The organism is Klebsiella sp. 141203, assembly GCF_032601985.1.
Lineage (GTDB): Bacteria > Pseudomonadota > Gammaproteobacteria > Enterobacterales > Enterobacteriaceae > Klebsiella > Klebsiella aerogenes.
Genome location: NZ_JAQIRL010000001.1, coordinates 170,191 through 225,747, shown reverse-complemented (window position 1 = coordinate 225,747; position 55,557 = coordinate 170,191). Strand labels below are relative to the sequence as shown.

The following is a 55,557-nucleotide window of genomic DNA, read 5'->3' as shown; positions in this document are numbered from 1 at the left end:
ACGCCTCTCTATCGCCTTCTTTCTTGGCGCACAGCTCGATGCCGTAGTGCCGGTGTACCGCCTGCCCGCCCATCTGGCGCAGGAAGCGCTCGGCCCGGATAGCGATCCGCAAAATCCGCTGCTGCGGGATGTTGGCTGGAATTACCTCAAAGGGCGGCTGCGTTCCCACCCGGACGTCGCCGAACGTTATTACCAGGATGTTTTTCGCGAACGTACTGAGCAACTAATCGTTTAATTTAATAAGGATAACAATATGAAATATGCCGCATTCAAACTGGCAGGAGTCGCTTTATCTCTTTCTCTGGCATGGACATCCGCGCAGGCTGCCGCGCTGCGCGTTGCCGCTGACCCGGTGCCGCACGCTGAGATCCTCAATTACATCAAAAAAATCGATCCCAGCCTCGATATCAAAGTGGTCGAACTCACCAGCGGCGTTAACGCCAACGAGCTGCTGGCGAATGGCGATGTTGATGCCAACTACTTCCAGCACGTTCCCTATTTGAAAGATCAGGAAAAAGCGCTGGGTAAGACCTTTGCCGTCGCCGCTACGGTGCATATCGAACCGCTGGGTATTTATTCCCGTAAGCACAAAGACTTTAATTCCGTCCCGGAAAACGGGACCGTCGCGGTGCCGAACAACACTACCAATCTCAGTCGCGCCTTGTTCCTGCTACAAAGCCAGGGATTAATCAAACTCGGCGCTAAATTCACCAACCCGGCGACCACCCTGGCTACCCCGAAAGATATCGTGGAAAACCCCAAGCATCTGAAAATCCTCGAAATTGAATCGCCTCAGATCCCGCGGTCCTTAGACGATGTCGATTTAGCGGTTATTAATGGCAACTACGCGCTGGAAGCAGGACTGGTACCGGCGAAAGATGCGTTAGGACTGGAGAGCGCGAATAACAACCCTTACGCCAATATCCTGGTGACGACGCCGCAGTTGGCTAATGACCCACGCATTAAAGCGCTGGCCAAAGATCTCACCTCGCCGCAGGTTGCCGAGTTTATTCGCAAAAACTATAACGGCTCGGTTATCCCGGTAGCGCCACAATCATGATTGAGGTCGTCGGGCTGAGTAAAACCTATGCCGGAACAGGCCGACCGGCGCTGAACGACGTGTCGCTGCAGATCCCGAAAGGCGCGATTTATGGCATTCTCGGGCGCAGCGGCGCAGGCAAAAGCACGCTGATCCGCTGTCTCAATTTACTCGAACGGCCCTCTACGGGCCGGATTGTGGTGAACGGGCAAGATATCACTCAGTTAGACAAAGCCGGTTTACGTCAGCACCGTCTGCGTACCGGAATGATCTTCCAGCACTTCAACCTGCTGCATGCCCGCAACGTGGCTGACAACGTCGCGGTACCGCTGGAAATCGCCGGTGTCGAGAAACGTGCGCGCCGCGAACGCGTGCTCGAGTTGCTGGAGTTGGTTGGGCTGGCGGATAAAGCAACCGCCTTTCCTTCCCAGCTTTCCGGCGGTCAAAAGCAGCGCGTCGGCATCGCCCGCGCGCTGGCGGCCGGCCCGGATGTGCTGCTATGCGATGAAGCAACCAGCGCCCTCGATCCGGAAACCACCGCCTCGGTGCTGGCGTTACTGGCCGATATCAATCAGCGGCTCAATCTGACTATCGTGCTTATTACCCATGAGCTGGAAGTCGTCAAAACGCTGTGCGATCACGCGGCGCTGCTGGAGCATGGCGAAGTCATCGAGAGCGGGAAAATCGCCGATCTGCTGGTGGCGCCGTGGTCCAGATTACGTCAGTCGTTACTGCATAATCCGCAGGCGGAGCAAGATTTCCTTGCCCGTCACGGCTTTCACGGGAGGCCTTTATGCGTAGTCGCATGAGTTGGGAAGATTTATGGCCCTTATTGTGGGAAGGCAGCCTGGAAACCCTCTATATGGTAGGGTTGGCGGCGCTGTTTACCATTTTAATCGGCCTGCCGGTCGGCGTGTTACTGTTTGTCTCCCGTCGCAACGGCCTGGCGCCGATGCCGAAACTGAATGCGTTGCTGGGGGCGATTATCAATTTTGGCCGATCGCTGCCGTTTATTGTACTGCTCATTGCGCTGATCCCCTTCACGCGTTTGATTATCGGCACCACCTTAGGCAGCACCGCCGCCGTCGTGCCGATTACCATCGGCGCTTTTCCGTTCTTCGCGCGACTGACCGAAAACGCGCTCGACGAAGTGGATTACGGACGCATTGAAGCCATTCTGTCGATGGGGGGTAATCTGTGGCACGTTATCTTTAAATCGCTGCTGCCGGAGGCGCTACCGACCCTGCTTGCCGGGATCACCCTGACTATCGTGATGCTGATTGGCTTTTCATCGATGGCGGGCGTCATTGGCGGCGGCGGTCTTGGGGACCTGGCGATTCGCTATGGTTATCAGCGTTTTAACGATCAGGTCATGGTCGGTACGGTACTGATTCTGGTGGTGATGGTTCAGGGCGTACAAATGATCGGCGACAGGCTGGTACGACAGCTTGCCCATCGCCGCTAAGCTCTTATTCGCAGGCGGCTACTGCAGGCCGCCTTCCTCCACCAGAACCCTGACCAGCTCTGCCGCCGGCATTTCGCGGATCATCGCCACCCCTTGTCCCGCCCAGTGCGCGCCGAAACCATGGTCGCCCTGCACTTTTGCCGCCGTCGCCAGCGCTTTTCCGGCGTCATAAGCGAGCGGATAGGCGGGAATTTCTCCTTCGCCGATTTCGTGCCAGCTATTTTTAACGCAGCGTGCTGGCCGACCCGAAATAGCCGCCGTCAAAAAGGTGACAACGTCACTATTTTGCGTGAGCGCCTGTCGATATCCACTATCTATACCCGCTTCCGGGCACAATAAAAATGCGGTTCCCAGCTGAACGCCCGACGCGCCGAGCTGCATCAGGCTGGCTATCGCCGCCCCATGCATAATGCCGCCGGCGGCGACAATGGGTAAATCGACAGCCTGCTTTAGAGCCTGAAGCAGAGTGAAGGTGCTCATTTGACGATCGTCGCCGTGTGGGTCAAAAATCCCCCGATGGCCACCGGCCTCATACCCTTGCGCAATAACGACATCAATACCTGCCTGTGCAATTAATCGCGCTTCCGCGACGCAGGTAGCGGACGCCATCGTTACCGTTCCCTGTTGCTGGAAGCGGCGAACAACCTCTGACGACGGCACGCCAAAATGAAAACTCACCACCGCCGGCTTCTGTTCAAGCAGCATATCGAGCATGGATTGATGTTGATGGAAGGTCTGATAAATCTCATTAAGCTGTTTCGGCGGCGTGCCGTGATAGCGGGCAAACGCCGGAGCCAACCGCGCCAGCCACTGCGCTTCCTGAACGGCATCGCGGCGCGACGGCGTATGACAGAAAAGGTTGACGTTAAAGGGACGATCGGTGAGCCGTCGGGTTTGTTCAATAAGCGCTTGCGCCTGCGTAACCGTCGACGCGCCGAGCCCAAGCGAACCCAGTCCCCCGGCGTTGCTTACCGCAGCAGCCAGGGCTGGTGTCGACACCCCAGCCATCGGCGCCTGAATAATCGGATAACGAATATTAAGTAATCGCGGTAAATGCTGATTCATTGGCGATCCTGTGCAATTTGCGATGTGAGGCATTAACCATCTCTTTTTAAGATGTTAAGATCAACCATATTGTCATATTGAGAAGAAAAATATGAACCACACCACATTACTGATCTTTAAGCTGGTGGCCGAAACCCAAAGCGTCACTCAGGCGGCGAAACAACTTGGTCGCGCGCAGTCCAACATCACCACTCGGATCCAGCAACTTGAAGAGGAGCTGGAGGCCGAGCTTTTCGTGCGCGGAAACAAGAAGATGCTGCTTTCTCCCGCCGGGCAAAACTTCCTCAGCTACGCGCGGCGAATTTTAAGCCTTGCCGAAGAAGCCAAACTGGCGCTGCACCCGGCACGGCCCGCGGGGACGTTAAAACTCGGTGCGATGGAAGCCTGTGCCGCCAGCCGCCTGCCGGCCATATTGCCTTTGTTTCAGCAACGCTGCCCGGACGCCGACCTGACATTGCGTACCATGCCCACCCGTCAGCTGACTGAACTGGTCGAAAACTCCACGTTGGACTGCGCGCTGGTTTCACTGCCGGCCGGTCCGGACGGCAGCCTTCAATGCCCACAGACGCTTGAATATCTACCGCTTTTCATCGAACAGCTGGTCCTGATCGCCCCTGTCGATGGACGCGATTACCGTTTTGCCGCCTTCCCGGCAGGATGTTCCTACCGCCAGCACGGCATCGAGTATCTGCAGCAGACAGGGACGCACGTGGACATCGTCGATGTCAGCTCCTATCACGCGATGATGGCCAACGTCGCCACCGGCCGCTACGCCTGTTTGCTCCCGGAAAGCGTTCTGGCCCTGCTCACGCTACCCGCAGGCTGCCAGACGCAATACGTCACCCAGGCCGCCACCCAGCTTATCTGGCGCCGCGGGTATGTGTCGCCGATTCTCGACGCCCTGCGCCAGTTATTGCTGGCGCCGGCCGCAGGCAACCAGTCCGGCGGCTCCCAGCAACACGCCGCTGGCAGTTAATAGTGAAGGGTTAAACGATCCCGTCAGGCTGTATAACGCATCGGCGACCAGCGGCCCGATTATCTGCCCGACGCCGTAAGTCGCCGTGAGCGCGGCGATCATATTAAATTTTACCGCCTGATTTAGCCGCTTGCCCTCTGACAAGGCAATGGTTACCGTCCCAAGGAAGGTCGCCCCAACCAGCAGCGCGCTCAACAGACAAAAGGTGAATGAGTGGCTCCACGCCGGTAAGGCCACGCCGAAGGCCTGAATAACGAGATTGCTACAAAATGCCCGCTGATAGCCAATTTTCAGTACGAGTTGGTGCCAGATAAAACAGGAAGGTACCGCCGCGAGACCAAATACCGCCCACAGGTGCACCGGGTCGATACCCGATAACGCGCCGTGCAAAAACAGCGGCAAATAGGTCGCGGTGATGATATAGCCGAAGCCCGCGAGGCCATAAATCAGCAGCAATTTTACCGCATCGCTCGTGCGCCCATCGTTGCGCGGCATCGCTGTTGCGGGTCCGCTGTGTAACGCCAGCAGCGAATCCGCCGGGCTTAATAACCCGCGCAAGGCGCATAAAAACAGCACCGTCGCCGTGATAGCGCACAGTAGCCAGATTTGCTGACTGCTAAACGCCAGCGCTTTACCGGCGGCAATAAACTCTGCCGACAGAAAAATCCCCATCCCGACCCCGGCAAACAGCACCGGCGCGCCGTTATGATGTTTCATATGTTGCAATAGCCATAAGGAGGCGGAGATAAGCGTTACCGCGCTGAGTACCCCGGCCAACCCGCGCAGGGTAATGATAGCCAGCGGCGAACGCAGCCAGGCCAGTAACGCCAGACAAATTAGCGTCAGAATGACCGAGACAATATTCATTCTGCTCGCCTGCTCCGGCTTTGCCTTCGCCAGCAACAATGCCCCCAGCAGGTATCCGGCATAATTAGCGGAGGCGGCCAGATTACCCTGACGCAGCGTCAGGATCTGATCGCTTAACATCACCGGCAGGATCCCGGTGAAAGCGAAGCGGCCATAACCCATACCAATCATTAATACCGTCGCCCCTGCCATCGCTAATAAGAAAGCGTTTATCTCCGGCCTGATTTGTCTCATCCCCATACCCCTCGCATAACTTAATCTCAAAAAGAGAATGTGATTTAGTTTTAATTCTCTTTTTATTATGTATTAGCACGATGCGACGAGCAAGCCGCCGCACCTGAGCAAAGAGTAAAAGCACCAACCAGAGGATACTTCGGTTAGCGACGAAGGATGGTTGTCAGAAGCGCACGGTCGTTAAACGCCGTACTCGATAACGGGCCGCATTATCTTCAGCGCGGCGCTCAGTTTATCGAGACTCGGTGACGCCAGCGCCAGACGCAAAGCGTGCGGCACATCACGACCGACGCTGTACGGTTCGGCGGTGGAAATAGCGATATTCATGGTTAGCAGCTGTTTCACGACGCGATCGGCGCGGATCTCCTCGCCCAACGGCAGCCAAAGGAACCAGGCATTTTCATTGCCGATAATTGGTAAACCCGCCAGCGCCTGACGGGCGATCGCCTGCCGCCGCCGCGCATCTGCGCGCATTATGGTTTCGAGCCGGGCCAGCGTCCCATCCTGGATCCAGCCGCAGACCAGCGCCGTCGTTAAGGCCGGCGTATTCCAGCTGGTGGCGCGGATCGTCCGCTCTATCGCCGGCATTAGCGCTTCTCGGCATACCACCATGCCAACCCGTAAACCGGTGGCGATGTTTTTTGAAAAGCCGCACACATAGACCGTACGCTCAGGCGCCAGAGACATCAGCGGCGGTGGCGCGTTGTCAATCAACCACGCATAGGCGGCATCCTCAATGATGAACAAATCGAACTGGCGGGCAATATCAACCAGTTGACTACGCTGCGCCAGATTCATTACCCAGCCGAGAGGGTTATGCAGCGTCGGCATGGTGTAAATCGCTTTTACCCGCCGTTTTTCACACAGGCTGCGAAGCATATCGAGATCCGGCCCTTGTGTTGTGTGCGGGATAGCAACCAGTTCAAGTTGATAGAGCCTGGCGAGGGCGCGAAATCCCGGATAGGTCAATGCATCTGCCGCAACCACATCGCCGGGACGCAGCAGGCCGCCGAGCGTGACCGCCAGCCCATGCTGAGCGCCGTTAACGATAGCGACCTGCCCGGCGCTGGCCGCAATACCCTGTCTGTTAAGATGCTGGGCCACTATTTCCCGTTCGCTCATGCGTCCGGCGTGCGGTTGATAGCGTAACAACGCCTCCAGATCGCCCGCGCCAGACAGTTTTTTTAATGCCTCGCGCAGGAGAACGGTTTGTTCCGGCAACGCCGGAGAGTTGAAATTAAGATCGATCATATCCGGGGCAATGGCGTGCTGATCGACACCCAGTCCCGGCGGCAAGCTCAGTTCACGCACAAAGGTGCCGCGTCCCGTTTCGCCGCTGACCAGCCCCATTAACGCCAGTTCACTGTAGACCCGCGTCGCGGTAGCCAGAGAAATTCCGTGTTCAACGACCAATTGCCGATGGGTCGGCAGTTGGCTGCCAGCCGCCAGCGCACCGCTGCGGATTGCTGCCGCATAGCGATCAACCAGAGATTTATAGCGGTTTTTCATCGTCATTGTATCCATGACAATTATTTGATTGTCATGGATTGTGCGACCTACTATCGACCCGGTCAACCACCTTAACGATTACTACAAAGAGGTCACACGTGCACAACCGTCGCGCTTCCACTTCCCTATCCGGCTGGATAAACGGCTTTATCGGCGTCGCTATTTTTAGCGGCTCGCTACCCGCCACCCGCATCGCCGTGCAGGAATTCGATCCGTTTTTCCTGACTTTCTGTCGTGGGGCGATTGCCGGGGTGCTTGCGCTGGGCCTGATCTGGGTTTTACGCCTGCCGCGCCCGCAGGCGGGACAATGGCGTTCACTGGCGCTGGTTGCCGGCGGCGTGGTCATCGGTTTTCCGCTGCTGACGGCACTGGCGTTGCAGCGGGTGACGTCTGCCCACTCAATTGTTTTTATTGGGTTATTGCCGCTAGCGACGGCGATTTTCGCGGTGATCCGCGGCGGTGAGAGACCGCGCCCTGCCTTTTGGGGATTCTCGCTGCTGGGCAGCGTGCTGGTGGCCAGTTTCGCGCTGGCCGGTAATGTCGGGATCTCCGTCGCGGGCGATCTGCTGATGCTGGCGGCGGTAGTGGTCTGCGGATTGGGTTATGCCGAAGGGGCGCGCCTCACCCGAGAGCTTGGCGGGCTGGCGGTCATCTGTTGGGCGCTGCTTCTGTCCCTACCCCTGATGTTGATAGCCTGCGGTTTAACGATTCCCGTCAGTTTCCGTGGTATCAGTGCGTCTGCATGGACGGCGCTGGCCTATGTCTCGTTATTCAGCATGATGATCGGCTTTATCTTCTGGTATCGGGGACTGGCAATCGGCGGTATTGCGGCGGTCGGTCAACTCCAGCTATTGCAGCCCTTTTTCGGCCTGGCACTGGCGGCACTACTCCTTCATGAATCAGTGAGCCCGTTGATGGTTGTCGTCACGCTTGGCATCATTTTCTGCGTGATCGGTTCGAAGCGCTTTGCCCGTTAAAATAGTCGGCAGCCTGATGTGAGGCGTGTTCCTCTCTCAGGCTGTCTTTATCATCAATTAAACTGTGGCGCGACCGAATGGCCGCAGGCGCTGTTAGCGTCAATGGTGTCGTTAATGCAGGCCTGCGAATCAAAGCCCTGACCGGGGGCCATCCCTGAAGAGGATGATGAACCACCGGAACAAGCGGATGCTGCAAAAACAATGAGCAATATAAGTAATTTTTTCATCGAGATGACCTCCGGGAAGCGAATAGATTGCCGTGCTCCGTGCTGAGACTGGCCACTCATCCATTTCCCTTTCAAACTCAGGCATCACTCTAAGAAATAATATGGGCGTCATTTATCACCTGTATAGCTATATTATCGGTCAGTTTGCCAATAAATGAACCGAGCGTTGGCATAAAATGCTCGTCCGCTCGCCGTAGTCGCCGCGCTTGCGCTATGCTTATCCTCCCTTTCGTTTTAAACACTTAGCGTTATGACTACTTCTGTCAGCACCACTCAGCTTAACCTGCGAATTATTTCCATCGTTGTCTTCACCTGTATCTGCTATCTCTCCATCGGCCTGCCGCTCGCGGTGCTTCCCGGCTACATCCACTATCAGCTCGGGTACAGTACGCTAATCGCCGGAGTCGTTATCAGCCTGCAGTACATTTCAACGCTAGTAAGCCGCCCGCATGCTGGCCGCTATACCGATATCTGGGGGCCAAAAAAGGTCGTTAGCCTCGGCATCATCTGCTGCATGCTAAGCGGACTTTTCACCCTCGCGGCGGTGATGTTGCAAACTATACCGCTTCTCGCCGTCAGCGCCCTGTTGATTGGACGGGTTTTCCTCGGCGTGGGAGAGAGCTTCACCGCCACCGGGGCAACGTTATGGGGTATTAAAACCGTTGGCGCGATTCATACCTCACGGGTGATTTCATGGAATGGCGTCGCGACCTACGTGGCAATGGCCGTCGGCGCGCCGCTGGGGGTGATGCTCAATAGTTATTTTGGCATCAGCGGTTTTGCCGTAGTGGTAGTGCTGGTTGCGCTAATTGGCCTGCTCTTTGCCCGCACCCGCCTGGATGTCAGCGTGACTGCCGGAGTGAGAGCGCCGTTTCATGTGGTGGTTCGCAGAATCTGGCCGTATGGCCTGGGGCTGGCGCTGGGTACGGTAGGTTTTGGCGTCATCGCCACCTTTATCACCCTCTATTTTTCGGCTCACCACTGGCAGGGCGCGGCCTTCACCCTCTCTCTTTTCAGTATCGGTTTTATTTGTATACGTCTGATCCTTGGCAACACCATTACCCGCTACGGCGGCGTGCCGGTGTCGCTTGTCTGCTTCGTAGTGGAGTGTCTTGGATTATTGATTATCTGGCAGGCGCCGTCGGCGTGGGTCGCCGGTATTGGCGCATTCCTCACCGGTTCTGGTTTCTCGCTGGTCTTTCCGGCGCTGGGCGTCGAGGCGGTGAAACAGGTAGAAGAACAAAACCAAGGCACGGCGCTGGGTACCTATTCAGCCTTTCTCGATTTGGCGCTGGGTTTGACCGGCCCGGTGGCCGGCTGGGTGGCGGGTTATTATGCGCTCGATACGCTGTACCTACTGGCGGCGGTGGTCGTCGCCATGGCGTTTATCCTGCTGCTTCGGGTTCGTCTGCAACAGACCAGGTCGAACGTATGATGTATGCCGATTAATCATGATACTGGTAACAATTTAATCAATAATTGACGACGCTTTAATATCCGTGCCACCATTCCGCGAGCATCCAGTCCTGGATGCCGGGCGGTACGGGTGCAGTGATAGAGGTCGTCAACAAAACGATCCCCCCGTGACCTGGCTCCATTCGACTCGTCGCCTGCCGCGGCGAGCGGCTTACCCTGGCGGGAAATACCGACATGCATCAAAGTTTCAACCAGCGAGTCCATTTTTACTACTGCATTCTGGTCGCGCTGAAAATCCACGTAAAAACGAAAAAATCGGGTGGAGCGAGAGGAAAAAATAACTTTCTTCTCAAATGGTTGCGTAAAGCGCAGGACAACAACATCTTTCACCCGGATATCACCAGCGAAATCGAATGGCTACGCGGTAAAATTATCCAGGCCGGTCATGATACAGACCTTGAACCGATGCTGGAATTCGTCTATGCCACTGCCCGGCGCGCCGAAATGCTCAAAGATGCCGACTGATCCTTATTAAGCTAGCTGCAAAATATCCCCTGTAGCCGGCGCCTGTGCGCCGGCGAGCCACAGTTTTCCCCAAGCGCCGGTACAGTGGCAGGCCAAAATTTTCTCCACCTGCAGCTGCTGTAAATAACTTCGGACCTGCCAGACCCTGGCGACGGATGCGGCGCGCAGGTGTAGCCCGCCGATCAACGCGTGGACCCGCTCAATGCCGGTGATATTCTGACAATGCCGCACGATATTCTCTACGCCGCGATGTCCGCAGCCGCAGATGATGACCAGCCCGTGGTCGGAGAGATAAATCAGGACGCCTTCATCGACGATATAATCAGGCGTTAGCGGCGAGCTGGCTAAAACGCCAAAGGATTGCGGACGGTTTACCACGATCTCGCCCGACCACAACAGCCGTTCGCTGAGAGCAAACGGCTGCCGGTAGCATTCCATGCGAAAGCGGGAATAGTCGAGCTCAAGCGAAAGTTTTTTGATTTTGCGGACATGCCTGCCAACACTGATAGCGGCATAGCGCGGTTCGGCAAGCCGTGGATGACAGATAATTCGACTCTCTTCCGGCAGCCAGGGGACGCCGCCGCAATGATCGTAATGGCCGTGTGATAATACCGTCGCCGTCAGGTCATCCAGTGAGATCCCCATCCGCTGCGCATTCTTGAGAAAACTACCGTCCGGCCCGGTATCAAATAGCACTTTGCTGGTTTCATCCTCAAGGAGAAGGCTAAGTCCGGCTTTGGCTGTCAACGCCGGATCGGCGTGCGCCGCAAGGCGATTTTCCAGTAATACCCTGATGGTTAAGGCCATTATTTCATTCATCCCTGTTATATATGCGCAGCCAGTGTAACGAAGAAACCCTGCTATCGGTGTGATGAACGCCGCACCCTTCGCCTCGGAAAAGTGACACCGTCACTAAAAAATAGCTTCACAACCGCAGCGTGTCCTCTATGCTGATTGACTCGGATAGTTCACATGAGGTTATCTATGGCAGACTGGAATCCCTCGCTGTATCTGAAATTTGCTGATGAGCGCACCCGACCGGCGTCTGAGTTAACGGCGCGTATTGCGCAACAGCCGGTTAAGGTGGCTGTGGATCTGGGCTGCGGTCCAGGCAATAGCACGGCCTTACTGCGTGCAGCATGGCCTGAAGCGCGAATTATTGGCGTTGATAATTCCGCCGCCATGCTGTTACAGGCGGCGCAAGCGCTTCCCGATTGTGAGTTTATCACCGCAGATATAGAAGACTGGCAGTCATCTGAGCCCGCAGACGTGATCTATGCCAACGCCTCTTTGCAATGGCTCCCTGAACATCAAACGCTGTTCCCGCGACTGGTCAGACAGTTAGCCAATAATGGGGTGCTGGCCGTGCAGATGCCGGATAACTGGCAAGAGCCCTCTCATATCCTGATGCGCCAGGTCGCGGAAGAGCTGGGATTTCCAGATAGCGGCCGACAGCCGCTCCCCAGCGTCCAGCAGTATTACGACATGCTGACCAACAGCGGCTGCGAGGTGGATATCTGGCGCACCACCTATTATCACCCTCTGGAGTCACACCAGGCTATCGTTGATTGGCTGCAGGCGACCGGTCTGCGTCCGTATTTGCAACATCTTGATGAAGCAGAAAAGAACGTGTTTTTAGAGCGTTATCTGACGCTGTTGCAACAACACTATCCGTTACAGTGTAACGGAAAAGTGCTGTTATTGTTCCCGCGACTGTTTATTGTCGCGCGACGGCTGGCTAACGCGTAGTCGCCAGTTCGACGTCAACGTTAAGCGCATTCAGCTGATTTACCACACTGCCGCTCAGCCGGTCATCGCTGATGATGACATCAAGCTCGCTGAGCGGCAGGATCAGGTAATTCGCCATTTTTCCATATTTTGATGAGTCGCTTAGCAGGATACATTTTTCACTTACCTTCGCCACGGTCTGTTTCACGATGGCTTTATTTTCGTTGGGCGTCGACAGTCCGCGCAAATTCCATGATGACGCCGAAATAAACGCGACATCGATAAACAGGTTCTCCAGCATTTTCGCCGTCAGGTGGCCAACGGTCGACTGATTCTCACGGCATAAGCGTCCGCCGGTATGGATCAATTCACATTGCCCGCGTTCAATCATCAAATTGGCAATGGCAAAATCATTGGTGATGATCAGCAAGTCCTGACGCTCAACCAGGTTTTCGGCCAGCGCGAGCGTCGTGGTCCCGGCATCCAGATAGACGGTACTGTTGGCGGGAATGTGCTTAAGCGCCGCCAGACCAATAGCCTCCTTTTCCTGGGGGAACATCAGCGTTTTATCGCGATGCGAAGGTTCGTTCAGCAGGCGGGTTCGTTGCGGCAGGGCCACGCCCCCTGATACGCTGGCCAGCACGTTAAGCTGCTCCAGGCGCTGAATATCGCGCCGGATAGTCATATGCGACACGCCCAGCGCCTCGACCAGTTCGACGACGCTGACGACCCCCTTATCTTTAATGATTTCCAGTATCTTCTCTTGTCTTTCCAACGGCAGCATCGGTTTCTCCTGATGGTGTCTCGTTATCTCATATTTTCACATTTTATCACATCAGATTAGGCTGTACATCGGATTGACAGCGGCACATGGTGTGAAAAATAGATAATAAATGTTATTTATTGTGATAGAGATCGCTGCATTCATCACATCAATCATTGATATTAACATTTAACAACAGATAGTACCGTAAATTAACACTCGCTGTATGAAGAGGACAGGATATGAGAGCAGGCATAATTGCCGATGATTTTACCGGCGCGACGGATATCGCCAGTTTTCTGGCCAACAACGGAATAGCGACCAGCCTGTTTAGCGGTGTCCCCGGGGAAGATTACCAGGGTGATGCTCGCGCATTAGTTGTGAGTCTGAAATCACGTTCTGTATCAGCCGAAGAATCTGTGACGCTGTCACTTAATGCATTGCACTGGTTGCAACAACAGGGGTGCGATCGCTTTTATTTTAAGTACTGCTCCACCTTCGATAGCACGATCAAGGGCAATATCGGGCCGGTAACCGATGCCTTAATGGATGCGCTAGGCATCGCAACCACGGTTATCTCCCCGGCGTTGCCCATTAACGGTCGTACGGTGTATCAGGGGCATTTATTCGTTGAAGACCGCCTGTTACAGGAATCCGGTATGCGCAACCATCCGGTCAACCCCATGGATGACAGCGATCTACGCCGTTTGATGGAACGCCAGTCTCGCGGCACATGCGCTCTTATCAATGTGCAGATTCTGGAGTCCGGCGAGGCAGCCGTGCGCGACGAGATCCAAACTTTATCCGCCTCGGGTTATCGTTATATCGCGCTGGACGCAATAAACGATAAACACCTGCAAATTCAGGGACAAGCGCTGCACGATATGAAGCTGGTTACCGGGGGTTCCGGTTTAGCTGCCGGTCTCGCGCGTAGCTGGGCCAACGCCACGGCGACGTCCCTTCCCTTTCACGTCACCACGTCAGCAGCCACCACGGTAGTATTATCCGGTTCCTGTTCTATCAGAACGCAGGCGCAGGTAGAAAAATACCGCCAACTGGCGCCAGCGCTGTCCGTGGATGTTGCAGGTTTGCTTGATAAACGTTGGACGCTTGATGAGTATTGCGGCCAGATCGTTGAATGGCTGTACCAGCAGTCTGACGCGGTCATGGCGCCAATGGTTTACGCCACCACTTCGGTCGCCGAGCTGCACAACATCCAGCAGCGCTATGGCGCCGAGCCAAGTCGGTTGATGGTTGAGGCGCTGTTTTCTCTGTTGGCAAAACAACTCGCGCAGCAAGGCGTAAGCCGGTTCATCGTCGCTGGTGGAGAAACCTCCGGCGCGGTAACGCAAGCGCTGGATATTCGCCATTTCGCTATTGGCGCCGCGGTCTCACCCGGCGTTCCGTGGATCAAGGCAGATTCCCGACCGCTTTTCCTGCTGCTCAAATCCGGCAATTTTGGCGATGACAATTTCTTTGCTCGCGCGCAGACCGCGGAGGCTTGCGCATGAACGAGTCATCCTTACGCCAACAGATGGTCTCTATCGCTCGTTCTTTCTTTAATCGCGGCTATGCAACCGGTTCGGCTGGCAATCTTTCCGTCCAGCTTGCTGACGGCACGATTCTGGCCACCCCAACAGGCTCCTGTCTTGGCGAGCTTAACGCCGAAGAATTGTCGCACGTGACTCTGAGCGGTGAATTGCTCTCGGGTTTAAAACCCTCAAAAGAGGTGAGTTTTCATCTCGCGCTGTACCGCAACAATCCGCAGTGCCGCGCCGTCGTCCATCTGCATTGCCATTACCTGACGGCCTTATCCTGCCTACAGGATCTGGATCCGGCGAATACCCTTCCGGCCTGTACGCCGTATGTGGTCATGCGGGTCGGTGAAATACCGCTGGTGCCCTATTTCCGCCCTGGCGATCCGCAGATTGGCCAATGGCTCGGTGAACGCGCCGCGCAGCATAAGGCTTTTTTGCTGGCTAATCATGGTCCGGTGGTGGTGGGTAAATCGCTACGCGATGCCGCCGACAATCTGGAAGAGATGGAAGCGTCCGCCCGCCTGTTCTTCACGTTAAAAAACAGCCCGGTGAACTATCTCGATCATCAACAACTGACTGTGCTTCGAGGAATGCAATAATGTTGAAACTAGCTGCCAATTTATCGATGTTATTCGGCGAAAATCCGCCTCTGGAGCGCTTCTCCCTGGCGGCCAGGGCCGGTTTTAATGCCGTTGAGATGTGGTTCCCTTACGAATATCCCGTAGAGACCGTCGCCCACGAATTAGAGAAACATCACCTCAAGCTTATCGGCATTAATACTCCGGCAGGCGATACCGCACGCGGCGAATGGGGATTATCGGCTTTACCTGGCCGTGAAAAGGAAGCCCGCAAAGCCATTGATTTAGCCATTCATTATGCTGCGGCTTTGCAGTGCCCGGCGATACATGTTATGGCGGGGGTCACCGAAGGATTCGACCGGCAGCACTGTGCGGACACGTTTATTGACAACGTACGCTACGCGGCGGATCGAGCCAAAGCGCATAACATCACTATTTTGCTTGAAGGTTTATCGCCTGCCACCCGTCCGGGTTATTTATTTTCCAGCCAATACCAGGCGATGGAATATATTCGCCAGGCGGACCGCGACAATATTCGACTGCAGCTTGATATTTTCCACGCCCAGCAGGTCGATGGCAATCTAACTTATTTATTGAAAAACTATAAAGAGTATATCGGCCATATCCAGATTGCATCTGTACCGGCGCGCCAGGAGCCGATTGACGGCGAAGTAGATTATCAATGGATTTTCGCCGTACTCGAGCAGGAAAAATATGATGGTTACGTCGCCGCGGAATATAGTCCTCGCGCCGGAACGCAAGCCGGACTGCACTGGGCGCAGGCCTGGTTAAATAAATAAAACCTACATAATATCAATGCCTCAGTGAGCGCCGATGCGCGCTCATTTTTTGGAGATAGAACTATGTCAAACCACTCTGCGTTGAGCCTGGAGGGCGCTGCGCCTGCCATAAATGAAGAGTTAGTGTGGAAGAAAGTTGTCCGCCGCACGCTGCCATTATTAATGATTTGCTATATTCTGGCCTATCTTGACCGGGTTAACGTCAGTCTCGCTAAATTACAAATGTCGAGCGATCTGGCATTTTCCGGCACCGTTTACGGTATCGGCGCGGGTATATTTTTCATCGGTTTTTTCTTTTTTGAAATTCCCAGCAATATGATCCTTCATCGCTTTGGCGCCAGACGTTTGCTTGGCGGTTTACTTATTTCCTGGGCGCTTATCGCGCCGCTGACGGCATTCGTGCGTACGCCGCTGGAGTTTTATACCGTGCGCTTCTTTTTAGGCGTAGCGGAATCAGGCTTTTATCCCGGGGTAATTTTGTATCTTTCCTTCTGGTTCCCCAGCTATCGCCGCGGGCGGATGTTCGCCCTCTTCGCTACCGCCGTACCGCTTTCCGGGATCCTCGGCGCTCCGCTCTCCGGCTGGATTATGGGCCATTTTCATGAGTACGGCGGTCTCGCCGGCTGGAAATGGTTGTACATTATTGAAGGCGCGCCATCTCTGCTGATTGGCGTGCTGGTGATATTTCTGCTGACCGACCGCATTTCTCAGGCGAAATGGCTGTCAGATGACGAAAAAGCGTTGCTCGAGGCGCGACTGCGCAGCGATGGCAGCCATAAGACCGAACAGCATGGTTCAATGCTGGCTGTATTGAGGAATCCGAAGGTTTGGTTACTAACTTTTATCTATTTCTGCCTGATTGCCGGGTTCTATACCGTCAGTTTCTGGATGCCAACGCTGATTCATAACGCCGGTGAAGGCGATGTGCTGAAAGTCGGATTGTTAACCGCTATTCCTTATGCCGCAGCGATAGTCACCATGATTGCCGCTTCGCGCAGCGCCGATAAACGCAGAGAACGTCGCTGGCATCTCGCCGCCATCGCGGTCATGAGCGGCATGGGCATGATTATTGCGGCGCTGTTCAGCCACGATCTGGTGATAGCGATGATCGGGTTAACAATTGGCGCCGCCGGCGGATTGAGCACCCTACCACTCTTCTGGAGCCTGCCGACGGCCTTCCTTGGCGGCGCTTCCGCCGCGGTCGGTATCGCGGTAATCAACTCCTTTGGCAACCTTGCCGGCTTTGTCGCGCCGTGGATTATGGGCCTGCTCACCGATATGACCCATTCGACGCTAACCGGCACCTTAATCATCTCCGCGACGCTTTTTATCGGCGCTGCTGCGATATTCCGTATTCCTGCCCGTATGGTTAACCATTAATAATATTGAGAAAATCACCATGAATAATACATTAACGATTGCCGTCACCGGCGCCGCCGGATTTCTCGGCACCCAACTGGTCAAGGCGCTGCTTCAGCGCGGTTCGTTGAGCGGCCCGCAGGGCGAAACGCAAGAAATCGGTAAACTGATCGCTATCGACCGCGTGGCGTTACAGGGGATCGACGATAGCCGTTTACAGGTATTAACCGGCGACATCAGCGATAGCGAATGGTTACGTAGCGCGATTCCAGCGCAGGTCGATAGCGTCTTCCATTTAGCCGCCATCGTTTCAAGCCAGGCTGAACAAGACTTCGAGCTGGGGATGAAAATCAACGTTGATGCCTTCCGTCAACTGCTGGAGCATCTGCGTCAGTTGCCGAAGAACGTCAAACTGGTGACCACCAGTTCGGTGGCGGTTTTCGGCGGCGACTTACCGGAAAAAGTCAGTGATTCACAGGTATGGTTGCCGCAAAGTTCTTACGGCACGCAAAAAGCCATTTGCGATCTGTTACTGGCGGATTACAGCCGTCGCGGTTGGCTTAATGGCAGAAGCCTGCGCATGCCCACCATCGTCGTGCGCCCGGGGAGGCCCAATCAGGCGGCATCGAGTTTTGCCAGCGGTATTATCCGCGAGCCACTTAATGGGGAATCCGCCGTTTGCCCGGTCACGGCAGATACCCGTCTGTGGCTGTTGTCGCCCCGTAACGCAATTAAGGCTTTAATTCACGGGCACGAACTGGCTGAGGCACAGTTGACGGACGGTCGGGTGATTAATCTCTGCGGGCTGTCGGTCAGCGTCGAACAGATGATCGTGGCGTTGCGCCAGGTTGCCGGCAGTGAAGTCGCGCAGCGTATCACCTTCACGCCCGATGCCGCCATTGAACGCATTGTCAATTCGTGGCCCGGCGATTTCGACACGCGCTATGCTCAGCGTCTTGGCTTTAGCGCCAACCACAGCTTCAGCGAAATGATCGAAGAGTATATGGCGGATTACCTCAAATAGGTTCGGTACCAGCGGCGCCCGACGGCGCCGCTGCATGTTACCAGGGGAAGTCGTGAACCAGCGAAAGATCCCAGGCGGTGGCCAGTAACGACAGAAACATAATCAGATTAACGGTAGTTTCGATTCGTTTTTCCATGTTGCTTCTCCTGTGTCGCGCAGCTAGAGCTTCATCAGATATCGAACATAATCGTCCGCAGGGATAAATTCATCATACAGACGGCGGGCAGGATTATCGTGACGGGTGTGCCAGTACAGCCGCGACCATCCCTGAATTTTACCTTCAGCCTGCAGGGTTTGAATCAGCGTTCTCGCGACTCCCCGTCCGCGGGCTTTTGGCGCGACAAACAGATCTTCCAGATAACAGATAGGCGTCGTCACCCAGGTGCCTTCGTGCAGAACGCAAATAGCAAACCCCAGTACCTCACCATCAACCACGGCTACCCGGCCTATTACCGGAGACTGCGGCTCCAGCAGACGCCGCCAGGTATGTTCGGTGACGGTGTCCGGCTGCGGGCTATTATAGAACTGCGTGTACCCCTCCCATAACGCTCGCCAGGCGCTGTAATCCCGGTCAGTAGGTTCACGTATGTCGATATTCATTGATGGGATCTCCGCACGCTAAACGTCATCGTTAAGTCATTATTTTGCTTTCTGAAAATGACTTCAAGCGCCGAGTGCACATTTCATCCCTTTCCCCGCTGCGAAGCGATGCCGGTACGATGTTACTGTAACGGCTTCTTGCTAGTAACAACCAGAATGTTGTAACTAATTACAGAAATTAACCCGGCTACATGCCGGGTCGCTTCAGTTGGCGTGTTAGCACAGCGGTTTTACGGCGCTGCGCATGCCGTCACGTAAGATAGCATCCAGATCGGCCGTTACCTGCGCCGTCAGTCCTGGCACCTGCGTCAGATCCTGCTGCCAGTGCGATTCTACCGACAACACCGACGTTACCAGGTCCCGCGTTGCAAGCTGGCCGTCGCGATGCTGCGCCCACAGCGTCTGAAAGCGAGCGATCCACTCCGCGTCGTCCTGAACCGGGTAGACTTCACCGTTACGCTCTCCGCGGTAGAAGGCGATCAATGCCGCCAGCGCGAAAGTCAGGCGCGGTGGCAATTTACCGCTTTGCTTCTGCCCTGCCAGCAGCTGCGGCAGGATACGTGTACGGAACTTCGTCATGCCATTGAGGGCGATGGATAAGAGTTGGTGTTTGATATAGGGATTGCGGAAGCGTCCTGTTACCGCGCTGGCGAATGATTCCAGCTCATCGCGCGGCAGATCGAGAACCGGGATAATCTCCTGATATATCGCTTTTTCGACAAATGAGCAGACTTCCGCGTCGTTCATCGCTTCACCGACGGTATCCAGGCCTGCCTGCCAGGCTACCGGCACCAGCGCGGTATGCGCGCCGTTAAGAATCGCTACCTTCCGTTCTTTATAGGGTTTGATATCGTCAACAATCAGCACGTTGAGCGGGAATTTATCGAGGCGCAGTTCGGCGGCAAGCGATTTCGGCCCCTGGATCACGAACAGGTAAAAGTGCTCAGCGGTATCAAGAAAGGCGTCTTTATAGCCAAGCTGCGTTTCAATCTGCTCCGCTTCATCGCGCGGATAGCCGGTAACGATGCGGTCCACCAGCGTCGAACAGAAGGTGTTCGCCTCTGCAAGCCAGGCGGCGAAAGCTGCCGGCAGCGCCCATTCATGCGCATAGCGCAGCACCAGTTCACGCAGCGCCTCGCCGTTATAATCGATGAGCTCACAAGGGATGATAACCCAGCCTTTATCAGCGGCGCCGGCAAAATGGCTGAAACGCTCATATAGCAGCCGGGTCAGTTTCGCCGGATAGCTCACCGCCGGGGCATCGTCAAAATGGTCCCCGGCATGGTAGCTGATACCCGCCTCGGTGGTGTTGGAGAAGACAAAGCGGATATCCGGATTGTGCGCCAGACGCAGAAATTCCTCATAGTCGGCGTAGGCGCTAATTTCGCGGTTTACCGAACGAATAAGACGCGCATCGCTGACTGCTTCGCCCTTTTCATTCAGTCCGCGAATAATTGTGGTGTAGAGGCCGTCCTGAGTGCTCAGCGACGGCGGGAAATCGCTGGCGATGGGTCGGACGATGACCACGCCAGCATTCAGGTCAGTATGCTCGTTAAGCAGGTCAATTTGCCAGTCAACAAACGCGCGCAGGAAGTTACCTTCGCCAAACTGGATGATACGTTCAGGGTACTGCGCGCCGGGGAAATCACGACGATTTAAGGTTTTCACAATGGGCTCCCTCTTAGAGTAGTCATACAACCTGAGTAATTGGTCCAATAAGTTATCAGGTTTTATGGTTGGCGAAACCCCGTTTTGATCAAACCTCGTCGCATTATTCTGTCGCCGGGAGGATCTTATAGAACAGCGTGGTGCCCGTCATTTCCCCGTCAGGCATTAAGGCAAACTGCGGAATTTCCCCCGCTTTTTGCCAGCCACACTGCTGATAGAAGCGTTCCGCGCCGCTGCCGGTGGCGGTATCCAGCACCAGTACCGTTTTCCCGTGCGTCAGTGCAATAGCCTCAAGCTCGCTCATCAGCAACCCGGCGACTCCCTGTCGGCGCGCATTTTGGTGAACCAAAAGCTTGGCGACATCGGCGCGGTGCGGCTGGTTTTCCGGCTGGTCGATAATCAACTGGACGGTCCCCACTATCTGCCGTTGTTGGTTTTCGGCCGCCAGCACAATCCGCTCGCCGGCGGCGACGCTTTGCGCCATCCGCTGCCAGAAGCGCTCGCCGGTGTCCGACGAAAACGGCTGCATAAAACTGACCGAAGCCCCGCCGTTCACGCAGCTGGCGAGGATTTCATTTAATTGTGGAAGAGATTCAAGAATAGATTCACGCGTCAGCGTGCGAAGTGAAATAGGTGTGGCCATAGGTTGCTCCCTGAAAATGACCACATCACTATGTTTTTAACTAATATTTAACTCAAGCAAAAAGACCATTGGATTTTCTTATCACACGCCGTCAGGCAGCGCCTGCACGCAAACACGATTGCGCCCGGCCTGCTTGGCGTTGACTAACAGGTCATCCGCTTCCATTAGCAGCTGATTAAACAGCTCGGCGATTCGTCCTTCACCGACTTCACGGCACTGCAGGCCGAGACTCACCGTCAGGCGAATACGCTGCTGCCCCCAGGTGAACGTTTCCGATTCTATCCCCTGGCGAATTTTTTCCGCCAGCACATGGGATTGTTGAGCATTATCGAGCAGCGCCGCGACGGCAAACTCTTCCCCGCCGATACGCGCCACCATTCCCTCATCGCCCGCCAGTTCACGCACCCGCTGGGCGAACTGGGCCAGCACGCAGTCGCCGCATTCATGACCCCAGGTATCATTCACTCGTTTAAAACCATCGATGTCCAGCACCATCACCGAGAGCAGTTTATCCGTCTGCGGCGCCTGGCGTTTCAATGCTTCGCCCAAACCGGAACGAGAGTAAACGCGGGTCTGAAAATCAAAGTCAGCGCGGAGCGCCAGCTGTTTGACGAGGTTGTTGATAGCCTCGACGCTGGTCGCCACGATAACCGGGCTTATCAGCATCGCCGCCATGCCAAGACGGGTTGAAAACAGCTGCCACGGCTGCGGACGCGCATCCGGCGACAGATGAATAAGCGAGTTCGCCACCAGCAAAATCTCAGTGATACCGGTAATAAACGTCAGCAGGCAGGTCAGCGGCAACGGATAGCGAATCGCGCACCAGATCAGCGCCGGCAGCGGGAAAGTAAGGCTTCCGGCGCCGCCTACCGCCACCCCAAGCGCCATCGATAGCACCAGCGCTATTACCGGCAGTAGTTGGCTAAAGCGAAAGCGGCCCAGCACCGATGGCAGCGTCAGGGTCAGAATAAACGGCAAGATGAGGACCGCGGTCGAGAACTGCTCGCTAAACCAGTCCGCCAGTTGCGGAATAAAAGTCGCCCGTTCAACATCAACCGAGCCCAATGCGCCTACCGCGGCGCACACCAGCGCCGCCAGCAGGCAATAACAAAAAAGATTCAGAGCGTTAATTGGCCCCGGCATCGAATCGGCGCGCCGCTTATCCCACAGCACCAGTTGCGCCAGAATGACGATAAAGACGATATTGGAGAAGTTAATCAGCAGCGACGCAAAGCCCATGCCCCAACGGGAAGTCAGGCCGTCATAAACCAGCATCGCGGCAAAACAAATAGCGTAGAAATAGCTGCGATTTAACCAGACGTAGCGTGCGAAAATACCAGCCATAACGGCATTGAGCGGCCAAAAAAACGAAAGCTCCTGCACCAGACGCAACATAGCGCCCATAAAGTGCAGCAGAATCGTCAGCGTGAATAACACCAGCGCATCGCGCACCGGTTGATCCTCGCGAAATAGCGTGAATGACCGAATCGACAGTGAAGACATTCAGTAATTATCCGTCTAATTGTTTCAGGCAATTATTATGTAAATAATTAGTTAGCGGATTATCATAGCATGAGAATATTTGTTAGGCATACTGCCATGCCTGAGCGAGACAGGTTAACGGTTGGTAATCGCGTTCATTTCCATCACCAGCCAGTGGTGAATTACCTGTACGACATAACGCTGTTCCTCGCCGCTCAGTTCCCGCCCGCGCGGGATCGCATGCCACTTTTCCAGACATCCGCGGCAGCAGGTGGCCGTGGCGTGCTGGGCGATAAATACCGGGTGCCCGCGCATCGGCGTTTGCTTACCATCATTAGCAATCTGCGCCGGAGCCAGCCGTTTGGCGATAAAATCCGCCGCGTGGCTGTCGATAACCTCCGGCCCTTTATCATAACAATACTGCCGCTCTTTCGCCCCGAGGTGGAAGCGAGACCGGAACGTTGAACGCCCAAGCCGGGCGAACAGATTTTCCATTGCAGACATCAGAACACCGATCTTCCTAAACGTTGGGTGAGTTTTTCCAGTAAGGCGATCCCCGCCAGCGAGTTACCCGCTTCATCAAGTTCCGGACTCCACACCGCTATCGCCATCTCCTGCGGCACAATCGCCACAATGCCGCCGCCGACGCCGGATTTTGCCGGCAGCCCGACACGCCAGGCGAACTCTCCGGCGTTCTGGTACATCCCGCTGGTCATCATCAGCGCATTAACCTGCCGCGACTGAATCGGCGCGATAACCGGGTCCGCCAGATGCGGGGCAATCCCCCGATCGGCGAGAAACAGGAAGGTCCGCGCCAGCTCGACGCAGCTCATCTCAAGCGAGCAGTAGTGGAAATAGTTTTGTAGCACCGTGGCGACATCATTATGGAAATTGCCGAAAGATTTCATCAGCCAGGCGATGGCGGCATTACGCGCGGAGTGTTCGAACTCGGAGCGCGCGACCACTGAATCATAGGCAATATCGTCCACTCCACTCAGCCGACGCACGATCTCCAGCATTCTCTGACGCGGCGCGCTCAGGCGGCTTTGCAGCATGTCGCAGACCACTAACGCCCCGGCGTTGATAAAAGGATTACGCGGTTTGCCCTGCTCGATTTCCAGCTGTAGTAAGGAGTTAAAGGGCTGGCCGGAGGGATCTTTACCGACGCGTTGCCAGATCTCCTCTTCCTGATAATGGTTCATCGCCACCACCAGACTTAGCACTTTCGAGATAGATTGGATCGAGAAGCGTTCGTGGGCATCGCCGGCGCTATAGTGCTGCCCATCAACCGTACAGATGGCGACGCCAAGTTTATTGCCGCTGACGCGCGCCAGGGCAGGAATGTAGTCCGCTACCTTGCCGCGCCCTATCAGCGGCCTGATTTCTGCCAGAACGGCATCCAGCATTGCATTATTAATAACCGTCGCCACACTCGGCTCCTTGCCCACCATCGAAATTCGGGTGGCGAGTATAGCAGAGCGTGACGACGGACGTCAGGCGCTAACGTCGATTAGCGACGGTCTTTCCATACGGTTTGAATATTGCAGAACTCATGCAAACCGAAATGCGACAGTTCCCGACCAAAGCCGCTCTTCTTCACGCCGCCGAAAGCCACGCGGGCATCGCTGGCGCTATAGCCATTGATAAACACCCCGCCGCACTCCAGACCACGAGAAAAGCGCTCCGCTTCCGCGTTGCTTGCCGTAAATACGGTTGCCGAAAGACCAAACTCGCTATCGTTAGCCAGTTCAAGAGCATGCGCCGCGTCGCGGGCTTCGCTAATGGTAGCCACCGGACCAAACAACTCCTGACGGAAACCGGTCATCTCCGGGGTAACGTTCGCCAGCACCGTTGGCGCGTAGTAGTTGCCGGCGCCGGCGATTTTCTCGCCGCCTAGCAATAAGGTCGCCCCTTCCTTCAGCGTGGCTTCAACCTGCTGATGCAGTTCGTCACGAAGATCGAAACGCGCCATCGGGCCGATGTAATTTTGCTCGTCGCGCGGGTCGCCCATTTTCAGCGCCGCCACGGCGTCTACGAATTTTTTAGTAAAAGCGTCGGCAATACCCGCCTCAACGATAAAGCGTTTCGACGCCGCGCAGACCTGCCCGCTGTTCTGATAACGGCCGACAACGGCGGCTTTCACCGCTTCGTCCAGATCGGCATCGTTGAGCACGATAAAGGGATCGGAACCACCGAGTTCCAGCACGCATTTTTTCAGCGCTGCGCCGGCCTGAGCGCCGATTGCCCGCCCGGCGCGTACGCTACCGGTCACCGTGACCGCTGCGATACGATCATCATTGATAATTTGCGAGACGCCTTCATTGGTGGCGTTGATCCAACCAAAGACGCCCGTCGGCAGTCCCGCTTCGGCAAACAGTTCGCCCAGCAGCTGCGCGCTGCCCATCACGTTCGGCGCGTGTTTCAGCAGATAACTATTCCCTGCCAGCAGAATCGGTACCGCGCCGCGCAGAACCTGCCATACCGGGAAGTTCCACGGCATCACCGCCAGTATCGGCCCCAGCGGCCGGTATTCAATCACCGCCTTATTATCTTCTACCTGGGTGGCTTCGGTCGCCAGCATCGCCGGGCCATGTTCGGCATACCAGTCGCAGAGGTTGGCTGACTTACTCACTTCACCGCGCGCCTGGGCGATGGGCTTACCCATTTCAAGGCTAATCATTTGCGCAAGCTCTTCGCCGCGGGCGCGCATTACGCTGCCGACTTTACGCAGCGCGGCGGCGCGATCGGCGAGCGCGACCTGGCGCCACTGGCGAAAAGCCTGTTGCGCCTGGGCAATGGCTGAATCTACTTGTTGTTCGGTTGACCACGGCAGAGACGACACGACTTCACCAGTGGTCGGGTTAACGGAAACCGCATGGGTGGCAGATAAATTCATGGTTATTCTCTCTGTAGGGATTGCGAAGTGTGGATATTGTGGCCTACCCTTCCTTTCATTGAAAATGAATAATATTAAGCAAAGCATTCACAAAAGAAGAATACTATGGACCTTACCCAACTTGAGATGTTTAACGCCGTCGCCAGTACCGGCAGTATTACCCAGGCCGCGCAGAAGGTGCACCGCGTCCCGTCGAATCTGACCACCCGTATTCGCCAACTGGAGGCCGACCTCGGCGTCGAGCTATTTATTCGCGAGAACCAACGGCTGCGTCTGTCGCCCGCCGGGCACAGCTTTTTACGCTACAGCCAGCAAATCCTGGCGTTAGTCGATGAAGCGCGGATGGTGGTCGCCGGCGATGAGCCGCAGGGGCTGTTTTCCCTCGGCTCGCTGGAAAGCACCGCTGCGGTGCGCATCCCCACCACGTTAGCCCTTTTCAACCAGCGCTACCCGAAAATCCACCTGGCGTTGTCCACAGGCCCTTCCGGCACCATGATTGACGGCGTGCTGGAAGGCGCGCTCAGCGCGGCGTTTGTCGACGGGCCGCTGGTTCATCCCGGTCTGGAGGGGCTACCGGTGTTCCCGGAAGAGATGATGATCGTCGCCCCTTATGGCCATGCGCCGGTAACCCGCGCCAGCGAGGTCAACGGCGCGAACGTCTACGCATTTCGCGCCAACTGCTCCTACCGTCGTCATTTTGAGAGTTGGTTTCACGCCGACCGCGCGACGCCCGGAAGGATCCATGAGATGGAGTCCTATCACGGCATGTTAGCCTGCGTAATCGCCGGCGCCGGGTTGGCGCTTATCCCACGCAGTATGCTGGAGAGTATGCCAGGGCATCAGCAGGTTTCCGCCTGGCCGCTCGCCGAAGAGTGGCGCTGGCTGACGACCTGGCTTGTGTGGCGACGCGGCGCGAAGACGCGCCAGCTGGAGGCATTTATTGAATTGCTGAACGAGGATCGTCAGGCGGCTAGCGCGACATGATGGCCGGACGTTAATCGGCGATAATCAGCCGCGGCGAGAGTTCCTTAAGCGCATCGCGGGTTTCCCCCGGCAAATGCCCGTCGGTGATGATGTCCGTGAGCGAGTCGAGGTGCGCGATATTGAACAGCGACCAGGCGCCGTATTTCGAACTGTCGGCCAGCAGGATCCGCCGCCGGGCGTTGGCGATCAGATCGCGTTTCAGCGCCGCCTTCTCTTCCGTCGGCGCGGTAATGCCCTTTTGCAAATCCCAACCGTTACAGCTGACAAATGCCAGATCAGGCCACACATTCTGCAGCAAGCGTCGCCCATGTTCGCCAATACACGACTGGCTGCTGTCATCAATGCGACCGCCAATAATCGTCACTTCAATCTGTTTGAATTCAGCCAGAAACAGCGCGATATGCAGATCGCTGGTGATGACCCGCAGCGGCAGATGCGTAATCTGTCGCGCCAGTTCAATCATAGTGGTACCGGCGTCCAGCACAATGGCATCGCCAGCCTTGATAAGCGACGCCGCCGCCCTGGCGATGGCGTATTTCTCCTGAGGGCTACGCTGCGCTTTTTCCAGCGTCGTCGGCTGTGTGGGAATAAATCGGTTGAGCGTCACGCCGCCGTGGGTGCGGCTAATTACCCCTTCCTGATCGAGTTTAATCAGATCGCGACGAATGGTCGCCGGCGAGGCGTTAGTTACCGCAACCAGTTGGTCGACCGTTACCAGATTATGGCTTTTCAGGAACTCCATAATCTGCTCTAACCGATTATATCCCTTCATGTTATTCCTGTGCGATTTGCATGGCGAGCTCAATGGAGGTTGCCATGCTCTCAGACTTCGCTTTACCTGTCCAGGCAATATCAAAGGCGGTGCCGTGGTCCGCGGAGGTGCGGATAAACGGCAGCCCGGCGGTGATATTCACCCCATCATAGAACCCGAGCAGCTTGAGCGGAATATGACCCTGATCGTGATACATCGCCACCACCATATCGTACATACCTTCGTGGCACTGCATGAAGACGGTGTCCGGCGGGCACGGTCCGACGACATGAACGCCCCGCGCCTCCATCGCCGCAACGGCCGGGGCGACGATACGGATTTCTTCATCGCCAAACAGACCGTTTTCACCGGCGTGCGGGTTCACGCCAGCAACCGCAATGCGCGGCTGCGAATACCCCACGCGGCGTAAAAAATTATCGGCGACCCGGATAACCGTCTCTACCCGCGATTGGCTTAGGGTATCGAGGAAGCGGCGCAGCGCGATATGGGTGGTGACGTGGATCACCTTAAGCTTATCGGTGTACAGCACCATGGCATAATCTTTGGTCTGCGTCAGATGGGCCAGCAGTTCAGTGTGTCCCGGGAAATGGTGCCCGGCCAGATGTAGCGCTTCTTTATTTAACGGCGCGGTGGCGATAGCTTTAACTTCCCCCGCCAGCGCCAGCGCGGTGGCGCGCTTGATGCAGCGATACGCCAAATCGCCGGCCTGAGCCTGGACTGCGCCGGGCCGCAGGGCCTGAGGATCGCTTAACGGTTCATCAATCACGTTAATCGTTGCGGGTGAAAACTGCGCTTCGCGCGGGTGTTCGATAATTCGCAACTCCGCGCGCGGGGTTATGTTCAGCGCCAGGATCCGCCGCAGCGTCTGCGCGCAGCCCACTACCACCACCGGCGCGCCGCTCAGTTCGCCTTCGCTCAGCGATTTAATAATAATTTCCGGACCAATGCCCGCCGGGTCGCCCATCGTTACCGCAATCATGTTAGACACTCAGTTTCTCCTCAATAAAATTCACGACATCCCGCAGCGTGGTCTCCGTACCGAATCCCCCTGCTTTGGTCATCACCGGACGCGGCCAGCGACTTCCGAGAAAATGGCCGTACGGCACGCATTGCGCCACCCGGCCGGTTATATGAAACCCCTGCGCGCCGAGCGCATGAGCGACGGCGATCGCGACATCGCCGCCGGATAGATACAGCGCCCCCGGCGCATGTAGCTCAACGGCAAGTTGGGTGACCTGCGCGAGATAAGCGCAGATCCGTTCTCCCAGCGCAGCGCGGCTCAAGCCGCGTTCACGGCACTGCGCCTCAATACCGTGCCGGGCAGCGCTGTCCGCGCAGGTGGTGACCACGCAATGATGATTTGCCGCCAGCACCTCGGCGATTCGCCGGGCATCGGCCAACGCATCGCCGTTAAAGGCGCGGGCAACATCAATCCCGATCCGCCCGACTCGCGGATGGCCGGCCAAAGCGGCGACCTGAGCCTGCGCTATTTCGCTCATTGAGCCGACCACCGCCAGCAACGGCCCGGCCGCATCCCGGAACAGGTAGCGCGAAAGCGCCTCGCAGATCCCCGCAGAGCCCACCAGCAGCGTTTGCCGCGCGCGGCTGGCTACCGCAGCGATAACCTCATCCAGCTGCGCGTCTTCTTCAGCATCAATAATCAATACACGCGGTTGGTCGCTCTCTTCCGCGAGGGCGGCGGTCAACTGCTGTACGTCAAGCGAACGGTACGGCAGCTGGCTCTGCATGGCGAGCAATTGCCCAATATCGGCGCTACTGACCGGGGTTTTGGGGTCGCTGGCGTATTCCGTTTTATCGAGTGCCACGCCGTGGACATAACATCGTCCGCCGCGGGTTATGCGCCCTGCCGCCGGAAAGGCCGGCGCGACGACCGCGGTGACGCAGCCCCGCGCACGCATCATCGCCTCCAGTTCCGCGCCGGGGTTGCCGCGTAGGGTGGAGTCGATTTTCTTCACCTGCCAGACGGCGGCGAAATTTGCCGCATCACGGAGTATCGCGTTCACTTTCTCTGCTGCCTGCGCCCCGGAAAGCGCCCGACTATCGCTATTGAGAACCAACGCCCGGGTGGTCGGCTGATAGCCGGCGCTAAACGCCACCTCAACCGCTAAACCCGCTTCTGCCAGACTGACACCGGCATCATTGGCCCCGGTAAAGTCATCTGCCAGCACCAGAACAGGATTATCGCCGCAGCTCATTCTCTTTCCTTCATCGCTTATCTGAATCGTTAATGATTATATTCAATCATATTTGATTAAATGTGAGCAAGCTCAAGTTATTAAACGTCCGTATAAATTATAACTTTTGCTCATTGAAATGAGTGAACACTACGCATATTGATTGAATTCAATCATAACAATAGAGGAGTGAGACGTGGCGACGATTAACAGCACGATTATCAGCGGCGCGGGCGCCATATTAGCCCTGAAGCCAGTGCTGGCAGGTAAAAAGCGCATTTTACTGGTCACCGATGCGAACGTCGGTAAGCTGGAAGCGACCAAACAGATCCAACATCTGCTGGGCGAGAATAACGTTGATGTGAGGATCGTGGATTGCGTGCCGGCAGAGCCCAGTCAACATGATGTGGCGCAGATTGTTGCCCAACTCGCGGGAACGCAGCCACAGATGGTCGTCGGTATCGGCGGCGGCAGCGTCCTCGATGTGGCGAAGCTGCTCTCGGTACTACTACACCCCGCATCCCCTACGCTCAACGCGCTGATTGACGGCGAGAAACCGCGTCTGCGTCTGGCGTCACTGTTGATACCCGCCACCGCCGGCACCGGCTCGGAAGCGACGCCAAATGCCATCCTGGCTATTCCCGAACGTAATACCAAAGTGGGGATTATCTCCCCGGTACTGCTGCCGGATTTCGTGGCCCTTTTGCCGGAACTGACTACCAGCATGCCTGCGGCCATTGCCGCCTCCACCGGTATCGATGCGCTGTGTCATCTACTGGAGTGCTTTACTTCAACCGTCGCGAACCCGGTGAGCGATAACGCCGCCTTAATCGGCCTGCATAAGCTGGTGCGGCATATTGAGCGTTCCGTGACCCACCCGCAGGATCTCACGGCGAAACTGGAGATGCTGTGGGCCTCGTACTATGGCGGCGTGGCTATCAATCATGCCGGCACGCATCTGGTGCACGCGCTCTCCTACCCGCTTGGCGGCACCTGGCATTTACCACACGGCGTCGCGAACGCCATTCTGCTGGCCCCCTGTATGCAGGTCGTACGCCCGCACGCGGTGGATAAATTCGCTCAGGTCTGGGATCTGATCCCGGACGCCGATCTGACCTTGAATAACGAGGAGAAATCTCATGCGCTGGTCCGCTGGCTGGCGCAACTGGTGAAACGCCTTGCGCTGCCGGACAACCTCGCCGCGCTGGGTGTACCGCCAGAGAGTATTGAAACGCTAAGCGCCGCGGCGCTGGAAGTAAAACGATTAATGAATAATGCCCCATGCAGCGTGAGCCATGACGAAGTCCAGGCGATTTACCAGACGCTGTTTCCACAGTCATCTCATCAGGGAGAAGAGAAATAAATGCATCATTCCATTCGCGGCGTGTTAACCGCCATTGTTACCCCCTTTACCGCCAGCGGTGAACTGAACCTGACGGCGCTGCGCCAACAGGTAGAACGTCAGCTGGCCGCCGGTAATGGCATTTTCTGCGGCGGAACCAACGGCGAGTTTTTCGTCCTTAATGAGGCGGAAAAAATTGCGGTTGCCGAAACCTGCGTCGAGGCGGTTGCCGGACGCGCGCCGGTGGTGGCGCATATTGGCGAAGTGTCGACGCGGGAAACCATTCGTCTTGGTCAGCAGATAGCGAGATTAGGCGTCGACGCGGTGTCGGTCATCACCCCGTGGTTCGTGCCGCTAAAACAAGATGAGCTGGTAAGCCACTACACGGCGATCGCCGATGCGCTAAGCGTTCCGGTATTTCTGTATAACATCCCGGCGCGCACCGGCAACACCATTGAACCGCAAACCGCACGTCAGCTGGCTGCGCATGACAACATTATTGGCATAAAAGATAGCGCCGGTAGTTATGACAGCCTGAAGGGCTTTCTTGATGCGGTGAAGGGTATCGACGGTTTTAATGTCCTGAACGGGCCGGATTCGCTGATTCATCAGGGGTTCGTTGATGGTTGTTCAGCGTGCATTTCCGGGTTGGCTAACGTTGCGCCACGGGAGATTAACGCGATTTGGTCAACCTTCAAGGCCGGCGATATTGAAGCCTCAAGGCTGGCGCAAGAAAACGTCACCGGCCTGCGTACCGATCTCTACAAAGTCGCCTTTTCCCCCGCCGCGGTGAAAAAAGTATTGCAGCTGATGGGCCATGAGGTCGGCGATAGCCGCTACGCGGTGCAGTTTAGCGCATCTCAACTGCAGCAAATACGTGGAATCATCGCGCAGTATCTTAATTAAACGCTGCGTTTCTTCAACAAAATAGACCGGGTACCTGTGTGCCCAGGATTCGTACGCCCAAAGAGAGGCTAAGATGAATCATTTTACCACTGAAGATACCTTTATTATTGTCGGCATTGTTATCGCCTATATCTTATTTACCACCTGGCTGACGTTCCGCATTAGAAGTAAAAACTCCGGGGATTTTATGGAGGGCTCGCGCGCGATGCCGGCCTTTATCGTCGGTATCCTGCTGATGTCGGAATATATCGGCGCCAAGTCGACTATCGGAACCGCACAGGCCGCGTTTGAGAGCGGGATTGCCGCTTCCTGGTCGGTGTTGGGCGCCGCTATTGGCTTTCCATTGTTTGGCCTGATACTGGTTAAACGCATCTATAACACTGGCAAAATTACTATTTCCGGGGCGATTGCCGAGCGATACGGCACCAGCACCAAGAATATTATTTCCATCATTATGATTTACGCCCTGTTGCTGGTGAACGTCGGCAACTACGTCAGCGGCGCGGCGGCAATTTCCACGGTATTAAAGATCAATTTACCCCTCGCGGCGTTTATTACCGCCATTGTCAGTACTTTCTATTTTGCCTTCGGCGGTATGAAAGGCGTGGCCTGGGTCACCATGCTGCACAGCGCGTTAAAATATGCCGGCCTGCTTATTATTATGGGTTTCGCGCTGGCAAAAACCGGCGGTTTCACGCCGATGATCGAGAAGATGCCTGATTACTACTGGACCTGGGATGGTAATTTTGGCGCCGGCACGATCTGCGCCTGGCTTATCGGCACCATCGGCTCCATCTTCTGCACCCAGTTTGTCATTCAGGCGATCAGCTCGACAAAAAACGTAAAATCGGCGAAACGCTCTACCTGGATTGCCTTTTTCTTCTGCCTGCCTATCGCCTTCGCGATCGCCATTATCGGCGTGGCGGCGAAGTTTCTTCACCCGGAAATCAACAGCCTGTACGCCCTGCCGGTGTTTCTGCAGGATATGAACCCATGGCTTGCCGGGTTGGTGACAACGTCACTTGTAGCTTCAATTTTCGTTAGCGTTAGTACCGTTGCCCTGGCGATTGCCTCGCTGGTGGTAAAAGATTTTTACGTACCGTGGCGCAATCCAACGCCGGAGCAAGAGTTTAAAGCCACCCGTTGGGCCTCGCTTATCATCGGTTTTCTGCCGCTTATTTTTGTGCTGCTGGTACCGGAAGTGCTGAAGCTCTCCTTCTTTACCCGCGCCATCAGGCTTTCTATCACCGTGGTCGCGGTCATCGCTTTCTATGCGCCGTTCTTTAAAAGCGCCCGCGGCGCGAACGCGGGCCTCATTGGCGCCTGTGTGGTGACCTCGGTGTGGTATTTGCTCGGCGATCCGTTCGGCATCAATAACATGTACATCGCGCTGATCACCCCGGCCCTGATTATGGTTATCGACCGTCTGATCCCCAATAAAACGCAACAATCATCCCCGGCCCCCATTGAACAACGTGGAGTGTAAAAATGACCACCACCCCAACTTTTGACGGCGTAATTCGCCAACACCAACAGGATCCTCATCTGGCATGGGCAATGTTGCCCTCCGGCTGCCCGCAAAACCATGCCGCCAATCTTCTGCCGCTGCCCGATGGCACGCTGATGTGCGTGTGGTTCGGCGGTTCGCAGGAAGGAAAAGCGGATATTTCAGTCTGGGGGGCGCGTTTAGCGCCGGGCGCCACAACGTGGAGTGAAGCGACAAAGTTATCCGACGATCCGCAGCGTTCGGAACAAAACCCGGTACTGTTTCAGGATCCTGATGGCGTACTGTGGCTGTTATGGACCGCACAGTATGCCGGTAATCAGGACACCGCTATTGTGCGTTATCGCCAGTCGCGCGATGGCGGAAAGCACTGGGGCGCAATCGCCACCCTGCTCGATGAACCCGGCACCTTTATCCGGCAGCCCATAACCGTAATGCCCAACGGTAACTGGTTGCTGCCGGTTTTCTATTGTCGTACCCGGCCGGGGGAGAAATGGGTCGGTAACGATGATGTGAGCGCGGTAAAAATCTCAGCCGATGGCGGCAAGAGCTGGCGCGACGTGGCGGTACCGCAGAGCCTCGGCTGCGTGCATATGAATATCACCCCGCTGGCCGATGGCTCGCTGGCCGCCTTCTTCCGCAGCCGCTGGGCCGATCATATCTGGTACAGCCAGTCGACAGATTTTGGCGAAAGCTGGTCAGCGCCTATCCCCACCACGCTGCCAAACAATAACTCGTCCATTCAGGCTACCACGTTGAGCAACGGCGATCTGGCGCTGGTATTCAATAACATGAGCGCAGCAGGCGCCAGCGAGCGTCGGGCGTCGTTATACGATGAAATAGAAGATGATGACGGCCGTAAAGAGCCTGAATGCACTGGCAAAACCGCCTTCTGGGGCGCGCCGCGTGCGCCAATGACCGTGGCTATCTCCGCCGACGGCGGCAGAAGCTGGCCGTGGATGCGCAACCTTGATGAGGGCGACGGCTACTGTATGACCAACAATTCAGAGCAAAAACTAAACCGTGAATTCTCCTATCCCAGTATTAAACAGGGTGAAGATGGTGATTTACACATTGCCTATACCTGGTACCGGCAGGCCATTAAGTATGTCCGCGTCTCGCCGCAATGGGTTAAAGGAGAAATCGCGTGATCATCGGTAATCTGAACGCCCTGCCTCAGGCGGGGTTGCCGCTGGCGTTGCGGCAAATCCTTTGCCGCGCTGAATGTTCTCTTAGCGCCCTGACAACCCATGAAGATGGCCGTTTCCAACCTGCTGATGGCGACTGGTACTGCACCATCGGCACCGCGCAAACCCAGGCGGCAGAACAGCGACATACCGAATATCACCTCCAATGGGCCGATATTCAGGTCATTTTAGCCGGCGAGGAGATAATTCATGCCGGTACCTTGTACAGCGGCCAACCTGACGATGAACAGCGCAAACCGGATCTCTTTATCAGCCAGCAGACGCCGCACAGCGTCACGCTGCATTTGCGCGTCGGCGACTTCGCGGTCTTTCTCCCCGGCGAACCGCACCAGGCGCTATGCGCCTTTGCAACACCCGCCCCGGTGAGAAAAGCGGTGTTTAAAGTGCCGCGCAGCATGCTGGAGGCGCCATGAAACAGGCACTGGTCACGGGCGCCAGTTCGGGGATCGGCGCGGCGATTGTGGGGCAACTGCTGGCGGAGGGCTGGCAGGTGCTCGGGCTAAGCCGCTCCGCGCCGCCATTTACCCATGAAGGCTTCACGCATCTGGCGGTCGATGTGAGCGACCGCCAGGCGCTGGTTGATGCTCTGTCGTCAGTACCGCCGCCGCAGGCGATTATCCATGCCGCCGGTGTGATGGCGGCGGCGCCGCTAGGAGAACTTGACGCACAGCGTGGCGAGACGTTATGGCGTCTGCATGTGGATGCGGCGCAGACCTTAGCCAACCGCTTTGCGCCCGTTATGGGGCGCGGCGGTCGGATTATCCTTTTGGGTAGCCGAACCTCTCGCGGAGCGGCGGGCCGTTCTCAGTATACGGCAACCAAAGCGGCGCTGGTGGCGCTGGCGAGAAGCTGGGCGGCGGAACTTGCCGCGGCTGGCATTACCGTGAACGTGGTCGCCCCCGGCGCCACCGATACGCCAATGCTGCGCCAGCCAGGGCGTGAAAGTTCGCCGCCGAAGACGCCGCCGCTCGGTAGATTGATTAAGCCACAGGAGGTGGTATCGCTGGTGAGCTGGCTACTTAGCGAAGGGGCCGCGGCGATGACCGGACAAGAGCTGGTGATGTGTGGCGGCGCCTCGCTTGGCTAGGTGAACCCGGCTCAACGTCGCGCCAGCCGGGGGAAACTATCATCAACCTTCGCGCAAATAGACCGTGCCGCGCAGATAGGTGGTCGCCTGGCCGCTAATCAATACACGGTCATCACGCCACTGGCAGCGCAGCTCGCCGCTGCGCGCCGACACCTGCCGCGCCAGCAGGTCGGTTTTATTGAGCTTCGCTCCCCAGTAGGGGATCAGCATACTGTGGGTTGAACCGGTTACCGGATCTTCCGGTACCGCTTCACCGGGGCAGAAAAAGCGGCTGACAAAGTCATACTCTTCGTCGGCGGCGCTAATGCAAATCATTTTATCCAGCGTCTCCAGCAGCGCCATATTAGGGCGTACCGCTTCAACCTGCGCCCGGTCGCGCAGAACCACCAGATAATCACGCCCTTCCCGCACCTCCAGCGCGTCATCGATGCCCAACCCAGCGAATAGCGCCGGCGGTACGTCACGCACCGGCGTCGTTTGCCAGGCCGGGAAATCCAGCGTCAGCCAATCGCCGCTGCGCGTCACCCGCAGTTCACCGACAAAACGGGTGCTGAATACGATAGTTGCCGTGGGATGATCGAGATATTCAAAAATCACGTGCGATGCCGCAAGCGTGGCGTGGCCGCAGAGGTTAATCTCATCAAGGGTCGTGAACCAGCGTAGCTCATAGCCGCTATCAGTGCGGACAAAAAACGCCGTTTCGGATTGATTATGCTGCTGCGCCATTTTTAAAAGCGTTTCATCAGGCAGCCATTCACTGAGCGGGCACACTGCCGCCGCGTTGCCGCCAAAATTGCGATCGCTGAAGGCATCGACCAGGTAAAAACTAATTTCTTTCATCGTGCTCCCCTTTTTTATCGTCTATCAACATGACACAGAAAGCGCGGGTGCACACTATTAGCTGAAAAATTAAGTTGTTAGCAGGCACAGACGTCAGCATAAAATGAGACGCAGATCACAAAGTGATTGTATTTTCAGCAGCATTCGTTTTAAGATCGCCTCCTCTTCTTCTCATAACTACCAGCCCGGAATTTATGCTTACAAATACGGTCTCACGCAAAGTCGCGTGGCTGCGGGTCGTCACGCTGGCAATTGCCGCTTTTATCTTTAATACCACGGAATTTGCCCCGGTCGGTTTGCTGTCCGATATTGCCGACAGCTTCGGCATGGAAACGGCCCAGGTCGGGATCATGCTGACCATTTATGCCTGGGTAGTGGCATTGATGTCGCTGCCGTTCATGCTGTTGACCAGCCAGATGGAACGCCGTCGCCTGCTCATTGGCCTGTTCGTGTTATTTATCGCCAGCCACGTCTTGTCGTTTTTCGCGTGGAACTTCACGGTGCTGGTGGTGAGCCGCATTGGTATCGCCTTCGCCCACGCGGTGTTCTGGTCGATAACCTCCGCGCTGGCTATCCGTATGGCCCCTCCCGGCAAGCGCGCCCAGGCGCTAAGTCTTATCGCCACCGGTACCGCGCTGGCCATGGTGTTCGGCATTCCTATTGGCCGTATCGTCGGGCAATATTTCGGCTGGCGTACCACCTTCCTGGCCATTGGTCTTGGCGCTTTAGCGACGCTGGTGTGCCTGGCGAAACTCTTGCCGGCGCTGCCAAGCGAACATTCCGGTTCGCTGAAGAGCCTGCCGGTGCTGTTCCGCCGTCCGGCGCTGCTCGGCATTTATCTGCTGACGGTTATCGTGGTAACCGCCCACTACACGGCGTACAGCTATATTGAACCCTTCGTTCAAACCGTCGCAGGCCTTAGCGGTAACTTCGCCACCCTACTGCTGTTAGTGCTCGGCGGCGCGGGTATTATCGGCAGTATTGTCTTCGGCAAGCTGGGCAATCAACATGCTTCCGGACTGATTACGACCGCTATCGCCATGCTGCTGATATGCCTGCTGTTGCTGCTACCCGCCTCAAGGAACGCCAATCAGCTCATGCTGCTCAGCGTATTCTGGGGGATCGCGATTATGGTCATCGGCCTCGGCATGCAGGTGAAAGTGCTGGCGCTGGCTTCGGATGCTACCGATGTCGCGATGTCGCTGTTTTCGGGGATTTTCAATATTGGTATTGGCGCCGGCGCGCTGGTCGGCAGCCAGGTGAGTACGCAGCTGTCAATGTCGGCGATAGGCTACGTTGGCGCAGTGCCGGCGCTGGTAGCGCTGGTCTGGGCAGTGATGATTTTTCGCCGCTGGCCTTCGCCGCTGGATGAACAACAAGCGCATCACTCATGATAACGCCGCGGGCGGTCAATGCCGCTCGCGGCGCCGACATCCTATCCCCAAAAGGCCCGAAACAGACACGTCGCCGGGCCTTTCAGAAAGTTACCGCGATCAGGCGTGATAGTTGGTGATAATTTCCAGCACGCCGTTAATGATGAACTGCACGCCCATACAGACCAGCAGAAAACCCATCAGGCGGGAAATCGCCTCGATACCGCCTTTGCCCACCAGTCGCATGATCGCCCCTGAGCTACGCAGGCAGCCCCACAGAATGATCCCCACCAGCGCAAAAATAATCGGCGGCGCGGCCAGCACGACCCATTCCGGGAAATCAACGCCGTGTTTTACCGTCGAGGCGGAGCTGATAATCATCGCGATGGTGCCTGGCCCGGCGGTACTGGGCATCGCCAACGGCACGAAGGCGATATTCGCCGTGGGTTCATCCTGCAGTTCTTCCGATTTGATTTTCGCTTCCATCGAATCATGGGCTTTCTGCTGCGGAAACAGCATGCGAAAACCAATAAACGCTACGATCAGACCGCCGGCGATACGCAGGCCGGGAATGGAAATGCCGAAGGTATTCATGACCACCTGGCCGGCATACCACGCCACCATCAGGATCGCAAAGACATATACCGATGCCATCAACGATTGCCGGTTACGCTCGGCGTTGTTCATATTGCCCGCCAGGCCGAGGAACAGCGCCACGGTGGTGAGCGGATTCGCCAGCGGTAAAATCACCGCCAGACCGAGCCCTATTGCTTTAAAGAGTTCCAGCATAGTGAGTCAACATCCCGTTAAGTATCATTTTTTCAGTACAGTTTCACCCCGTGAGTATATCGACAGCAGCGACTCAGATGCCACACCCACTGAAAAAATCACGTCGATAAAAAATAACAAGCGTTAGTAAAATGGAAAAAAGTGACCGGCATCAAACTATCAATCTTTAGCAAATCGTGGCATCGGCGAATTCATAATGTTGACTTATGATTGCCGCGGCAATAATATCCATCGCAACTAAATAATTGCCTGGGCAACTATCATGGAAAACACTAACAATCTGTTCAACGAGATGATCCCTCTCGGCCGATTGATCCAGATGGTTAACCAGAAAAAAGATCGACTGCTCAACGACTACCTTTCACCCATGGATATCACCGCTACCCAATTTCGGGTGCTCTGTTCCATTCGCTGCGAGGTATGTACGACACCCGTTGAGCTGAAGACCGTTCTGTCGGTCGATCCAGGCGCAATGACGCGCATGCTCGACAGACTCGTCTGCAAAGGCTGGATAGAACGGTTGCCCAACCCCAATGACAAGCGCGGCATTCTGGTGCAACTGACTCCAGAAGGCGCAGCCCTTTGTGAGCACTGTCATCAGGTTGTGGGTCAAAAATTGCACCAGGAACTAACAAAAAATCTAACGGCAGACGAAGTGGTCATGCTTGAGCAACTGCTCAAGAAAGTCCTGCCGTAATAAGAAGAGGTAAGATGATGTCCAGACGCAATAACGACGCCATCACTATCCATAGTATTTTGTCGTGGATCGAAGAGAACCTGGAATCTCCATTGTCGCTGGAGAAAGTTTCGGAGCGCTCAGGTTACTCCAAATGGCACCTGCAAAGAATGTTCAAGAAAGAGACCGGCCACTCGCTGGGCCAGTATATCCGCAGCCGCAAGTTGACGGAAATCGCGCAAAAACTCAAGCAGAGTAATGAGCCGATTTTGTATCTGGCCGAGCGCTACGGCTTTGAATCGCAGCAGACGCTGACGCGGACGTTTAAAAACTATTTCGATGTACCGCCGCATAAATATCGCATCACCAACGTTCCGGGTGAATCCCGCTACCTGATGCCGCTAAATAATTATTGTTGTTAATCGCCTGCAAAAGACGTATTGAGGAAATCATGAAATTATTCGCTACCGCCGCCATCGTGCTAATGGCGCTGGCCACCGGTCAGAGTTATGCGGAGCAAACCACCACTCCGGTTCGCCACAATAACCGGGATGCGATGATTATCCCTTCCGAACATAACGACTCGCCGTTTGATTTTAATCACATGGCTGCCGGCAATGACAAATCGGATGAGCTGGGCGTACCGTATTACAACTGACGCCCATATCATTCACCAATAATTATTGATTCGGCTGATGTGCTGAGGGTTCTCCACTCCTTAGCGCATCAGCTTTTTTAGTCTTGCTCGCTTTTTTGCATTTTCAGATATCCTGACGCGGTCATTTATGTATTAATTCCCTGTTTGTAAATTTGATACAGGGAAGAATAAAAGTGGCTTGGAATAAGCAAACGTCTATTACTCATCTCCGCTCGCATGCCCATAAGCAATCTCATTATGAATGTGCAAAGTACATCCGCCAGGCTATAGAAGCCGGAGGAATTAAACTTGAGCGCACGCGCGACGCCAAAGATTATGGGCCAATATTATTGCGCGCCGGATTTAAAGAAGTGCCACCGGGTTCGACGATACTGCGCGGCGATGTCGCAGTGATTCAGCCTTATGCGGGAGGCAACCCTAGCGGGCACATGACAATGTATGACGGCAAGCAGTGGATATCCGACTTCACCCAACGAAGCATGTATCCAGGTCCTGGCTATCGTCGTCTACAGCCAGCGTTCAAGGTATACAGGATGAATCAATGAGAGCTCTCCCCTTAATGATACTATTTTTACTCTCAGCGTGTGTGGGCCATCCTCAAGAGAGTCCGGCTAACCGCGCTGAGGCGTTTTACTCATCGTATCTGGAGTTTCTGGCAAGCAGTAATGATGAATATTATCAGCTGCAAGAATATATTTCGGCTGATACTCTGAGCAGACTTGGTAATATCGAGGCTATTCCTGAGCAAGAGATTGTCGGATCTGATTATTTTACTTATGTTCAGGATTATGATTCGTCCTGGATAGCAAATCTTAAGATTGGTCATGCCCGCGCTTTAATGGGGGGAACGGTTATTCCGGTATGGATCGGTATTGAAAACGGTGATGTTTTACACCTTGAAGCATATATGCGCTGCGAAAATGGTAAGTGGAAGATATATCGCGTAAGGGATGTAAGCCATCATTATGAGCAACCGATATTTAATGCCGGAGCAATAGCCCAGGCAAAATCTGCTGCCCAAAACAAGTATTAAAGGGTCGACAGCGTCAAGCCCCGGCACATACCGGGGCTTGATTTATCCCCGCCCTGCCGTGGTACGCAAAAGCCGCAGACCGAACACGTTAATATAGAGCCCGCCCATAATCAGCGCCGCCCCCAGCAGCTGCAGACCATTGAGCCGTTCGCCGAGCAGCAGAGCCGCGCTGGCCATCCCTACCACAGGTACCAACAGCGACAGCGGCGCTACCCGCCAGGTTTCATAACGCCCAAGCAGCGCCCCCCAGATGCCGTAACCAACGATGGTGGCGACAAACGCCAGATACATGAGCGATAGCACGGTCGTCGCGTCGATATTCACCAGGCTTGTCGCCATCGCCTGCGGCCCATCAATAATACTCGACGCCAGCAGGAACGGTAAAACCGGAATCAACGCGCTCCACACCACCAGCGACATAATCGGCGGCTTGTGCTGCTGAGACATAATCTTTTTGTTAAAAATGTTGCCGCAGGCCCAGCTAAACGCCGCCGCCAGAGTCAGCATAAAGCCGACCAGCGGCACATGCTGGCCGCGGAGGCTGGCTTCAACCAGTACCAGTACGCCAAAAATCGCCAGCGCGATACCGGCGACCTGCTTTCCCTGTAACCGCTCGCCAAAGACAAAAGCGCCCAGCACGATAGTGAAAAAGGCCTGAGCCTGCAGCACCAGAGATGCCAGCCCGGCTGGCATACCGAGGTTAATCGCGCAGAATAAAAAGGCGAACTGGCCAAAACTAATGGTCAGGCCGTAACCCAGCAGCAGACGCAGCGGTATTTTGGGCCGCGCAACGAACAGCAGCGCCGGAAACGCCACCAGCAAAAAACGTAACCCCGCCAGCATCAGCGGCGGCATATTGTGTAATCCGAGCTTAATCACCACAAAGTTAAGCCCCCACACCACCACTACCAGCATTGCCAGCAGTCCATCTCTGCGCGTCATACGATGCCCCTGTCTTTCTGGTCAACGATGACCACCGTCAAAGTAACCAAATTCCCGCCGCTCGAACAGATCATTATTTTTAGCAGGTGCTGAAGGCACTTTCCGACACGGAGCCCGCTATACAAGGCTCAGTTAGCATGCTATTTGTGATCGGGCACAACAAAAATAAAACACTTCATCAGGCAAGGAAAAAATGACAACCACCATCAGGCGCTCAACGATAGCGCTGTTGGCGTCGTCGTTGCTGTTAACCATCGGCCGCGGCGCAACGCTTCCTTTTATGACGATTTATCTCACCCGTCGGTTCCAACTGGAAGTCGATGTCATCGGCTATGCGCTCTCCGTCGCGCTGGTCGTCGGCGTTATCTTCAGCATGGGCTTCGGTATTCTTGCCGATAAGTTCGACAAAAAACGCTATATGCTGATCGCCATCGCGGCGTTTATCGCGGGATTTATCGCCATCCCCGCGGTCAATAGCGTGGCGCTGGTGGTGTTCTTTTTCTCATTAATCAACTGCGCTTATTCGGTTTTTTCTACCGTGCTGAAAGCCTGGTTTGCCGACGTGCTGACGCCGGAGAAAAAAGCGCGCATCTTTTCGCTCAACTATACCTTCCTCAATATCGGCTGGACCGTTGGGCCGCCAATCGGCACCCTGCTGGTGATGCAGAGCATTAACCTGCCTTTCTGGCTGGCCGCGCTGTGCGCCGCCTTCCCGCTGGTGTTTATCCAGCTCTTCGTCGAGCGCACCTCTGCCGCCTGCGTGGAAGGCGCCGCGCCGCAGTGGACGCCGTCGGTGCTTTTGCGCGACCGCGCCTTGCTGTGGTTTACCTTTTCCGGCCTGCTGGCGTCGTTTGTCGGCGGCTCTTTCGCCTCCTGCATTTCGCAGTATGTGCTGGCCGCAGGCACCAGCGACTTCGCGGAAAAGGTGGTCGCGGTAGTGCTGCCGGTCAACGCCGCGGTGGTCGTCGCCTTGCAATATGCCGTCGGGCGACGGCTTTCGGCGCGAAACATCCGCCCGCTGATGACCTTCGGCACCCTGTGCTATGTAGTAGGACTCGGCGGATTTATCCTCTCCGGTAATAATCTGGTGATGTGGGGCGTTTCCGCCGCTATCTTTACCCTTGGCGAAGTTATTTATGCACCGGGAGAATATATGTTGATCGATCAGATTGCCCCACCCGGCATGAAAGCCAGCTATTTTTCCGCCCAGTCGTTAGGCTGGTTAGGCGCGGCGTTCAATCCGATGCTAACGGGGATAATCCTTACCCATCTGCCGCACTGGTCGCTATTCTTCATTTTAATGCTGGCGATAGTCGCCGCCTGGCTGATGATTTTCCGCGGGATGAACGTGCGTCCCTGGCAAACCGTACAGGCGTAAACCCAGGCGTCATACGGCTGTCGGGTTGCTGTCGCCTGTCTGTCGGGTGCCCGTCGTGGCGCCCGGCAGGCTAAAAAACCACACTGGTCTCAGGTTCCCATCCGGAGATTAACATCATGAACAGCAGCACCCGAGTAAAGCAATTACGTCTGCAGCGCGCCTGGTCCCAGGAACAGCTTGCCGAACTGGCTGGCGTCAGCGTTCGCACTATCCAACGGATTGAAAACGGCGATCGTCCGGGGTTAGAAACCCTGAGCGCCCTGGCGGCAGTGTTTGAGATAAATGTGGCCGAACTCAGCGACGATGCTCCCGTCGGTCACGAAGCATCGCTCGATTTACGTATCGAAGAAGCGAAAAGCCGCCTGCATCAGGAGAGCCGTTTTTTTCGCTCGCTGAGCGTGGCGGTCACGGTTTGCGTTTTGTTGCTGGTGATTAACCGTTTTACCCAACCGGATGTCTACTGGTCAGTGTGGGTGGCGATCGTCTGGGGCGCGTTATTGCTGCTGCGGGGATTACGTCTGTTTGTCTTTGCCGGGTGGATCCGCCAGTGGCGACAGGCGCGGCTACAGCGCCTGCTGCGCAAATAGAAAAAGCCCGCTTAAAGCGGGCTATCTCCTCACCAGACCTGGGCGGCGATCCCTGTGACCAGCCGCACTTTATCCCACTGCTGGGCTTCGCTTAACGAATTGCCCTCTTCGGTGGAGGCAAAGCCGCACTGCGGGCTGAGGCAAATCTGCTCCAGCGGCACATACTGCGCCGCTTCCTGCAGGCGCGCCTTCACGCCTTCCGGGTTTTCCAGTTCGCCGTTTTTGGTGGTGATCAGCCCAAGCACCACCTGCTGATGGCCTGGACGGATAAAGCGCAGCGGGGCAAAATCACCGGAACGGTCATTATCATATTCGAGGAAGAACGCATCGATGTTGACGCCGCCGAAGAGAATTTCCGCCACGGGCTCGTAGCCGCCCTCTGAAATCCAGGTCGAACGGAAGTTACCGCGACAGACGTGCAGACCAACGGTCAGATCCTGCGGTTTCCCTTCCAGCGCTTTATTCAGCACCCGGGCATAGGTACGCGCCAGTTCGTCCGGATCGTCACCGCGCTCGCGTACCTGCTGGCGTTGTTCGTCTGAACATAAATAGGCCCAGACGGTATCATCAAGCTGCAGATAACGGCAGCCAGCGTCATAGAAAGCGCGGATCGCGTCACGCCAGGTGGTTGCGAGATCGTCGAAGTATTCGGCCAGGTCCGGGTATACCGTGCTATCGATATCTTTACGCCCGCCGCGGAAGTGCAGCACGCTGGGGCTGGGGATGGTCATTTTCGGCTGCGCATTACCGCTGACGCTTTTCAAAAAGCGGAAATCTTCCAGCATTGGATGGTTGCCGAAGCCCAGTTTACCGGTCACGCGTACGCCGTGCGCTTTAGTCTGTACGCCGTTGAACTGAATACCTTTCTCTGAATCGTAACGTTCAACGCCTTCCAGACCGTCGAAGAAGTCGAAGTGCCACCACGCGCGCCGGAACTCACCGTCGGTCACCACGTGCAGGCCGCAATCGCACTGCTGCTGAACCAGTTGGCGGATGGCTTCATTCTCAATTTCACGCAGATGGCCGGCATCAATATTGCCTTCCGCCAGCTGCAGGCGCGCCTGCTTAATGGCGTTGGGACGTAAAAAACTGCCGACAATATCTGCGCGGAACGGGGCCTGGTGACGTTGCATGTTCTCTCCTTAACGGCAGACAGGTAGTTGCCCGCCGTGATAATTCATTATTTGAATTTTTAGACTTCTGGATGTCTATATGTCCAGATACTGTCATGCAGAGGGAGCATCAGCAAACGAGAAAAATTCATGGCTATTGAATTTATTTCATGTTGCTCGTTTCGCTGACGCTAAATGCGAACCCCTCATCCGCCCAACCGGTCAGTCCACCGAGCATCATTTTTACCGGTCGGCCAAGCTGCGCCAGCTTTAAGGCGGCAATATCCGCGCCGTTGCAGTGCGGCCCGGCGCAATAGACAACAAACAGCGTTTCCGCGGGCCACTGCGCCATTCGCGCGGCATTGATCTCGCGATGCGGCAGATGCAGCGCGCCAGGCAGGTGGCGACGGGCGAAAACATCCTGACTGCCGATGACGTGCAGCAGCACAAAGTCCTGTTCGCCATGCTGCATGGCGTGGTGGACATCCGCGCAGTCGGTTTCGACACTCAGTTTATGGGCAAACCAGGCAGCGGCATCGGCCGGGGCGGCTGGCGTAAATTGGCTTACAACACTCATGGCGTATTCTCCTTGTCTGTGGTAACACTACTTTAACCACCACCGTACCCGGACCACCGCCCCCATTGATGACAGAAAACGCTGAAATCCTGACAACCCACAATGTGACACTGTCACCACCAAAAGTCGTCGTTCTGGCCTATGACGGCCTGTGTACCTTTGAGTTCGGCGTGGCGGTGGAGATTTTTGGCCTCCCGCGCCCGGAAATGGGCGAAAGTTGGTATCGGTTCGCGGTCGCCGCCGTCGATGATGGCGAGCTTCGCGCCACCGGTGGTATCCGTATCGTCAGCGATGGCGGGCTGGCGCTGCTTGATGAAGCGGACACCATCGTCGTACCCGGCTGGCGAGGCATAGAGAGCGATGTTCCTCAGGCTTTGTGCCAGTCGCTGGCGGCAGCGTATGCGCGCGGCTGCAGAATCGTCTCTATCTGTTCCGGTGTATTTGTGCTCGCCGCCGCCGGATTGCTCAATGGACGGCAGGCCACCACCCATTGGCGTTATACTGCCCGGCTGCAGGAGCGTTTTCCGTTGATTGAGGTGGTGGAAGACGTGCTGTACGTCGGTGATGCGCGGCTGATGACCTCCGCCGGCAGCGCCGCGGGCATCGATCTCTGCCTGCATCTGGTGCGCGAAGATTTCGGCCATGAAGCGGCGAATATCGTCGCCCGGCGGCTGGTGGTGTCGCCGCACCGCGACGGTGGGCAAGCGCAGCAGGTGATTCGCCCGGTGGCGACAGCGCGTGAAAGCCAGCGCCTCGGCCAGCTGTTTGATTACCTGCATCAGCATCTCGCTGAGAGCCATACCCTTGCCTCGCTGGCGCAGCGAATGGATATGAGCCCGCGTACTTTCTTGCGCCGTTTTCAGCAGGCGACCGGCAAATCACCGGCCCGCTGGCTGCTTGATGAGCGCTTGCTTCGCGCCCGCCAGCATCTCACCGATAGCCGTCTCAGCATCGACAGAATCGCCGAAATTTGCGGTTTCGCTAATGCCAGTACGCTACGTCATCACTTTCGCCAGCAATTCGCCGTGAGCCCGCTGCAATATCGAAAAAAGTTTTCCACCGGTCAGTGGTAATATTAAGATGGCCTGCGACAATAATTCGCGTCGTTGAATTACACCTGCAAGGATTAAGCTGATGAAAAAAGAGTGTCGCGTCGTTATCTATAAAGAGGGACTGCTGGGCAGTATGTTTTTCGGCGAAGCCAAGGCCGATCCCGATAAAATGAGCCGGTTCCTCACTGAGTACACGCAGCAGGGCTGGGAAGTCAAAACCATGGCGGTCGAACGCCGCCGCAGCGCCCTGTTCTGGTCGCGCGAAGCGTATTTATTTGTGCTCGAACGCGCCATCTGATGCGTTAATTTATTTCATATAACATAACGCCATTCTGGTTAATCGTTTGTTTAGATTGACCAGGATACTATCTATTCAACAACCGTAAACCCTGTTCAATGAGGACAACATTAGCGCATAAATAAGATGGAGGTAGACCATGCTGGGAAATATGCATGTTTTTATGGCCGTACTGGGAACAATCCTGTTCTTTGGTTTTCTGGCCGCGTATCTAAGCCACAAATGGGATGACTGATGAACGACGATAATCCCCACCCGTAAGCGCCCCCTGCTGCTGTTGCACCAGGGGGCGTTCTGCTTTAAGTCACTTCTTCGAACGCCTGCCACATCATCCCCACCGCCTGTTTACTGCCGCTTATAAGGTTTTTCTACGCTTGCGCGAATACATCACTTCATCGCTTTGTTTAAGCATATCCCCAAGCGTCGGATAACGGCTGGCATCACTCTGTAGCTCGCCGTAAGAGTAATTAATGTTATAGGGCTTACCTGACGTCTGGTTGTAATGATCGACACTCTCACGCAGCTTTTGCAAGAATGTGTCGGCACGCCCGTTGCGGGTAATCATCGCGGCGAACTCATCGCCGCCTAAACGGCCGACAACCTCGCCTGGCAGCAGATGTTGCGCCAGAAACGCCGCAAAGGTTTTTAGCACCTCGTCGCCTTCCGCATGCCCCCACAGATCGTTAATGGGTTTGAATTTATCGAGATCAAAAAAGACCAGGCTAAACGGGGTTGAGTTACTCGTAAGCGTACGGAAACGTTTATCGCCGATGCGGTAAAAGCCGCGTCGGTTAGCGATGCCGGTCAGACTGTCGGTCATCGCCATGCCAATCACCTGGAACTCATCCTCGACGATATACGCCAGATCCTTGAGTACGGCGATCTCTTCATCGTTAAAATCGCGCGGCGTGGTATGAATCAGACATAGCGTGCCGGCCACGGCGCCATCGGGCAGATGAACAGGATAGCCCGCGTAGAAGCGGATATAGGGTTCGCCCGTCACCAGCGGGTTATCATAAAAACGATCGTCATTGACCGCATCGTTAACGATGAAGGCGCCGTCCTGCAAGATGGCGTGGGCGCAAAAAGAGATATCGCGCCGGGTCTGGCGAATCCCCAATCCCTGACAGGCGAGCAGCCACTGCCGTTCACGGTCGAGCAGGCTGATGAGTACCACCGGCACCTGAAAAATTTTTTTAGCCAGCCGGGTGAGGCGTTCGAAACGCTCATCGTCACGGGTATCCAGCAGGTCCGCCAGATACAGCGATTTCAGTCTTTCTTCTTCATTTTCCGGTACGCCTGGGAATTTCATAAAGCCTCATTGCAATAAAGCGAAAAAATCGGGTGGCGGGATTAATGAGCAGCAGATGAAAAGCGCGTCAGCGCCCCATACCAGTCATAGCTGCCCTGGGTACCAATTTCGCGCTCCCCCTCCTCCAGCTTCAGCAGAAAACGGCGTTTATTGAGCTGATCGAGGTTGTGGAAGTAATTTGCCAGCCGTCGGGCTAAATCTTCATACATGGCGAAAGCCACCGCGGTCCCTTGCGCCGTATCGGCATACTTAGCAAATTCGTTCTTAATCGCCTGAAAATCATCGTTCATTGAGAGCACCACCTCCTGTTACATTGTCATCAGTATGGTTAGCCCTGGCCGTTTTTTCCATCCCAATAGCTATCAGCATTTTATGCTGCCTGCAAAAATACAGCCCGCGGAAAAGCCGAGACCTACGCCATAAAAAACAACGTGTTTACGCTGCTATCAGCGCAAATTACCGGCAACCAGCAGAAGATAATAAAATCGACAAGCGACGAGGCCGGGGCGAATGGGCAAAAAAAAACCGCCATGTGACTGGCGGTGAATAAATGCTTGCATGGATAGATCGTAGATTGTATTTAGCGTTTTCGTAGAAAAGCGTCGGGACTTCCTACGTCTGACTCGCAGGCTAGCACGCCCTTGTTCAATAAATCTTAAACCGCAGACGTACTCATAGCTTCTCCACCAGCGCTTTAAGTTCCGCGATCAGCGGCGCGGTACTATCCTGCGTCCCGAGCGGCCACGTCGACTGGCGTACCACCAGCCGCGCCGGCAGCAGTTCGCGCAGGCGGCCGGTCGGCGCCGCCATCTGCTGCATCAGTAATTCCACCGCCCGGCGGCCTAACAGATCAAAATCCTGGGCGACAGTGGTAAGCGGCGGCTGAAAGTAAAGGCTATCGGTCGTATCGTCATAACCGGTCACCGAAATCGCCTGGCTGCCGCGTCGATTAAGCTGCGCCAGCGCGCTTAACACCCCAAGCGCCATCTGATCGTTGGCGACCACAATCGCGCTTAATTTCGGGTTTTTATGCAGCAACTCGAAGGTTTTTTGCCAGCCGCTGGCGGCGCTCCAGTCACCGAATACCGTGATCGATTGACTGACCCCCAGCCGGTGCAACGTCTCGCGCCAGCTGCCAAGGCGCATCCGCGCCGACACCGAGCTTTCCGGCCCGGCCAACAGGCCGAACTCGCGATGTCCTAATTCCCAAAGGTGGCGCACGCAGGCGCCACAGCCATCACGATGATCGAAACGCACGCAGGAGACATCCGTCTCCGGCGAGACATCGAGAAACAGACAGGCGATATCCGTATTTTCCGCGGCCAGCCGTTCGGCGACGCTGCTCTCAAGCGGCAGGCTGATAATGGCGCCTCGAATATGCTGGGCGCGAAACTCATCCAGCCGCGCCTGCAGCGCCGGATAATCACTTTGCGCCGGCATGGCAATGGCGACCTCCAGCCCCTGCTCACCGGCATACCGTTTCACCGCCGCGGCAATTTGCGACGGCGCGTGTAAGGTCAACGACGCGGTGATAAGCCCTATTGATGCCGCCGCTTTGCCCGCCAATAGCTGTGCCGAACGGTTAGGCACATAGTGCAGCGTCTGCATCGCACGCAGCACCTTTTCACGGGTGCGCTGCGCCACAATCTGCGGGTTATTCACCACCCGCGAAACCGTCTGCTGCGATACGCCCGCCTCGCGGGCGACATCTTCTAAAGTGGCTGAACGGCGCTGCATCGCATACTCCTGTCAGTGAAAAGGCTTAATGTCTTACGCTAACATTTTATGTCTTCCTTACGACAGAAATCTGCTATTTCAGCCGTGATTCGTGATCGTGAATGGGTTTCATTTTCGCCAACATTGCGGGTCTGTGGAAAATACCCGATAACCCGATGAGATTGTTTAGCGAATAACATTTATTACCATTATCCGTCAGGTATGCGTATGCAACGATATGATTCAGGCGCCGCTCGCGGTCCCGCTTTTCACGAAGTTCTGGCCCGCCAGGACTGGCAGAACCAGACTATCACTCACCTCAACCGACTGCCCGCTCATCCCTCTTTTGCCAGCTGGCGCGATGCCGATGCGGCGCGCGACAACCGCCCTTCCGACCGCCGCCGTCAGCTGGACGGCGAATGGCAATTTTCCTATGCCCGCAGTCCATTTGAGGTGGATGCCAGCTGGCTACTGCATGACCTGCCAGACAGCCGCCCGACGCCGGTGCCTTCAAACTGGCAAATGGAGGGTTATGACGCGCCGATATACAGCAACGTCCGCTATCCGATTGATACCGTGCCGCCGCGGGTGCCCGAAGACAACCCTACCGGCTGCTATTCGTTACAGTTGACCGTCGATGAGGGGTGGCGGGCCGAAGGGCAAACGCAAATTATCTTTGATGGCGTCAACTCCGCCTTTCATCTGTGGTGCAACGGCGAGTGGGTCGGCTACTCCCAGGATAGCCGCCTGCCCGCCGCCTTTGATTTAAGCCCGTATCTGCAGCCAGGCGCCAACCGCCTGTGCGTGATGGTGATGCGCTGGAGCGCGGGCAGTTGGCTTGAAGATCAGGATATGTGGCGCATGAGCGGTATCTTCCGTTCGGTCTGGCTGTTGCATAAACCGCAGGCCTGCCTCAGCGATGTGCAATTAACCCCGCAGCTCGATGCCCTATATCGCGACGCGCAATTGCAGGTCAAACTTAGCGTCGAGGCCGCGCCTGAAGCGCTGGCGGCGCTGGAAGTGGAGGTCGCGCTGTGGGATGGCGAGACACGGATTGCCAGCCAGCGCCAGCCGCTGGGTACGCCGATTGTTGATGAACGCGGCAGCTACGCCGAGCGGGCAATCGTCAATCTCGACGTCGAGCGCCCGCGACTGTGGAGCGCCGAGCAGCCGCATTGCTACCGCGCGGTGGTGTCGCTATGGCGCGGCGAGACGCTTCTGGAAGCGGAAGCCTGGGACATGGGTTTTCGCCAGGTCGAAATCCGTGACGGGCTACTGTTACTCAATGGCAAGCCGCTGCTGATTCGCGGCGTCAACCGCCACGAACATCATCATCAGCGCGGCCAGGTGGTCAACGAAGAGGATATGGTGCAGGACATTCTGCTGATGAAGCAGAACAATTTCAACGCCGTGCGCTGTTCGCACTACCCCAACGCCCCGCGCTGGTACGAGCTATGCAACCGCTACGGCCTGTACGTAGTAGACGAAGCCAATATCGAAACTCACGGCATGGTGCCGATGAATCGGCTGTCTGACGATCCGACCTGGCTTGCCGCTTATAGCGCGCGCGTCACCCGTATGGTCCAAAGCAACCGCAACCACCCCTCGATCATTATCTGGTCGCTGGGTAATGAGTCCGGCTGCGGCGACAACCATCAGGCCATGTACCAATGGTTGAAGCACAACGATCCTTCGCGGCCGGTACAGTATGAAGGCGGCGGCGCCGACAGCAGCGCCACCGATATTATCTGCCCGATGTACGCCCGCGTCGAGCGCGACCAGCCCTTCCCGGCGGTGCCCAAATGGTCGATCAAAAAGTGGATCGGGATGCCTGGCGAACAGCGTCCGTTGATCCTCTGCGAATACGCCCACGCGATGGGCAATAGCCTGGGCAATTTCGCCGATTACTGGCAAGCCTTCCGCGACTATCCACGCCTGCAGGGCGGTTTTATCTGGGATTGGGCCGACCAGGCAATCGAGAAAACATTCCCGGATGGTAGCGTCGGCTGGGCCTATGGCGGCGATTTCGGCGATAAGCCTAACGACCGGCAGTTCTGCATGAATGGCCTGGTATTCCCCGACCGGCGCGCCCATCCTTCGCTTATCGAGGCCAAACATGCGCAACAGTATTTCCAATTCGCCTTGCTCGAACAAAATCCGCTGCGGATTGCTATCACCAGCGAATACCTGTTCCGCGCCACCGATAACGAAACGCTGCGCTGGCGCGTAGAGTGCGCCGGAGAAACGATAGCCAGCGGCGACTTAGCGCTGACGCTGGCGCCGCAAGAACGGGCGGAATTCACCCTTAGCGACAGCCTGTCCCTGCCGCGCGGCGCCCGCGATGTCTGGCTGCAGCTCGAAGTGATCCAGCCGCAGGCGACGTCATGGTCTGAGCCCGGTCATCGCGTCGCCTGGCAGCAGCTAACGCTTGCCGCGCCGCTGGCGCTATCAGAGACCTCCGCCGAAGGCCCGGCGCCCGTCCTGACGATTGAGCCCACGCTCTATCAGGTCAGCGTCGGATCCCAGCGCTGGGTTATCGATCGCCAAAGCGGACGTTTAAGCGAATGGTATTGCGCGGGAGAACAGCAACTGCTGACGCCGCTGGAGGATCAGTTTGTCCGTGCGCCGCTGGACAATGATATTGGCGTCAGCGAAGTCGAACGTATCGATCCGAACGCCTGGGTCGAGCGCTGGAAGAGCGCCGGTCTGTACCAGTTGACGACCCGCTGTGTGAAATGCGAGGCGCAACAGCTGGCGCGGGAGGTGATAGTTGATAGCTACTGGCACTATCTGCGCGGCGAAGAGACGGTCATTGCCAGCCACTGGCGCATGACCTTCACCGCCGACGGCAAGCTCCAGCTCACCGTTGATGGCGAACGAGCCGCAACGTTACCGCCGCTGGCGCGCGTCGGGCTGCGCTTTCAGGTCGCCGATCAGCACGCTGAGGTCAGCTGGTTGGGATTAGGGCCGCACGAAAACTATCCGGATCGCAAAAGTAGCGCCTGTTTTTCACGCTGGCAACAGCCGCTGCGCGAGATGAGCACGCCCTATATCTTCCCCAGCGAAAACGGTCAGCGCTGCGATTGCAAAGCGCTGGACTGGGGACGCTGGCACGTCGCAGGCCAGTTCCACTTTTCGGTGCAGCCGTACAGTACGGAACAGCTGATGACGGCCGATCACTGGCATCGCATGGCGCCGGAAAAAGGCGTCTGGATCACGCTCGACGGCCAGCATATGGGCGTGGGCGGCGATGATTCCTGGACACCAAGCGTTCTGCCACAGTGGCTGCTGCTCGAGGCCCAATGGCGCTATCAGGTTACGCTTCATTGTCAATAATAACGGGGGCTTCGGCCCCCACCGCACAGGTATAATAAGATATGAAACTCTCTGAACTCACGCCCCGCGAACGGCACAATTTTATCTATTTCATGCTGTTCTTTTTCTTTTACTATTTCATTATGTCGGCTTACTTTCCCTTTTTTCCGGTGTGGCTGGCGGAAGTAAACCATTTAACGAAAACCGAAACAGGGATTGTTTTCTCCTCCATTTCGCTGTTCGCGATAATTTTCCAACCGGTGTTTGGCCTGATTTCCGATAAGCTCGGGCTGCGTAAACATCTGCTGTGGACCATTACCGTACTGCTTATTTTATTCGCCCCGTTCTTTATTTTTGTCTTCTCGCCGCTGCTGCAAATAAACATTATCGCCGGCGCTCTGGTGGGGGGCGTTTATTTAGGCGTGGTATTTTCCAGCGGTTCTGGCGCTGTCGAGGCCTATATTGAACGCGTCAGCCGCGCCAACCGTTTTGAATATGGCAAAGTGCGCGTCTCGGGCTGCGTCGGCTGGGCGCTTTGCGCGTCAATTACCGGTATCTTATTCGGCATCGACCCGAATATTACCTTCTGGATAGCCTCCGGTTTTGCGCTGGTGCTTGGCGTGTTGTTATGGCTATCGCGTCCGGAAGCCAGCAGCAGCGCGCAGGTTATTGACGCCATCGGCGCCAACCGCCAGGCCTTTTCTCTGCGTACGGCGGCCGAACTGCTGCGAATGCCGCGCTTCTGGGGATTTATTATTTATGTGGTAGGCGTCGCCAGCGTCTATGACGTTTTCGACCAGCAGTTCGCTAACTTTTTTAAAGGCTTTTTCGCCACGCCGCAGCGCGGGACCGAGGTCTTCGGCTTTGTCACCACCGGCGGTGAATTACTCAACGCGATGATTATGTTCTGCGCCCCGGCAATTATTAACCGTATCGGTGCGAAAAACGCCCTGCTGACGGCCGGCATAATTATGTCGATGCGCATTCTCGGATCTTCATTTGCGACTTCAGCGGTGGAAGTGGTCATTTTAAAAATGCTGCACATGTTTGAATTACCGTTCCTGCTGGTCGGGACCTTCAAATATATATCTTCCGCATTTAACCCTAAGCTTTCCGCCACCCTATTTTTAATCGGCTTTAACCTGTCGAAACAGCTTTCCGGCGTAGTGCTTTCGGCCTGGGTCGGGAGGATGTACGACACCGTGGGTTTTCACCAGGCCTACCTTATCCTCGGCTCAATCACCCTGAGCTTTACCCTGATATCGCTGTTTACCTTAAAAGGCGGTAAGACGCTGCTACCTGCGGCAGAGTATAACAACGCGGCCTGAGAGATTAACGTTCCGTCAGGGATGACGGCAACGCCGCTTTAATTTGCGTTTGCCCACCGTTGTTTTCCAGTTCGTAGAGGCGGCACTCCGCTCGCGCCGAGATCAATTGCGCCAGCTCAGCCGAATGGCTGGTGAGCCAGATCTGGCTATAGCGTGATGCCTCGACAATCAGTCGCGCCAGCGCCGGGAACATCTGGCGATGCAGGCTGTTTTCCGGCTCATTAATGGCGAGAAACGCCGGCGGCCGTGGGCTGAGCAAAGCTACCGCCAGGCACAAAAAACGCAGGGTGCCGTCAGACATCTCCGCCGCCAGCAGCGGCCGATAAATCCCCTCCCGGCGCATCTTCATCACGAAACGCGAGTTTTCGTTCTCGCAGAAAAAGGTACAGTCGGGAAACGCTTCGCCGAGGATTTCATGCAGCAACTCCTCAGCGCCGATTTCGACGATAGTCTGAAAGGCCGCCGCCAGATTGCCGCCATCGCTATCGAGCACCGGCGAACGATAGCCGACCGTCGGCTGGCGTAGCGGTGAAAGCCTGCCGATGGCAAACTCATGGTAAAAACGCCAGCGGCGCATGGTCTCCCGCACGCGCGACACTTCCGGGAAACGATGCGGCTCGCCTAGCTGGCCGAAAATAGACTCGTTTTCGTAAATAGTATCGGTGAAGGTACTTTTTTCACCGTTGACGTCGACCAGGAACGCCGCCTGGTTTTTCCGCTGCAGTACACGCGACGACGGCCGGCGGTTAAAGCCCGACAGCCAGATATTCTCTTCTTTAACGATCGGATCGAGCATGAATTGCGTCGGATACGGCAGTTTTTCCGGAAATCCGACCTGCAATTCATATTCAAATTCATCGGTCAGGCAGGCGATTTGCAGACGCCGCGGATGGCGATCGGTTGGCGCCTGCTTTCCCGACCACATGATATTCTCCAGTCCGCCCTCCTCGCTGACATAGCTGGAAAACTGCCCGTCAGCCGAGGCGGTTAACAGATGGATCGCTTTGTAGATATTCGATTTTCCGCAACCGTTAGGGCCGAACACAATGTTCAGCGGCCCCAGTTCCAGTTCAATCTCTCTGACTGAACGGAAGTTGTTAATACGAATACGGTTAATCATGCCATTCCTCAGGCGCGCCGACGCTCAACTGAGCGATTTTTTCATCCCACGCGTTAGCGCGACTCTGGCGAGCT

The 55,557-nt window shown here is 56.0% G+C and carries 60 protein-coding genes (2 of these 60 cut by a window edge); 34 read left to right on the top strand and 26 right to left on the bottom strand.

Annotated features, from left to right (window positions below; genetic code table 11):
• The 4 genes in view from PGR29_RS01120 to PGR29_RS01105 are tightly spaced (at most 18 nt apart) and all read left to right on the top strand, a layout consistent with a single transcriptional unit that may run on beyond the window.
• Positions 1-235: the 3' end of an isopenicillin N synthase family dioxygenase gene (locus tag PGR29_RS01120; protein ID WP_316423872.1), read on the top strand. 794 nt of this gene lie to the left of the window's left edge; the window shows 235 of its 1,029 coding nt (coding positions 795-1,029); its start codon lies off the left edge, out of view; the stop codon is at positions 233-235.
• A gap of 18 nt (positions 236-253) precedes the next feature.
• Positions 254-1,060 (top strand): MetQ/NlpA family ABC transporter substrate-binding protein, encoded by an 807-nt coding sequence (locus PGR29_RS01115; protein WP_015366692.1) that lies wholly within the window; start codon positions 254-256, stop codon positions 1,058-1,060.
• Positions 1,057-1,848 (top strand): methionine ABC transporter ATP-binding protein, encoded by a 792-nt coding sequence (locus PGR29_RS01110; protein ID WP_271032493.1) that lies wholly within the window; start codon positions 1,057-1,059, stop codon positions 1,846-1,848. The genes PGR29_RS01115 and PGR29_RS01110 overlap by 4 nt, the downstream gene beginning before the upstream one ends.
• Complete coding sequence (locus PGR29_RS01105) at positions 1,845-2,504, top strand: methionine ABC transporter permease (protein WP_161798788.1); 660 nt, start codon at positions 1,845-1,847, stop codon at positions 2,502-2,504. Before PGR29_RS01110 ends, PGR29_RS01105 begins: the two co-directional genes overlap by 4 nt.
• Positions 2,505-2,522: 18 nt before the next feature.
• On the opposite strand, the gene PGR29_RS01100 is transcribed toward PGR29_RS01105, so the two are convergent.
• Entirely contained in the window at positions 2,523-3,569 is a 1,047-nt protein-coding gene (locus PGR29_RS01100; RefSeq protein WP_316423871.1) for an NAD(P)H-dependent flavin oxidoreductase, read from the bottom strand.
• Between the two features lie 91 nt (positions 3,570-3,660).
• Here PGR29_RS01100 and PGR29_RS01095 point away from each other — a divergent pair, with 91 nt between their 5' ends.
• The gene (locus PGR29_RS01095) at positions 3,661-4,545 is read left to right on the top strand and encodes a LysR family transcriptional regulator (protein WP_316423870.1); all 885 of its coding nucleotides are present in this window, start codon (positions 3,661-3,663) and stop codon (positions 4,543-4,545) included.
• Here the strand turns inward: PGR29_RS01095 and PGR29_RS01090 are convergent.
• Both PGR29_RS01090 and PGR29_RS01085 read right to left on the bottom strand, forming a co-directional pair.
• Positions 4,480-5,652: a YbfB/YjiJ family MFS transporter gene (locus PGR29_RS01090; protein ID WP_316423869.1), complete on the bottom strand. Its 1,173-nt coding sequence runs from the start codon at positions 5,650-5,652 to the stop codon at positions 4,480-4,482. The two genes, PGR29_RS01095 and PGR29_RS01090, sit on opposite strands and share 66 nt — an antisense overlap.
• A gap of 174 nt (positions 5,653-5,826) precedes the next feature.
• Entirely contained in the window at positions 5,827-7,155 is a 1,329-nt protein-coding gene (locus PGR29_RS01085) for a PLP-dependent aminotransferase family protein (protein WP_316424332.1), read from the bottom strand.
• Between the two features lie 98 nt (positions 7,156-7,253).
• Here PGR29_RS01085 and PGR29_RS01080 point away from each other — a divergent pair, with 98 nt between their 5' ends.
• Entirely contained in the window at positions 7,254-8,132 is an 879-nt protein-coding gene (locus PGR29_RS01080; RefSeq protein ID WP_316423868.1) for a DMT family transporter, read from the top strand.
• Positions 8,133-8,185: 53 nt separating this feature from the next.
• Here PGR29_RS01080 and PGR29_RS01075 read toward each other — a convergent pair whose 3' ends face one another.
• Positions 8,186-8,359: a hypothetical protein gene (locus tag PGR29_RS01075; protein ID WP_316423867.1), complete on the bottom strand. Its 174-nt coding sequence runs from the start codon at positions 8,357-8,359 to the stop codon at positions 8,186-8,188.
• 250 nt (positions 8,360-8,609) lie between these two features.
• On the opposite strand from PGR29_RS01075, the gene PGR29_RS01070 reads away from it, so the two are divergent.
• Both PGR29_RS01070 and PGR29_RS01065 read left to right on the top strand, forming a co-directional pair.
• Positions 8,610-9,794 carry an MFS transporter gene (locus tag PGR29_RS01070; RefSeq protein WP_087860723.1) on the top strand — a complete coding sequence of 395 codons (1,185 nt, stop codon included), beginning with the start codon at positions 8,610-8,612 and terminating at the stop codon, positions 9,792-9,794.
• Positions 9,795-10,009: 215 nt separating this feature from the next.
• Positions 10,010-10,300: a hypothetical protein gene (locus PGR29_RS01065; protein ID WP_015366702.1), complete on the top strand. Its 291-nt coding sequence runs from the start codon at positions 10,010-10,012 to the stop codon at positions 10,298-10,300.
• Between the two features lie 6 nt (positions 10,301-10,306).
• On the opposite strand, the gene PGR29_RS01060 is transcribed toward PGR29_RS01065, so the two are convergent.
• Positions 10,307-11,107 (bottom strand): MBL fold metallo-hydrolase, encoded by an 801-nt coding sequence (locus PGR29_RS01060; protein ID WP_213794081.1) that lies wholly within the window; start codon positions 11,105-11,107, stop codon positions 10,307-10,309.
• Positions 11,108-11,284: 177 nt separating this feature from the next.
• On the opposite strand from PGR29_RS01060, the gene tam reads away from it, so the two are divergent.
• On the top strand, positions 11,285-12,049 hold the full coding sequence (tam, locus tag PGR29_RS01055; protein ID WP_316423866.1) for a trans-aconitate 2-methyltransferase: 765 nt from the start codon (positions 11,285-11,287) through the stop codon (positions 12,047-12,049).
• Here tam and PGR29_RS01050 read toward each other — a convergent pair.
• A complete protein-coding gene (locus tag PGR29_RS01050) occupies positions 12,039-12,812 on the bottom strand; it encodes a DeoR/GlpR family DNA-binding transcription regulator (RefSeq protein ID WP_015705335.1) in 774 nt (257 codons plus the stop codon). The genes tam and PGR29_RS01050 overlap by 11 nt on opposite strands.
• Positions 12,813-13,033: 221 nt before the next feature.
• On the opposite strand from PGR29_RS01050, the gene otnK reads away from it, so the two are divergent.
• The 5 genes from otnK to denD all read left to right on the top strand — a co-directional run bounded on the left by otnK (position 13,034) and on the right by denD (position 18,090).
• Positions 13,034-14,302 (top strand): 3-oxo-tetronate kinase, encoded by a 1,269-nt coding sequence (gene otnK, locus PGR29_RS01045; RefSeq protein WP_316423865.1) that lies wholly within the window; start codon positions 13,034-13,036, stop codon positions 14,300-14,302.
• Positions 14,299-14,928: an aldolase gene (locus tag PGR29_RS01040; RefSeq protein ID WP_316423864.1), complete on the top strand. Its 630-nt coding sequence runs from the start codon at positions 14,299-14,301 to the stop codon at positions 14,926-14,928. Before otnK ends, PGR29_RS01040 begins: the two co-directional genes overlap by 4 nt.
• Positions 14,928-15,707, top strand: coding sequence for a 2-oxo-tetronate isomerase (gene otnI, locus PGR29_RS01035; protein WP_316423863.1), 780 nt, complete (start codon positions 14,928-14,930; stop codon positions 15,705-15,707). Before PGR29_RS01040 ends, otnI begins: the two co-directional genes overlap by 1 nt.
• 63 nt (positions 15,708-15,770) lie before the next feature.
• On the top strand, positions 15,771-17,087 hold the full coding sequence (locus tag PGR29_RS01030; protein ID WP_316423862.1) for an MFS transporter: 1,317 nt from the start codon (positions 15,771-15,773) through the stop codon (positions 17,085-17,087).
• Positions 17,088-17,106: 19 nt separating this feature from the next.
• A complete protein-coding gene (gene denD / locus PGR29_RS01025; RefSeq protein ID WP_271032479.1) occupies positions 17,107-18,090 on the top strand; it encodes a D-erythronate dehydrogenase in 984 nt (327 codons plus the stop codon).
• A gap of 159 nt (positions 18,091-18,249) precedes the next feature.
• On the opposite strand, the gene PGR29_RS01020 is transcribed toward denD, so the two are convergent.
• The 7 genes from PGR29_RS01020 to sad all read right to left on the bottom strand — a co-directional run bounded on the left by PGR29_RS01020 (position 18,250) and on the right by sad (position 25,379).
• Positions 18,250-18,690 (bottom strand): GNAT family N-acetyltransferase, encoded by a 441-nt coding sequence (locus PGR29_RS01020; RefSeq protein ID WP_316423861.1) that lies wholly within the window; start codon positions 18,688-18,690, stop codon positions 18,250-18,252.
• A gap of 216 nt (positions 18,691-18,906) precedes the next feature.
• A complete protein-coding gene (locus PGR29_RS01015) occupies positions 18,907-20,358 on the bottom strand; it encodes a tagaturonate reductase (RefSeq protein ID WP_316423860.1) in 1,452 nt (483 codons plus the stop codon).
• Positions 20,359-20,461: 103 nt separating this feature from the next.
• A complete protein-coding gene (locus PGR29_RS01010; RefSeq protein ID WP_113373433.1) occupies positions 20,462-21,001 on the bottom strand; it encodes a GNAT family N-acetyltransferase in 540 nt (179 codons plus the stop codon).
• An 81-nt stretch (positions 21,002-21,082) separates the two neighbouring features.
• A complete protein-coding gene (locus PGR29_RS01005) occupies positions 21,083-22,504 on the bottom strand; it encodes a GGDEF domain-containing protein (protein WP_162750147.1) in 1,422 nt (473 codons plus the stop codon).
• Positions 22,505-22,618: 114 nt separating this feature from the next.
• On the bottom strand, positions 22,619-22,987 hold the full coding sequence (locus PGR29_RS01000) for a DUF4186 domain-containing protein (protein WP_087860711.1): 369 nt from the start codon (positions 22,985-22,987) through the stop codon (positions 22,619-22,621).
• Entirely contained in the window at positions 22,987-23,913 is a 927-nt protein-coding gene (gene glsB / locus PGR29_RS00995; protein WP_015366717.1) for a glutaminase B, read from the bottom strand. Before glsB ends, PGR29_RS01000 begins: the two co-directional genes overlap by 1 nt.
• 80 nt (positions 23,914-23,993) lie before the next feature.
• Complete coding sequence (sad, locus tag PGR29_RS00990) at positions 23,994-25,379, bottom strand: succinate-semialdehyde dehydrogenase (protein WP_087860710.1); 1,386 nt, start codon at positions 25,377-25,379, stop codon at positions 23,994-23,996.
• Positions 25,380-25,484: 105 nt separating this feature from the next.
• Between sad and ptrR the strand changes: the two genes are divergently transcribed.
• Positions 25,485-26,363: a putrescine utilization regulator PtrR gene (gene ptrR, locus PGR29_RS00985; RefSeq protein WP_015705323.1), complete on the top strand. Its 879-nt coding sequence runs from the start codon at positions 25,485-25,487 to the stop codon at positions 26,361-26,363.
• 10 nt (positions 26,364-26,373) lie between these two features.
• On the opposite strand, the gene PGR29_RS00980 is transcribed toward ptrR, so the two are convergent.
• The 3 genes from PGR29_RS00980 to dtnK are packed head-to-tail and all read right to left on the bottom strand — an operon-like array spanning position 26,374 to position 29,351.
• A complete protein-coding gene (locus PGR29_RS00980; RefSeq protein WP_316423859.1) occupies positions 26,374-27,135 on the bottom strand; it encodes a DeoR/GlpR family DNA-binding transcription regulator in 762 nt (253 codons plus the stop codon).
• A gap of 1 nt (position 27,136) precedes the next feature.
• Positions 27,137-28,123 (bottom strand): D-threonate 4-phosphate dehydrogenase, encoded by a 987-nt coding sequence (locus tag PGR29_RS00975; RefSeq protein WP_316423858.1) that lies wholly within the window; start codon positions 28,121-28,123, stop codon positions 27,137-27,139.
• Entirely contained in the window at positions 28,116-29,351 is a 1,236-nt protein-coding gene (dtnK, locus tag PGR29_RS00970; RefSeq protein ID WP_213316018.1) for a D-threonate kinase, read from the bottom strand. Before dtnK ends, PGR29_RS00975 begins: the two co-directional genes overlap by 8 nt.
• Before the next feature lie 175 nt (positions 29,352-29,526).
• Here dtnK and PGR29_RS00965 point away from each other — a divergent pair, with 175 nt between their 5' ends.
• From PGR29_RS00965 to PGR29_RS00940, 6 genes are all read left to right on the top strand, one after another.
• Entirely contained in the window at positions 29,527-30,693 is a 1,167-nt protein-coding gene (locus PGR29_RS00965) for an iron-containing alcohol dehydrogenase (protein ID WP_316423857.1), read from the top strand.
• A complete protein-coding gene (locus PGR29_RS00960) occupies positions 30,694-31,578 on the top strand; it encodes a dihydrodipicolinate synthase family protein (protein WP_316423856.1) in 885 nt (294 codons plus the stop codon).
• Positions 31,579-31,651: 73 nt separating this feature from the next.
• Positions 31,652-33,064 (top strand): sodium:solute symporter family protein, encoded by a 1,413-nt coding sequence (locus PGR29_RS00955; protein WP_113373440.1) that lies wholly within the window; start codon positions 31,652-31,654, stop codon positions 33,062-33,064.
• A gap of 2 nt (positions 33,065-33,066) precedes the next feature.
• The gene (locus PGR29_RS00950; protein ID WP_316423855.1) at positions 33,067-34,233 is read left to right on the top strand and encodes a sialidase family protein; all 1,167 of its coding nucleotides are present in this window, start codon (positions 33,067-33,069) and stop codon (positions 34,231-34,233) included.
• Entirely contained in the window at positions 34,230-34,703 is a 474-nt protein-coding gene (locus tag PGR29_RS00945) for a YhcH/YjgK/YiaL family protein (RefSeq protein WP_316423854.1), read from the top strand. Before PGR29_RS00950 ends, PGR29_RS00945 begins: the two co-directional genes overlap by 4 nt.
• The gene (locus PGR29_RS00940) at positions 34,700-35,377 is read left to right on the top strand and encodes an SDR family NAD(P)-dependent oxidoreductase (protein WP_316423853.1); all 678 of its coding nucleotides are present in this window, start codon (positions 34,700-34,702) and stop codon (positions 35,375-35,377) included. The genes PGR29_RS00945 and PGR29_RS00940 overlap by 4 nt, the downstream gene beginning before the upstream one ends.
• Before the next feature lie 42 nt (positions 35,378-35,419).
• Here PGR29_RS00940 and PGR29_RS00935 read toward each other — a convergent pair whose 3' ends face one another.
• On the bottom strand, positions 35,420-36,217 hold the full coding sequence (locus PGR29_RS00935) for a PhzF family phenazine biosynthesis protein (protein WP_087860700.1): 798 nt from the start codon (positions 36,215-36,217) through the stop codon (positions 35,420-35,422).
• A 194-nt stretch (positions 36,218-36,411) separates the two neighbouring features.
• On the opposite strand from PGR29_RS00935, the gene PGR29_RS00930 reads away from it, so the two are divergent.
• A complete protein-coding gene (locus PGR29_RS00930) occupies positions 36,412-37,611 on the top strand; it encodes a sugar transporter (RefSeq protein WP_213316010.1) in 1,200 nt (399 codons plus the stop codon).
• A gap of 99 nt (positions 37,612-37,710) precedes the next feature.
• Here PGR29_RS00930 and PGR29_RS00925 read toward each other — a convergent pair whose 3' ends face one another.
• On the bottom strand, positions 37,711-38,379 hold the full coding sequence (locus PGR29_RS00925; protein WP_045394562.1) for a MarC family NAAT transporter: 669 nt from the start codon (positions 38,377-38,379) through the stop codon (positions 37,711-37,713).
• 262 nt (positions 38,380-38,641) lie between these two features.
• On the opposite strand from PGR29_RS00925, the gene marR reads away from it, so the two are divergent.
• The 5 genes from marR to PGR29_RS00900 all read left to right on the top strand — a co-directional run bounded on the left by marR (position 38,642) and on the right by PGR29_RS00900 (position 40,746).
• Positions 38,642-39,076 carry a multiple antibiotic resistance transcriptional regulator MarR gene (gene marR, locus PGR29_RS00920; RefSeq protein ID WP_015366732.1) on the top strand — a complete coding sequence of 145 codons (435 nt, stop codon included), beginning with the start codon at positions 38,642-38,644 and terminating at the stop codon, positions 39,074-39,076.
• A gap of 17 nt (positions 39,077-39,093) precedes the next feature.
• Positions 39,094-39,477 carry an MDR efflux pump AcrAB transcriptional activator MarA gene (gene marA, locus PGR29_RS00915; RefSeq protein WP_015366733.1) on the top strand — a complete coding sequence of 128 codons (384 nt, stop codon included), beginning with the start codon at positions 39,094-39,096 and terminating at the stop codon, positions 39,475-39,477.
• A 29-nt stretch (positions 39,478-39,506) separates the two neighbouring features.
• Positions 39,507-39,713 carry a multiple antibiotic resistance protein MarB gene (marB, locus tag PGR29_RS00910; protein ID WP_087860698.1) on the top strand — a complete coding sequence of 69 codons (207 nt, stop codon included), beginning with the start codon at positions 39,507-39,509 and terminating at the stop codon, positions 39,711-39,713.
• A gap of 173 nt (positions 39,714-39,886) precedes the next feature.
• Positions 39,887-40,258 (top strand): NlpC/P60 family protein, encoded by a 372-nt coding sequence (locus PGR29_RS00905; RefSeq protein WP_087860697.1) that lies wholly within the window; start codon positions 39,887-39,889, stop codon positions 40,256-40,258.
• Positions 40,255-40,746 (top strand): YbjP/YqhG family protein, encoded by a 492-nt coding sequence (locus PGR29_RS00900; protein WP_308957938.1) that lies wholly within the window; start codon positions 40,255-40,257, stop codon positions 40,744-40,746. Before PGR29_RS00905 ends, PGR29_RS00900 begins: the two co-directional genes overlap by 4 nt.
• A 42-nt stretch (positions 40,747-40,788) precedes the next feature.
• Here the strand turns inward: PGR29_RS00900 and eamA are convergent, their stop codons facing one another.
• A complete protein-coding gene (gene eamA / locus PGR29_RS00895) occupies positions 40,789-41,688 on the bottom strand; it encodes an O-acetylserine/cysteine exporter (protein WP_316423852.1) in 900 nt (299 codons plus the stop codon).
• A gap of 193 nt (positions 41,689-41,881) precedes the next feature.
• Here eamA and ydeE point away from each other — a divergent pair, with 193 nt between their 5' ends.
• Positions 41,882-43,066, top strand: coding sequence for an efflux MFS transporter YdeE (ydeE, locus tag PGR29_RS00890; RefSeq protein ID WP_113373447.1), 1,185 nt, complete (start codon positions 41,882-41,884; stop codon positions 43,064-43,066).
• A gap of 116 nt (positions 43,067-43,182) precedes the next feature.
• Entirely contained in the window at positions 43,183-43,653 is a 471-nt protein-coding gene (locus PGR29_RS00885; protein WP_087860693.1) for a helix-turn-helix domain-containing protein, read from the top strand.
• 29 nt (positions 43,654-43,682) lie between these two features.
• On the opposite strand, the gene PGR29_RS00880 is transcribed toward PGR29_RS00885, so the two are convergent.
• Positions 43,683-44,786 carry a cobalamin-independent methionine synthase II family protein gene (locus tag PGR29_RS00880; protein WP_015366738.1) on the bottom strand — a complete coding sequence of 368 codons (1,104 nt, stop codon included), beginning with the start codon at positions 44,784-44,786 and terminating at the stop codon, positions 43,683-43,685.
• A gap of 142 nt (positions 44,787-44,928) precedes the next feature.
• Entirely contained in the window at positions 44,929-45,342 is a 414-nt protein-coding gene (locus PGR29_RS00875) for a rhodanese-like domain-containing protein (protein ID WP_113373449.1), read from the bottom strand.
• Positions 45,343-45,410: 68 nt separating this feature from the next.
• Here PGR29_RS00875 and ftrA point away from each other — a divergent pair, with 68 nt between their 5' ends.
• The 3 genes from ftrA to mgtS all read left to right on the top strand — a co-directional run bounded on the left by ftrA (position 45,411) and on the right by mgtS (position 46,927).
• Entirely contained in the window at positions 45,411-46,415 is a 1,005-nt protein-coding gene (gene ftrA, locus PGR29_RS00870; RefSeq protein ID WP_087860691.1) for a transcriptional regulator FtrA, read from the top strand.
• Between the two features lie 61 nt (positions 46,416-46,476).
• Positions 46,477-46,692, top strand: a complete 216-nt coding sequence (locus tag PGR29_RS00865) for a DUF4177 domain-containing protein (RefSeq protein ID WP_015366741.1) — start codon at positions 46,477-46,479, stop codon at positions 46,690-46,692.
• Positions 46,693-46,831: 139 nt separating this feature from the next.
• Positions 46,832-46,927, top strand: a complete 96-nt coding sequence (gene mgtS / locus PGR29_RS00860) for a protein MgtS (RefSeq protein ID WP_004102377.1) — start codon at positions 46,832-46,834, stop codon at positions 46,925-46,927.
• A 120-nt stretch (positions 46,928-47,047) separates the two neighbouring features.
• Here the strand turns inward: mgtS and PGR29_RS00855 are convergent, their stop codons facing one another.
• The 3 genes from PGR29_RS00855 to PGR29_RS00845 all read right to left on the bottom strand — a co-directional run bounded on the left by PGR29_RS00855 (position 47,048) and on the right by PGR29_RS00845 (position 49,741).
• The gene (locus tag PGR29_RS00855) at positions 47,048-48,004 is read right to left on the bottom strand and encodes a sensor domain-containing diguanylate cyclase (RefSeq protein WP_316423851.1); all 957 of its coding nucleotides are present in this window, start codon (positions 48,002-48,004) and stop codon (positions 47,048-47,050) included.
• A 41-nt stretch (positions 48,005-48,045) separates the two neighbouring features.
• Positions 48,046-48,294 carry a hypothetical protein gene (locus PGR29_RS00850; RefSeq protein ID WP_087860688.1) on the bottom strand — a complete coding sequence of 83 codons (249 nt, stop codon included), beginning with the start codon at positions 48,292-48,294 and terminating at the stop codon, positions 48,046-48,048.
• A gap of 382 nt (positions 48,295-48,676) precedes the next feature.
• Positions 48,677-49,741 carry a LacI family DNA-binding transcriptional regulator gene (locus tag PGR29_RS00845; RefSeq protein WP_316423850.1) on the bottom strand — a complete coding sequence of 355 codons (1,065 nt, stop codon included), beginning with the start codon at positions 49,739-49,741 and terminating at the stop codon, positions 48,677-48,679.
• A 207-nt stretch (positions 49,742-49,948) separates the two neighbouring features.
• Between PGR29_RS00845 and PGR29_RS00840 the strand changes: the two genes are divergently transcribed.
• Together PGR29_RS00840 and PGR29_RS00835 are read left to right on the top strand one after the other, a co-directional pair.
• Complete coding sequence (locus tag PGR29_RS00840; protein ID WP_316423849.1) at positions 49,949-53,056, top strand: beta-galactosidase; 3,108 nt, start codon at positions 49,949-49,951, stop codon at positions 53,054-53,056.
• 41 nt (positions 53,057-53,097) lie between these two features.
• Positions 53,098-54,363 carry an MFS transporter gene (locus PGR29_RS00835; RefSeq protein WP_087860685.1) on the top strand — a complete coding sequence of 422 codons (1,266 nt, stop codon included), beginning with the start codon at positions 53,098-53,100 and terminating at the stop codon, positions 54,361-54,363.
• Positions 54,364-54,367: 4 nt separating this feature from the next.
• On the opposite strand, the gene PGR29_RS00830 is transcribed toward PGR29_RS00835, so the two are convergent.
• Complete coding sequence (locus tag PGR29_RS00830) at positions 54,368-55,483, bottom strand: AAA family ATPase (protein ID WP_087860684.1); 1,116 nt, start codon at positions 55,481-55,483, stop codon at positions 54,368-54,370.
• Between the two features lie 24 nt (positions 55,484-55,507).
• A protein-coding gene (locus PGR29_RS00825; RefSeq protein WP_087860683.1) for a hypothetical protein crosses the window boundary here: on the bottom strand, positions 55,508-55,557 show its 3' portion. 211 nt of this gene lie beyond the right edge of the window; 50 of the gene's 261 nt are visible here — the last part of the coding sequence; its start codon lies off the right edge, out of view; it ends in the stop codon at positions 55,508-55,510.

Excerpts from the sequence above, each read along its gene's own strand:
- PGR29_RS00935 (WP_087860700.1), bottom strand. The coding sequence starts at position 36,217 with ATGAAAGAAATTAGTTTTTACCTGGTCGATGCCTTCAGCGATCGCAAT.
- PGR29_RS00835 (WP_087860685.1), top strand. The coding sequence starts at position 53,098 with ATGAAACTCTCTGAACTCACGCCCCGCGAACGGCACAATTTTATCTAT.
- PGR29_RS01000 (WP_087860711.1), bottom strand. The coding sequence starts at position 22,987 with ATGTCTGCAATGGAAAATCTGTTCGCCCGGCTTGGGCGTTCAACGTTC.
- PGR29_RS01050 (WP_015705335.1), bottom strand. The coding sequence starts at position 12,812 with ATGCTGCCGTTGGAAAGACAAGAGAAGATACTGGAAATCATTAAAGAT.
- PGR29_RS01110 (WP_271032493.1), top strand. The coding sequence starts at position 1,057 with ATGATTGAGGTCGTCGGGCTGAGTAAAACCTATGCCGGAACAGGCCGA.
- PGR29_RS00950 (WP_316423855.1), top strand. The coding sequence starts at position 33,067 with ATGACCACCACCCCAACTTTTGACGGCGTAATTCGCCAACACCAACAG.
- PGR29_RS01010 (WP_113373433.1), bottom strand. The coding sequence starts at position 21,001 with ATGGCCACACCTATTTCACTTCGCACGCTGACGCGTGAATCTATTCTT.
- PGR29_RS00940 (WP_316423853.1), top strand. The coding sequence starts at position 34,700 with ATGAAACAGGCACTGGTCACGGGCGCCAGTTCGGGGATCGGCGCGGCG.
- mgtS (WP_004102377.1), top strand. The coding sequence starts at position 46,832 with ATGCTGGGAAATATGCATGTTTTTATGGCCGTACTGGGAACAATCCTG.
- PGR29_RS01070 (WP_087860723.1), top strand. The coding sequence starts at position 8,610 with ATGACTACTTCTGTCAGCACCACTCAGCTTAACCTGCGAATTATTTCC.
- PGR29_RS01105 (WP_161798788.1), top strand. The coding sequence starts at position 1,845 with ATGAGTTGGGAAGATTTATGGCCCTTATTGTGGGAAGGCAGCCTGGAA.
- dtnK (WP_213316018.1), bottom strand. The coding sequence starts at position 29,351 with ATGAGCTGCGGCGATAATCCTGTTCTGGTGCTGGCAGATGACTTTACC.
- denD (WP_271032479.1), top strand. The coding sequence starts at position 17,107 with ATGAATAATACATTAACGATTGCCGTCACCGGCGCCGCCGGATTTCTC.
- PGR29_RS00850 (WP_087860688.1), bottom strand. The coding sequence starts at position 48,294 with ATGAACGATGATTTTCAGGCGATTAAGAACGAATTTGCTAAGTATGCC.
- otnK (WP_316423865.1), top strand. The coding sequence starts at position 13,034 with ATGAGAGCAGGCATAATTGCCGATGATTTTACCGGCGCGACGGATATC.
- marB (WP_087860698.1), top strand. The coding sequence starts at position 39,507 with ATGAAATTATTCGCTACCGCCGCCATCGTGCTAATGGCGCTGGCCACC.
- PGR29_RS00840 (WP_316423849.1), top strand. The coding sequence starts at position 49,949 with ATGCAACGATATGATTCAGGCGCCGCTCGCGGTCCCGCTTTTCACGAA.
- PGR29_RS00900 (WP_308957938.1), top strand. The coding sequence starts at position 40,255 with ATGAGAGCTCTCCCCTTAATGATACTATTTTTACTCTCAGCGTGTGTG.
- PGR29_RS00885 (WP_087860693.1), top strand. The coding sequence starts at position 43,183 with ATGAACAGCAGCACCCGAGTAAAGCAATTACGTCTGCAGCGCGCCTGG.
- PGR29_RS01115 (WP_015366692.1), top strand. The coding sequence starts at position 254 with ATGAAATATGCCGCATTCAAACTGGCAGGAGTCGCTTTATCTCTTTCT.
- ydeE (WP_113373447.1), top strand. The coding sequence starts at position 41,882 with ATGACAACCACCATCAGGCGCTCAACGATAGCGCTGTTGGCGTCGTCG.
- otnI (WP_316423863.1), top strand. The coding sequence starts at position 14,928 with ATGTTGAAACTAGCTGCCAATTTATCGATGTTATTCGGCGAAAATCCG.
- PGR29_RS01005 (WP_162750147.1), bottom strand. The coding sequence starts at position 22,504 with ATGTCTTCACTGTCGATTCGGTCATTCACGCTATTTCGCGAGGATCAA.
- PGR29_RS00980 (WP_316423859.1), bottom strand. The coding sequence starts at position 27,135 with ATGAAGGGATATAATCGGTTAGAGCAGATTATGGAGTTCCTGAAAAGC.
- PGR29_RS01060 (WP_213794081.1), bottom strand. The coding sequence starts at position 11,107 with ATGGCCTTAACCATCAGGGTATTACTGGAAAATCGCCTTGCGGCGCAC.
- PGR29_RS00880 (WP_015366738.1), bottom strand. The coding sequence starts at position 44,786 with ATGCAACGTCACCAGGCCCCGTTCCGCGCAGATATTGTCGGCAGTTTT.
- ptrR (WP_015705323.1), top strand. The coding sequence starts at position 25,485 with ATGGACCTTACCCAACTTGAGATGTTTAACGCCGTCGCCAGTACCGGC.
- marR (WP_015366732.1), top strand. The coding sequence starts at position 38,642 with ATGGAAAACACTAACAATCTGTTCAACGAGATGATCCCTCTCGGCCGA.
- eamA (WP_316423852.1), bottom strand. The coding sequence starts at position 41,688 with ATGACGCGCAGAGATGGACTGCTGGCAATGCTGGTAGTGGTGGTGTGG.
- ftrA (WP_087860691.1), top strand. The coding sequence starts at position 45,411 with ATGACAGAAAACGCTGAAATCCTGACAACCCACAATGTGACACTGTCA.
- sad (WP_087860710.1), bottom strand. The coding sequence starts at position 25,379 with ATGAATTTATCTGCCACCCATGCGGTTTCCGTTAACCCGACCACTGGT.
- PGR29_RS00875 (WP_113373449.1), bottom strand. The coding sequence starts at position 45,342 with ATGAGTGTTGTAAGCCAATTTACGCCAGCCGCCCCGGCCGATGCCGCT.
- PGR29_RS01095 (WP_316423870.1), top strand. The coding sequence starts at position 3,661 with ATGAACCACACCACATTACTGATCTTTAAGCTGGTGGCCGAAACCCAA.
- PGR29_RS00865 (WP_015366741.1), top strand. The coding sequence starts at position 46,477 with ATGAAAAAAGAGTGTCGCGTCGTTATCTATAAAGAGGGACTGCTGGGC.
- PGR29_RS01085 (WP_316424332.1), bottom strand. The coding sequence starts at position 7,155 with ATGAAAAACCGCTATAAATCTCTGGTTGATCGCTATGCGGCAGCAATC.
- PGR29_RS00955 (WP_113373440.1), top strand. The coding sequence starts at position 31,652 with ATGAATCATTTTACCACTGAAGATACCTTTATTATTGTCGGCATTGTT.
- PGR29_RS01030 (WP_316423862.1), top strand. The coding sequence starts at position 15,771 with ATGTCAAACCACTCTGCGTTGAGCCTGGAGGGCGCTGCGCCTGCCATA.
- PGR29_RS01040 (WP_316423864.1), top strand. The coding sequence starts at position 14,299 with ATGAACGAGTCATCCTTACGCCAACAGATGGTCTCTATCGCTCGTTCT.
- PGR29_RS01075 (WP_316423867.1), bottom strand. The coding sequence starts at position 8,359 with ATGAAAAAATTACTTATATTGCTCATTGTTTTTGCAGCATCCGCTTGT.
- PGR29_RS01020 (WP_316423861.1), bottom strand. The coding sequence starts at position 18,690 with ATGAATATCGACATACGTGAACCTACTGACCGGGATTACAGCGCCTGG.
- PGR29_RS00930 (WP_213316010.1), top strand. The coding sequence starts at position 36,412 with ATGCTTACAAATACGGTCTCACGCAAAGTCGCGTGGCTGCGGGTCGTC.
- marA (WP_015366733.1), top strand. The coding sequence starts at position 39,094 with ATGTCCAGACGCAATAACGACGCCATCACTATCCATAGTATTTTGTCG.
- PGR29_RS00960 (WP_316423856.1), top strand. The coding sequence starts at position 30,694 with ATGCATCATTCCATTCGCGGCGTGTTAACCGCCATTGTTACCCCCTTT.
- PGR29_RS00855 (WP_316423851.1), bottom strand. The coding sequence starts at position 48,004 with ATGAAATTCCCAGGCGTACCGGAAAATGAAGAAGAAAGACTGAAATCG.
- PGR29_RS01100 (WP_316423871.1), bottom strand. The coding sequence starts at position 3,569 with ATGAATCAGCATTTACCGCGATTACTTAATATTCGTTATCCGATTATT.
- PGR29_RS00845 (WP_316423850.1), bottom strand. The coding sequence starts at position 49,741 with ATGCAGCGCCGTTCAGCCACTTTAGAAGATGTCGCCCGCGAGGCGGGC.
- PGR29_RS00830 (WP_087860684.1), bottom strand. The coding sequence starts at position 55,483 with ATGATTAACCGTATTCGTATTAACAACTTCCGTTCAGTCAGAGAGATT.
- PGR29_RS00925 (WP_045394562.1), bottom strand. The coding sequence starts at position 38,379 with ATGCTGGAACTCTTTAAAGCAATAGGGCTCGGTCTGGCGGTGATTTTA.
- PGR29_RS01090 (WP_316423869.1), bottom strand. The coding sequence starts at position 5,652 with ATGGGGATGAGACAAATCAGGCCGGAGATAAACGCTTTCTTATTAGCG.
- tam (WP_316423866.1), top strand. The coding sequence starts at position 11,285 with ATGGCAGACTGGAATCCCTCGCTGTATCTGAAATTTGCTGATGAGCGC.
- PGR29_RS01065 (WP_015366702.1), top strand. The coding sequence starts at position 10,010 with ATGCATCAAAGTTTCAACCAGCGAGTCCATTTTTACTACTGCATTCTG.